A 54,643-nucleotide genomic window follows, 5' to 3' on the forward strand; every position below is an offset into this window, starting at 1 on the left:
CGTCGCGGGTGATGGTGACCTTGTCGTCGGACTGGCCTTCTTCCATGCGGCGCTTGAGGGTCCTGCGCACGGCCTCCGGGATGTCGGTGTAGCGGTCGATGGCCGCAGCGGTCTTGCCGGTGTACGGATTGGCGCCAGGGCGATCCCAGGAGCAGCTAGGCTGAACAGTGGAGGCTGCGGCAAGCGTTACCGCTAACAGGATGGACATGGCGTTGTACCTTTATCAAGGATTTGTGTATTGCAAATCAATATTTATTATTCAGATGTAATTTTAATTTTCGCAATGATATTACAACTCCGATACTGATGCTTAAAAACTTACACTTTTAGTTGATATGTAACAAGAAGGTGCAAAGCCGGGAGCGGCGCACCAATTTGAGGCGCGGGGTGGCGGTGGGCGTGTGATGCTTGCCTAAGTGGCTGTTTTCAGGGTAGAATCTCGGGTTGCTTGAATTCGGTTTTGAGCAATGTTGCAAAAATCCCGTGGAAATCCACATTAATAAACGCGAATCCGGTCGACAAGGGTGCCTATATGGTGACTGATCGGATTCCAGACCCAACCCTGGAGTTTAATATGTCCGTAACTATGCGCGAAATGCTGGAAGCCGGTGTCCACTTCGGTCACCAAACCCGTTTCTGGAACCCAAAGATGGCTCCGTTCATCTTCGGTCACCGCAACAAGATCCATATCATCAACTTGGAAAAGACGATGGGTATGTATCAAGAAGCGATGAAGCACGTGAAACAGGTCGCTTCGAACCGTGGCACCATCCTGATGGTCGGCACCAAGCGTCAAGCGCGCGAAATCATTGCTGCTGAAGCAGCACGCGCAGGCGTTCCTTTCGTCGACCAACGCTGGTTGGGCGGCATGCTGACCAACTTCAAGACCATCAAGACCTCGATCAAGCGCCTGAAAGACATGGAAGCTACCATCGAAGACGGTTCGGTTGAGAAGCTGTCGAAAAAAGAAGCGCTGATGTTCCAACGCGAAATGATCAAGCTGCAAAAATCGATCGGCGGCATCAAGGACATGGGCGGCGTTCCTGACGCAATCTTCGTCGTTGACGTTGGCTACCATAAAGGCGCCATCACCGAAGCCGCAAAACTGGGCATCCCAGTTATCGGCGTGGTCGATACCAACCACTCGCCAGAAGGCGTTCAGTTCGTCATTCCAGGCAACGATGACTCGTCGAAAGCCATCACTCTGTACGCCCGCGGCGTGGCAGATGCCATCCTGGAAGGCCGTGCTGCTGCCGGTAACGAAGTAGTTGAAATGGTTAAAGCCGCAGCTGGCGACGAATTCGTCGAAGTTAACGAACAGGCTTAATCGTTCGTAACAAGCTGTAAGGAAAAGGGGTGGCCAACAGCTCCCCCTTTTTTTTAACATAAGTGGTTTGAGCAGCGCTCACCACCCCACCCGAACACCGAATACAGGAGAATCACATGGCAGCTATTACTGCAGCAATGGTAGGCGAACTGCGCGCGAAGACTGACGCGCCTATGATGGAATGCAAAAAAGCACTGACCGAAGCTGAAGGCGACATGGGTCGTGCTGAAGAGATCCTGCGCGTCAAACTGGGCGGCAAGGCATCGAAAGCATCGGCACGCATCACCGCCGAAGGCGTTGTAGCAACCTTCATCGCCGGCGGCGTAGGCGCGCTGGTTGAAGTCAACTCCGAAACCGACTTCGTCGCGAAAAACGACGACTTCCTGGCCCTGGCAAACAACGCCGCACGCCTGGTTGTCGAGCACAACCCGGCCGACGTCGCCGCGCTGCTGGCACTGCCGCTGGACGGCAAGACCCTGGACGAAGTGCGCGCAGCACTGATCGGTAAAATCGGCGAAAACATGTCGATCCGCCGCTTCCAGCGTTTCGAAACCACCGGCAAGCTGGCATCGTACCTGCACGGCGCGCGCATCGGCGTGATCGTCGACTTCGACGGCGCCGACGAGCAAGTTGGTAAAGACGTGGCCATGCACATCGCTGCAATGAAGCCAGTGTCGCTGTCGTCCGAGCAGGTTCCAGCGGAACTGATCGAAAAAGAGCGTTCGGTTGCAAAACTGAAAGCTGAAGAAGATGCAGCCAAAGCTGTTGCCGAAGGCAAACCAGCGCAATCGCCGGAAATCCTGGCCAAGCGCCTGGAAGGCTCGGTACAGAAGTACCTGAAAGAAGTATCGCTGCTGAACCAGGCTTTCGTGAAAAACGACAAGCAATCGATCGAGCAGATGCTGAAAGAAAAATCGACCACCGTTAAAGCCTTTGCCATGTACGTGGTAGGCGAGGGCATCGAGAAGAAGGTTGACGACTTCGCCGCAGAAGTAGCCGCACAGATGGCTGCTTCCCAGGGAGCGTAATACCAAAGAAAACGGGCCGAGAGGCCCGTTTTTTTAGCCCGACCAAAGTTTTACCCGTAGCACAGCAAGTCATTCAGTCGTTCCCGGCGCCGACCAAGGTATCATAGGCGCCGGCAGCCTTACCCGAATCAACCCAACTTAGGAGCCTCGTCTCATGTCAAAACCAGCCTACAAGCGCGTCCTCCTCAAATTGTCCGGCGAAGCCCTGATGGGCGATGATCCTTACGGCATCAACCGCGGCACGATCGAACGGATGGTCGCCGACGTGGCAGAGGTCGCGAAACTGGGCGTGGAACTGGCGATCGTTATCGGCGGCGGCAACATCTTCCGTGGCGTCGCCCCCGGGGCGCAAGGCATGGACCGCGCCACCGCCGACTACATGGGCATGCTGGCCACCGTCATGAACGCGCTGGCCCTGGCCGACGCGATGCGCCATGTCGGTATCACCGCCCGCGTGATGTCGGCGATCGGCATCGAGCAGGTGGTCGAGCCGTATGTGCGCCCGAAGGCCCTGCAGTATCTGGAAGAAGGCAAGGTCGTGGTGTTTGCGGCCGGCACCGGCAACCCGTTCTTCACCACCGACACCGCAGCGGCGCTGCGCGGTTCGGAGATGAGCGCGGAGATCGTGCTCAAGGCCACCAAGGTCGACGGTGTCTACACCGCCGATCCGAAGAAGGATGCCAACGCCACGCTGTACAGCTCCATTACTTTCGACGAAGCCATCGCCAAGCATTTGCAGGTCATGGACGCCACCGCCTTCGCGCTGTGCCGTGACCAGAAACTGCCGATCAAAGTGTTCTCCATTACCAAGCCGGGCGCGCTGATGCGCGTCATCATGGGCGAGGATGAGGGTACACTGGTTCACGTTTAAACAATATTTCGATTACAGGAGAGCAGCAATGTCCGTAGCTGACGTTAAAAAGAATGCGCAAGAACGCATGACCAAATCGCTGGAAACCTTGCGCGCCGATCTGGCCAAGGTTCGTACCGGCCGCGCCCACACCGGCATCCTGGACCACGTGCAGGTCGAGTACTACGGTTCGCCGACCGCGCTGACCCAGGTCGCCAACGTGACCCTGATCGACGCCCGCACCATCGGTGTGCAGCCGTTCGAGAAGAAGATGGCCGCCACCATCGAGAAAGCCATCCGCGATGCGGACCTGGGCTTGAACCCGTCGGCGCAGGGCGACATGATCCGCGTGCCGACCCCGCCGCTGACCGAAGAACGCCGCAAGGAAATGGTCAAGCTGGTCAAGAGCGAAGCGGAAGACGCGAAAATCGCCGTCCGCAACATCCGCCGCGATGCTAATGAAGGCATGAAGAAGCTGGTCAAGGACAAGGCGATCTCGGAAGACGACGAGCGCCGCGGCACCGACGAGGTGCAGAAGCTGACCGACAAGTTCATCGTCGACATCGACAAGATGGTCGCAGAGAAAGAAAAAGAAGTTCTGACGGTTTAAAACCCATAGGCGCCAGCAGCTGATCTCCTTCCGTGGTCGAGGGGGCAGACCCCATGCGGGGTCTGACCCCGCCGATGTGCCGGGGTTCGGGTTAGCGCTGGCGCCTTGTCTTTTTGCGTCACACCTGCAATACTTTATACTTTGGCACCAAAGTTTTCATGAAATATACGAGTTCGACTACTGAGGTTCCAGACGCACCGTCCGTGCCGCGCCATGTCGCGATCATCATGGATGGCAATGGGCGCTGGGCCACCAAGCGCTACCTGCCGCGCGTGGCCGGCCACGTCAAGGGCGTGGACGCCGTGCGCACCTCGGTCGAGGCCTGCGCCCGCCGCGGCGTCGAGTACCTGACCCTGTTCGCCTTCAGCTCCGAAAACTGGCGCCGCCCGGAAGAGGAAGTGTCCCTGCTGATGCGCCTGTTCGTGACGGCGCTCGAGCGCGAAGTCTCCAAGCTGCACGCCAATAACATCCGCCTGCGCGTGGTTGGCGAGCTCGGCCGCGCCGACGAAAAGCTGCGCGGCATGATCGCCGCCGCCGAGCGCAAGACCGCCGGCAACACCCGCATGACCTTGACGGTCTGCTTCAACTACGGCGGCCGCTGGGACATCATGCAGGCGGTCGGCCAGATGGTGCAAGCCCATCCCGGCGCCACCAACTTCACCGAGGAGCAGCTGGCGCCGCACCTGGCGATGGCCTACGCGCCCGAGCCCGACCTGTTCATCCGCACCGGCGGCGAGCAGCGCATCTCCAATTTCCTGTTGTGGCAGCTCGCCTACACCGAACTGTTCTTCACCGATACCTACTGGCCCGATTTCTCGATCGAGAGCCTCGACGAGGCGATTGCCTCCTACCAGCATCGGGAACGCCGCTTCGGCCGCACCGGCGCGCAACTGGCGGAAAAGAAAAGCTGATGCTGAAAACTAGGATTATTACCGCTGTGGTCTTGCTGGCGGTGTTGCTGCCGGTCCTGTTCTTCAACTATTTCCCAGCGTTTGCCGTCGTCGTCACGCTGTTCCTGGGCGCCGCGATGTGGGAGGGCGCCCGCCTGTTCGGCCTGTCCGCCATGCGCGCGCGCGTGGTCGGCGTGGCCGGCGCCGTGCTGTTCGTGTTCCTGCTGCAGCATTCGGGCAAGCCGGGCGCGCTGACCGCGCTGTACGGCGCGGCCTGCCTGCTGTGGCTGATCCGCTATGCGCCGTCGCTGGGCCTGGGCCTGCCGCCGCTGGCCGGCGCGGCCAACTGGTCGCTGGCCATCACCTTCAGCTTCGCCATCTTCGCCTGCTTCTTCGCCATCGTCAGCCTGTACCAGCACTCGGCGGTCTACCTGCTGTCGGTGATGGTGCTGGTGTGGATCGCCGACATCGGCGCCTACTTCTCCGGCAAGGCCTTCGGCAAGCGCAAGCTGGCGCCGTCCATCTCGCCGGGCAAATCCTGGGAAGGCGCCATCGGCGGCGGCGTCGCCGTGCTGGTGATCGCCTCCGCCAGCGTGCTGCTGGCCGCCGGCCAGCCGTGGCTGCAGGACACCTTCGCGGTCCAATTGCAGGCGCGCTTCGGCTGGGCACTGGCCCTGCTGGTGCTGCTGCTGATCGTCGCCGCGTCGGTGATCGGCGACCTGTTCGAATCCCAACTCAAGCGCCGCGCCGCCATCAAGGACAGCAGCAACCTGCTGCCGGGCCACGGCGGCGTGCTTGACCGTATCGACGCCTTGATCCCGGTCCTGCCGCTGGCCGCGCTGATCGGCTCCTGGTTCTGAAAGAATAACTATGCAACGCATCACCATCCTTGGCGCCACCGGTTCGATCGGCGTGTCCACGCTGGACGTGCTCGCCCGTCATCCCGAGCGCTATGCCGTCTACGCCCTGTCGGCGCATAGCCGCGTCGACGAGCTGGCGGCCCAGTGCATCGCGTTCCGTCCCGCGCGCGCGGTGGTCGGCACGGCGGCCGGCGCCAGCGCGCTGACGGCGCTGCTGCGCGCCGCCGGCGTCAACACCGAAGTGGAATATGGCGAGGCGGCGCTGTGCAGCATCGCCAGCGCGCCCGAAGTCGACAGCGTGATGGCGGCCATCGTCGGCGCCGCCGGCCTGGCGCCGACGCTGGCCGCGGCCCGCGCCGGCAAGAAGGTCCTGCTGGCCAACAAGGAAGCGCTGGTGATGTCCGGCCAGCTGTTCATCGACGCCGCCCACGCGGCGGGCGCGGTGCTGCTGCCGATCGACAGCGAACACAATGCGATCTTCCAGGGCATGCCGCAGTTCGGCGGCCGCGTGCCGGCGGTGCGCGACCAGAAGGCCGGCATCGCCAAGATCCTGCTGACCGCTTCCGGCGGCCCGTTCCTGACGCGCGACGTCGCCACGCTGGACGCGGTGACGCCGGAGCAGGCCTGCAAGCACCCCAACTGGTCGATGGGCCGCAAGATCTCGGTCGATTCGGCCACCATGATGAACAAGGGCCTGGAGGTGATCGAGGCGCACTGGCTGTTCGGCGCCCCGGCGGAACAGATCGAGGTGGTCATCCATCCGCAGTCGGTGATCCATTCGATGGTGTCGTATGTCGACGGTTCGGTGCTGGCGCAGCTGGGCAACCCGGACATGCGCACCCCGATCGCGCATGCGCTGGCCTACCCGGAGCGCATCGAATCGGGCGTGGCGCAGCTGGACCTGACGCAGATCGCCACGCTGCAATTCGAACGTCCCGACTTCAACCGCTTCCCCTGCCTGGCGCTGGCCTTCGAGGCGCTCAAGGCCGGCGGCACCGCCCCGGCGCTGCTGAACGCGGCCAACGAGATCGCCGTTCAGGCCTTCCTCGACCTGCGGATCGGCTTCCGCCAGATCGACCGCGTGAGCGCGCATGTGATGGAGGCGCTGCCGCATGGCGCCGCCGACAGCATCGCCGCCGTGATGGCGCAGGACGCGCTGGCGCGCGCCGCCGCCGAAACCTATATCGCCGGACTGGCAAAATGAACTTCCTGCAAACCGTGCTGGCATTTGTCGTCTGCCTGGGCTCCCTGGTCATCTTCCACGAACTGGGGCACTACCTGGTGGCGCGCTGGTGCGGGGTGAAGGTGCTGCGTTTCTCGGTCGGCATGGGCAAGGTGGTGTGGTCGCGCCGTTTCGGGCCTGACCAGACCGAGTGGGCGGTGTCGGCGCTGCCGCTGGGCGGCTACGTCAAGATGCTCGACTCGCGCGAGGGCGATCTGGGCGATCTGCCGCCAGAGGATCTGAAACGCGAATTCACCCGCCAGAACGTGTGGAAGCGCATCGCCATCGTGGCCGCCGGCCCGTTGGCCAATTTCCTGATTGCGATCGTGCTGTTTGCAGGCTTGTACATGCATGGCGTGGAAGAGCCGACCAGCAAGATCAGCGTGCGCGCCAGCGAGGCTGCAACTGCGGGCGCCGCGCCTACCGCCGCCTGGCGCGCGGGCCTGCGCAGCGGCGACGTGGTCACCGCCGTCAACGAGCAGCCGGTGGCCGTGTGGTCCGAACTGCGCTGGAACCTGATACAGGCCGCCATCGATAAAAAAGAAGCGCGCATCGCCGTCGAGCGCGTGGGGCAGGGCCGCTTCAGCTTCGTGCTGCCGGCCGAGGTGCTGGCGACGCTGGACCTGGAAGGCGACGTGCCGGGCAAGCTCGGTGTGGGCGTGGGCCGCCCGGCGCCGGTGGTGCAGGAAGTGCTGGCCGGCGGTCCCGCCGCGCGCGCCGGCCTGCTCAAGGGCGACCTGCTGCTGTCGGTGGACGGCACGCCTGTCGGCGACGGCATCGCCTTCATCGACATCATCCGCGCCTCGGCCGGCAAGACGGTGCAGGTGGCGGTGCGCCGCGCCGGCCAGCAGCTGGTGCTGCCGATGGTGCCGCAGGCCGAATTGGCACAGGGCGAGAGGGGCGAGGCAAAAACCGGTAAGGGAACTGTAACAGTCGGTAAGATCAGCGCTTACGTCGCACAGCAGCCGGATATGATCACCGTGCCATCATCCCCGATCGCGGCCGTCGGCAAGGCGCTGGCGCGGGTATGGGATACCTGCACCATGACGCTCAAAATGATCGGCAAGATGATCACCGGCGAGGTCTCGCTGAAGAACGTCACCGGCCCGATCACCATCGCCGATTATGCCGGGCAGACCGCACGAATGGGCGCGGCCAGCTATTTGAGCTTCATCGCCTTCATCAGCATCAGTTTGGGGGTAATGAATTTGCTACCAATTCCCGTTCTAGATGGGGGGCATTTGCTGTATTATTCGCTGGAAGTTTTAACTGGGCGTTCTGTGCCGGAGCGTTTTGGTGAGATTGCGCAGCGCCTGGGCATGGGCTTGTTACTGACGTTGATGCTGCTGGCGGTGTTTAACGACGTCGCGCGGCTGCTGTAGCAGGCTCGCTTTGTATATAAAAGTAGTTCGTTGATTTAGCCATTGAATAACCCCAATGAAATTATATTCTGACCGTATTACTTCATCTTCCTTTCGCCGCAGCCTGATCGGCGCCGCTGTCCTGGCGCTGTGCGCCGGCAGTGCCATGGCCATCGAGCCCTTCGTCATCAAAGACATCCGCGTCGAAGGGATCCAGCGTACGGAAGCCGGTACGGTCTTCAGCTACCTGCCGGTGCGGGTCGGCGAGACCTTCAACGACGACAAATCGATCACCGCCATCAAGGCGCTGTATGCCACCGGCTTCTTCAAGGACGTCAAGCTGGAAGCCGACGGCGGCGTGCTGGTGGTGCTGGTCGAGGAACGCCCGGCCATCTCCAAGGTGGAGTTCACCGGCACCAAGGAATTTGAAAAAGACACGCTGGTCAAGGCGCTGAAAGACATCGGCGTCGGCGAGACCAAGATTTTCGACAAGGCCTCGGTCGACCGCGCCGAGCAGGAACTGAAGCGCCAGTATCTGTCGCACGGCCTGTATGGCGTCAAGATCGTCACCACCGTCACCCCGATCGAGCGTAACCGCGTCAACATCACCTTCGCGGTGGACGAGGGCGACATCGCCAAGATCAAGCAGATCAACATCGTCGGCAACAAGGTGTTCTCGGACAAGGAGCTCAAGGACCAGCTGGCCCTGAACACCGGCGGCTGGTTCAGCTGGTACACCAAGGCCGACCAGTATTCCAAGACCAAGCTGACCGGCGATATCGAGTCGCTCAAGTCCTACTATCTGAATCGCGGCTACATCGAGATGCAGATCGAATCGACCCAGGTGTCGATCACGCCGGACAAGAAGGACATCTACATCACCATCAACATCACCGAAGGCGAGAAGTACAAGGTCTCCGGCATCAAGTTCGAAGGCGAGACCTTCGGCCGCGAAGAGGAACTGCGTTCGCTGGTGCTGCTGCATCCGGGCGAAACCTATTCCGGCGAACGCCTGACCGCCACCAACAAGCTGATCTCCGATCGCCTGGGCACCTTCGGCTACGCCTTCGCCAACGTCAACGCCAATCCGGAGATCGACCAGAAGAAGCGCGAAGTCGCCTTCACCTTCTTCATCGATCCGGGCAAGCGCGCCTACGTGCGCCACATGAACATCGCCGGCAACACCACCACCCGCGACGAAGTCATTCGCCGCGAGTTCCGCCAGTTCGAGTCGTCGTGGTACGACGCCAACAAGATCAAGCTCTCGCGCGACCGCGTCGACCGCCTCGGCTACTTCAAGGACGTGACCATCGACACGCCGGAAGCCCAGGGCACGTCCGACCAGGTCGACGTCAACCTGACCGTGGTCGAGAAGCCGACCGGTAACTTCCAGATCGGCGGCGCGTTCTCGCAGTCCGAGAAGTTCACCTTCCAGGCGGCGATCCAGCAGGCCAACTTCGCCGGTTCGGGCACCACCGTCGGCATCGAGTTCAACACCTCGAAGTACAGCCGCACGCTGTCGTTCTCGCAGACCGACCCGTACTACACCGACGACGGCATCTCGCGTTCGTACGAGGTCTACCTGCGCACGCAGCAGCCGCCGGCGCTCAACATCGGCAGCTACACCATCCGCCAGCAGGGTGGCCGCATCAGCTACGGCGTGCCGTTCTCGGAAGTCGACACGGTGTTCTTCGGCATCGGCCTGGAACGCTCGCGCATCTCCACCGACGCCACCTCGCCGGTGCGCTTCAAGGAATACGTGACCACCATTACCGGCTCGCCGGACGGCATCGGCACCGCCTCGACCAACGCCGTGCCGCTGACGGCGGCATGGGCGCGCGACAGCCGCGACTCGGCGCTGACGCCGACCGTGGGCCGCTACCAGCGCGCCAACCTGGAACTGGACCTGATCGGCCAGCAGAAGTACTACCGCGCGGTCTATGAACACCACTGGTACAAGCCGTTGTTCTCCAAGGTGACGCTGGCGTTGAAGGGCGAGATCGATTATGGTCATGGCCTGGGCAACAGCAGCTACCCGGTGTTCAAGAACTTCTACGGCGGCGGCATCGGTTCGGTGCGCGGCTACCTGAGCTCCTCGCTGGGCGCGGTCGACCAGGTGTACGGCGATGCGCTGGGCGGCGCCTCGCGCCTGATCGGCACCGCCGAACTGCAGCTGCCGTTCCCCGGCTCGGGCCAGGACCGCAGCCTGCGCTGGTTCGGTTTCCTCGATTCCGGCCAGGTCTACCAGGAAGGCGCGAAGATGCGCGCTTCCGAGCTGCGCTACTCGTCGGGCCTGGGCATCAGCTGGATTTCGCCGGTCGGTCCGCTCAAGTTGAGTTATGCTAAGCCTTTGAACGCCAAGCCGGGCGACCGCCTGGAACGCTTCCAGTTCCAGATGGGTACCGGCTTCTAAGGCGGCGGATAGACATTGCGATGGCATTGAGTATTGATATTTACTTCGGAGAAACAAGTTGAAGACTGCGTCCGCTACCCTGACCAAATCTCTCGCCGTGCTTGCACTGGGCTGGTGTGCATTGGCGCCGGTGCAGGCCCAGACCTCGGCCTCGCGCATCGCGTGGCTGAGCCCTGAGCGCATCTACAACGAATCCAAGCTGGCCAAGCTGGCCGGCGAGAAGCTGCAAGAGGAGTTCAAGAGCCGCGAGAAGGCCATGCAGGATATGGCCGGGCGCTTGAAGGCGGCGTCGGAAAAGCTGGAAAAGGATGTGCCGTCGCTGGCCGAGGCGGACCGCGTCAAGCGCCAGCGCGACGTGTTCGAGCTGGATAAGGAATACCAGCGCCGCCAGCGCGAGTTCCGCGAAGACCTGAACCAGCGCACCAACGAGGAACGCCAGGCGATCTCGGAAAAGGCCACCAAGATCATCAAGCAGATGGCGGCGGTGGAAGGTTTCGACATCGTCCTGCAGGATGCGGTCTGGGCCAGCCCGCGCATCGACATCACCGACAAAGTGCTGGCCGCGCTGGACAAAGACAAGTAAAACACATCAAGATTGGATCACCCGATGGGCACTCGACTAGGGGAATTGGTCGAACGCCTCGGCGGGCAGTTGGTGGGGGATGCGAACCTGGAAGTGACCGGGATCGCGCCACTGACGGACGCCGGCGTTTCGCACATCAGCTTTCTCAGCAATAGCAAACTGCGCGCGCAAGCGCTGCAAAGCCAGGCGGCGGCGCTGATCGTGTCGGCCGCCGATGACGCTTTTATCGCCGCCGGCTACGCAGGCGCGCGCATCGTCACCACTAATCCGTACGTGTATTTCGCCCGCGCGGCGCAGTATTTCGAATCGCTGACGGCCATCGTGCCGGCGCCGGGCGTGCACGCCAGCGCCGTGGTGGCGGCCGACGCGCTGGTCGCCGCCAGCGCCCACGTGGGCGCGCGCGCGGTGATCGAGAGCGGCGCCGTGATCGGCGAGCGCGCGGTGATCGACGCCGGCTGCTACATCGGCCGCGACGCCGTCATCGGCGAGGATACGCATTTGTTCGCCAACGTGACCTTCCAGTCGCGCTGCGTGATCGGCAAGCGCGGCATCATCCATTCCGGCGCCGTCATCGGCACCGACGGTTTCGGTTTCGCCAACGAGGGCGGGGTCTACATCAAGATTCCGCAAACCGGGCGGGTGGTGATCGGCGACGATGTGGACATCGGCGCCAACACCACCATCGACCGCGGCGCCCTGGCCGATACGATTTTGGAGGACGGCGTCAAGCTGGACAACCAGATCCAGATCGGCCACAACTGCCATATCGGCGCGCACACGGCGATGGCCGGCTGCGTCGGCGTGGCCGGCAGCGCGAAGATCGGCAAGTACTGCACCTTCGGCGGCGCGGCGATGGTGCTGGGCCACCTGACCATCGCCGACAAGGTGCATGTGGGTTCGGGCAGCATGGTGTCGCGCTCCATCCTGGAGCCGGGACAGTACACCGGCTTCTATCCGCTGGCAAAGAACAGCGAGTGGGAAAAATCCGCCGCCATCGTCCGCAATCTGTCGACGATGCGGGATAAAATCCGCGCGCTGGAAAAAACAATTAAAACATTGACGAATCAAGACGAGAAATAATCATGACCACTACCACGACCCCTGTTACCTCCGAATCCACCTGCGTGAAGAAATGCATGGATATCCACCAGATCAAGCAGTACCTGCCGCACCGCTATCCGATGCTGCTGGTGGACCGCGTGCTGGACTGGGAGTCGGGCAAGACCATCACCGCGATCAAGAACGTCACCGCCAACGAGGAATTCTTCAACGGTCACTTCCCGCACAAGCCGGTCATGCCGGGCGTGCTGATGATCGAAGCGATGGCGCAGACCGCTGCCATTCTGTCGTTCCTGACCATGGACATCAAGCCGGACGAGAACTCGGTGGTGTACTTCGTCGGCATCGACAACGCGCGCTTCAAGCGTCCGGTGGAGCCGGGCGACCAGCTGGTGATGAACGTCGAGATCCTGCGCGTCGCGCGCGGCATCTGGAAATACAAGGCGGTCGGCACAGTCGACGGCCAGACCGCGGTCGAGGCGGAATTGATGTGCACCATCCGCAGCGCCACCGATGCCAGCCAGCCAGCAGGGAAGTAATCATGGCCAAGATTCACGCCACCGCCATCATCGATCCGAAGGCGCAGCTCGACGAATCCGTCGAGGTGGGCCCGTACTCGGTGATCGGTCCGAACGTGGTGATCGGCGCGCGCACCGTGGTCGGTCCGCACGTGGTCATCGAGGGCAATACGACCATTGGCAGCGACAACAAGTTCTTCCAGTTCTCGTCGATCGGCGCCGCGCCGCAGGACAAGAAGTGGAACGGCGAGCCGACCCGCCTGACCATCGGCGACCGCAACACCATCCGCGAGTTCTGCACCTTCAACACCGGCACGGTGCAGGACAAGGGCGTGACCTCGCTGGGCAACGACAACTGGATCTCGGCCTACGTCCACCTGGCGCACGATTGCCAGGTCGGCAGCAACACCATCTTCTCGAACAACGCGCAGATCGCAGGCCACGTCGAAATCGGCGACTGGGTGATCATGAGCGGCTTCGCCAATGTGCACCAGTTCTGCAAGATCGGCGCGCACGCCTTTGTCGGCATGAGCACCTCGCTGACGCAGGACGTGCCGCCGTTCGTGCTGTTGAACGGTAACCCGGCGCAGGCCCACGGCGTCAACATCGAAGGCCTGAAGCGGCGCGGCTTTACGCGCGAGCAGATCAACGGCATCCGCACCGCGTACAAGTTGATCTACCGCTCCGGCCTGACGCTGGAAGAGGCCAAGGTCGCATTGCAGGCCGAAGAGGATGCGATGCCGGCGGCCGCCGAGCAAATCCGCTCGATGCGCGAATTCCTCAACGTCGCCAGCCGTGGCATCGTCCGCTGACCTGACGGCGCCGGTTGCCGCGCCGCTGTCGGTGGCGTTGGTGGCGGGAGAGCCGTCGGGCGACCTGTTGGCGGCGCGGCTGCTGTCAGGCCTGCGTCCGCACCTGCCGGAGGCGCGCTTCCACGGCATCGGCGGCGAACACATGATGGCGCAGGGCTTCGAATCGCACTGGCCGATGGACAAGCTGACCGTGCGCGGCCTGCTGGCGGTGATCCCGCGCTACCGCGAAATCAAGGGCATCCAGAACCAGCTGCGCGACCAGCTGCTGGCCGAGCGGCCGGCGGCCTTCATCGGCGCCGACTATCCGGGCTTTAACCTGGGGCTGGAAGAGCAGCTCAAGGCGGCCGGGATTCCGACCATCCACTACATCGGGCCGCAGATCTGGGCCTGGCGCGGTGGACGCATCAAGAAAATCATCAAGGCGGTATCGCACATGCTGGTGGTGTTTCCTTTCGAGGAGGAGATCTACCGCCAGGCCGGCGTGCCGGTCACGTATGTCGGCCATCCGCTGGCGGAGCTGATCCCGCTGGCGCCGGACGTGGCGGGCGCGCGGCGCGCGCTGGGCATCCCGGAGGACGCCAATGTGGTGACCATCATGCCGGGCAGCCGCATGTCCGAGATCAAGTACAACACGGCGGCCTTCATCGGCGCGGCGCGGCTGCTCAGGCAACGCGACCGTACACTGCGTTTCGTGGCGCCGATGGCGGGCGAACGGCAGCGCCAGTACTTCCTCGAACTGGTGGCGCAGGCCGGCCTGCAGGACGTCGACGTGCAGCTGCTGGACGGGCAATCGCATACCGCGATCGCCGCGGCGGACGCGGTGCTGGTGGCCTCGGGCACGGCGTCGCTGGAGGTGGCGCTGTTCAAGAAGCCGATGGTGATAGCCTATCGCATGATGGAGCTGGAATGGCAGATCCTGCGCCACTTCGGCTACCAGCCGTGGATAGGCTTGCCCAACATCCTGGCGCGCGAGTTCCTGGTGCCGGAGCTGCTGCAAAACGCCGCCAATCCCGAAGCGCTGGCGGATGCCATGTGGAAGCAGCTGAGCGAGGCGCCGCATCGTTTGCGGCTGGTCGAGCGCTTCACCGACATGCATCACAGCCTGCTGCGCAACAGCGCGGTGGAGAGCGCGGCCGCCGTGCTAAAAGTAATCAAAGCTTAAGAGTCTCAACGTGAAAAACACTAACCCCGGCCTGTTCGACTTCCTGCCCGACTCGCCCGATGAAATCATATGCGGCGTCGACGAGGCGGGCCGCGGCCCACTGGCCGGCCCGGTGTACGCGGCGGCCGTGATCCTGGACGTGTCGCGTCCGATCGAAGGCCTGCGCGATTCGAAGAAGCTGACCGAAGCCAGGCGCGATCTGCTGGCGCCGCTGATCAAGGCCAACGCGCTGGCGTGGGCGATCGCCGAGGCGTCGGAAGAGGAAATCGACAAGCTCAATATTTTGCAGGCGTCGATGCTGGCGATGCGGCGCGCGGTGGAGGCGCTGAGCACCGTGCCGACGCTGGCCCTGATCGACGGCAACCGCTGCCCGGTGATGAAAATCCAGAGCATCGCGGTGATCGGCGGCGACGATACGGTCGATGCGATTTCGGCCGCCTCCATCCTGGCCAAGACCGCGCGCGACGCCGCGCTGGTGGCGCTGCATGCGCAGTATCCGCAGTACTGCTTCGACCAGCACAAGGGCTACGGCACGGCGCTGCACCTGGAGCGCCTGCGCGAGCATGGCGCCTCGCCGGTGCATCGGCGCTCGTTCGCGCCGGTGCGGGCGGTGCTGGAAGAATTTGCGCTGCGCGCAGGGAGAGCCGCATGAAGACCATCACCTCGCGCGACAACGCGCAGTACAAGGAGCTGGTCAAGCTGGCCGGCAGTTCGCAGGCGCGCCGCAAGTCCGGCCGCACCTTGCTCGACGGCGTGCACCTGTGCCAGGCCTATTTGCAGCTGCGCGGCCTGCCGGAGCAGTGCGTGGTCAGCGAATCGGCGCTGCACAACCCGGAAGTGATGGAGATCGTCGGCCGGCTGGAGGCGCAGCACGCACACGTGCTGGGATTGCCCGACTCGCTGTACAACGCCGTCAGCCAGGTCGAACATGGCGTCGGCGTGATGTTCCTGATCGAGACGCCGGAGCGCGCCGTGACCGAGCCGCTGGCCGTGTCGGCGGTGCTGCTCGATAACGTGCAGGACCCCGGCAACGTCGGCTCCATCCTGCGCAGCGCGGCGGCGGCCGGCATCACCCAGGTGTATTGCAGCACCGGTTCGGCGTTTTGCTGGTCGCCCAAGGTGCTGCGCGCGGCCATGGGTGCGCACTTTGTGCTCGATATTTTCGAAAACGTCGATCTGGCGCAGCTGGTGGCAGCATCGAAAGTGACCTCGCTGGCCACCAGCGGCTACGCCACCCAGCGCCTGTACGATGTCGACCTGCGCCAGCCGGTGGCGTGGCTGTTCGGCCACGAAGGGCAGGGCGTGGCGGATGACCTGCTGTCGATGGCGACCCATCAGGTGGTGATACCGCACCTGGGCCAGGTGGAGTCGCTGAACGTGGCCGCATGCGCGGCAGTATGCTTTTTCGAGCAAGTCAGGCAGAATCAGTCATAACGGACTTATTGGAGCCTTTGATGGATATCGCGCAGTTGCACTTTCTGGTGGCCGAGGGAGATCAGGTACAACGCCATGCGCTGGCCGATATCCTGGTGCACCTGGGCGTGGGCCGGATCACGCAGGCGCCCGACGGCCATACTGCATTGCGTCATTTCAGCGCCGGCATCACGCCGCAAGTGGATATCGCCATCATCGACCTGGCGTTGCCGGGCATGGACGCGCTGGAGCTGATACGTCGCCTGTCCGAAGCCAAATCGCGCATCGGCGTGGTGGTGGTGGGGGCGCAGTCGAATGCGGTGCTGTTTTCCGTGGAGACCATGGCGGCGGCCTACGGCATCAATATGCTGGGCGCGATCGGCAAGCCGGTGATCGGCAGCCGGCTCGAGACGCTCATCACCAATTATCTGCAACCGGAAGAGGCCCGCGCGGTCGGCGCGCATGTCAAAATCCCGCCGATCTCGTTCGCCGAGGTGGGGCAGGGCTTGCAGATGCGCGAGTTCGATCCCTTCTTCCAGCCCAAGATCGAGCTGGAGACCGGTCAGGTCAAGGGCCTGGAGATGTTCGCGCGCTGGCGCCATCCGCTGTACGGCGTGCTGGGACCGGCGTCGTTCATGCAGGTGCTGGAGGAAAACCGGCGCATCGATTTCCTCGACTGGAGCATGATCGAGAAGTCGGTGGCGGCCTGCCGCACCCTGCACGACCAGGGCATTCCGATTTCGTTTTCCATCAATGTCGACCAGGGCACGCTGGCGCACCCGCAGTTCATGGAGCAGATCGCGGCCTGCCTCGAACGGCATCGCATCATGCCCGATTACATCACCTTCGAGATGACCGAATCGGCAGTATTGACTACCGATCCACATTTCCTCGAGCGCCTGTTGCGCTTGCGCATGAAGGGCTTCGGCCTGGCGATTGACGATTACGGTACCGGCCGCAGCAACCTGCAACTGCTGGCACGCATACCGTTCTCCGAACTGAAGATAGACCGTAGTTTTGTCGATGGCGCTTCCAAGAAGCAGGCCATCGGCACGGTGCTGCGCTCTTGTCTTGGACTGGCGCGCAGCCTGGACCGCCGCTCGGTGGCGGTCGGCGTCGAGACCAAGCAGGATTGGGACTTTCTGCAAGGCCTGGGTTGCACCTATGCGCAGGGTTACTACATCGCCAAGCCAATGCCGGTCGAGGAATTTCCTGCCTGGCTGGCTGACTGGCAGCATTTCTTCTGAACGAGCGCCTTGTTGCCTGTCTCGTTTGAGCTATACTATTGTCTCAAAGGAGATGCTCATGTCAGCTTCCAAAGTGCTTAAGAACCTCTACCGCGTTGACCCGCAAACGCGCATTGCGGCGATACGTAAGGGTATTCCGGCCTCGATGGTCGGTGAGCTTTCATCGACGATGGGGATGAGCAAAGAGCTGCTGCTCGGCAGCCTGGGCCTGTCCCGCGCGACCATCAGCCGGAAAGAGAAGGACGATACGGCCTTGTCGAAAGACGAATCCGAGCGTGTCCTGGGCATGGCGACCTTGATCGGCAAAGTGCAAGCGATGGTGGAGGAGTCCGGCGACCCGGCCGGTTTTGAGGCGGCACGCTGGGTTGCGGACTGGCTTGCCAAGCCGCTGCCGGCGCTTGGCGGCGCCACGCCGGCAAGCTATATGGACACTTTCGAAGGGCAAAAGCTGGTGGCTGAATTGCTGTCCATGAGCCAGAGCGGGGCCTATGCATGACGACGCCCTTGTGGCGTATTGCCGTCGAGGCGCCAAGCTATACCGCCAATGACCTGACCGGCGCCGGCGCCAAGATTTCGGGCGGACGCTGGAACAGCATCGGCACGCCCCTCATCTACAGCGCTACCAACATCGCCTTGGCGACCATTGAAACAGTCCTGCACCTACGCAATGGAGGGCTGCCATTCAATCGCTTTCTGGTGCGGATCGACGTTCCCGACAGTGTCTGGAACACGCGCCTCGTGCTCGACCCCTTGCCTGGCGGATGGGATGCGGTTCCGTCGGGCATGACAAGCCGGACGACTGGGGACGCCTGGGCGGCATCGGGCAGTTCGGCGCTGTTGCTTGTGCCGTCGGTGAGCGTGCCTGACGAATACAATGTGCTGATTAATCCGCAGCATGCGGATGTGGCCTCCATGACGGCGACAACAATCAGGCGCTGGATCTACGATCCTCGTTTCTTCTCCTGATCGCATCAATTTCATCGGGCAACGAAGGCGCCCGGCGCGCTGGTGGCCGTCGCCAGCGCCTGATGCCTAACTGGCCGGCGCCAACAGGCGCAGCTGGCTGATGGCGCGCGGGATGTAACTGTCGCAGAATGCCTCCAGCGTGCCGGGTGTTGCGAAGCGCTCGAACTGGCCGTCCAGCGCCAGATGGGCAAAACCATGCACCATCGACCAGGCGGCCAGCATGGACGCCAGCAAATCCGCGCCGATGTGCTGCTCGTCGATGCCGGCCGCCTCGCACACCGCCGCCTGCAAATGCGAAAAAGCGGCATTGGCGCTGGCTTTCAGCGCATCGGTGATGCGCATCTTATCCTTCCGGAACATCAAGTGGAACAAGGCCGGATTGGCGAATGCGAAGTGGATGTAGGCATGTCCCATCGCATGCAGGCGCTCGACCGGCGAGCGCGCGCCGGCAGCCGTTCTGGCCGCCATGCAGTGCGTGAGTTCGTCGAAGCCGCGTATCGCCACTTCCGTCAGCAGGCCGGCGGCGTCGCCGAAGTGATAGGCGGGCGCTGCGGGGGAGACACCTGCCCGCCGCGCCACGGCGCGCAGGCTGAAGGCTTCGATGCCTTGTTCGACCAGCAGTTCCTGCGCGCCGAGTATCAGCGCGGAGCGTAAATCGCCGTGATGGTAGGTTGCGCGCGGCGCGGTCGTCATTGTGCTTTGCCTCGGTTAACTTGACAGTGTTCAGATTATACCTTTAGACTAATTTAAACAGTGATTAGATTGGAGTGGAATGTCAACATTAAAAGCGCTGGTCCGGCTGCTCGGGGCAATGGCGATGGTTTGCGTGGCGGCTGCTGCGCAGCCTGCAAGTTTCGATGCGTTGGACGCCTATTTGCAAGCAGAGTTGCAAAGGGCCGGCATACCCGGCGCCGCGCTGGTGGTGGTGGAGGACGGCAGGATAGTGCATTTGCACGGCTTTGGCGTCGGCGGACCGAATGGTCGGCGGCCGACCGCCGAGACGGTGTTCCAGATCGGCTCCAATTCGAAATCGTTCACCGCGCTGGCCATCATGCAATTGGTGGAGACTGGCCGCCTGCAACTGGACGCGCCGGTGCAGCGCTATCTGCCCTGGTTCCATGTCGCAGATGCCGAAACGTCGACGCGGATCACGCTGCGCCATCTGTTGAACCAGACCAGCGGCTTGTCGCACGGTGAAGGCCAGACCGATTTCGCCAATACCTACGCCGGCGCCGATGCGCTGGAGCGTCGCGTGCGCGGCCTCGCCGACGTGCGTTTGGCATCGGCGCCCGGCCAGCACTGGGCTTATTCGAATATCAACTTCGTGATACTGGGTTGCGTGATTGAAGCCGTTTCCGGCACTTCCTATGCAAGCTATATGAACGAGCATGTGTTCAAGCCGCTCGACATGCGCAACACCGCCGCGGCCAGCCAGTCGCCCGAACATGCCGACGTGGCCACGGGTCACCGATTCTGGTTTGGCCGGGCCGTTGCCGCCGATGGATTGCCGTATCCGCAAACACTGGTGCCAGCCGGGTATCTGACGTCGACAGCTCGCGACATGGGCGCATACCTGATCGCGCATCTGGGTGGCGGACCGCGCATCCTGTCGGCAGCCGGATTGGCGGAGTTGCATCGCCCCGGCGCCAACACCGGGCAGCGCTACGGCTACGCGATGGGCTGGGCGACCGATGGCAACGCTCCCGGACTACTGACGCATGAAGGACAAACTCCTGAGTTCACCAGCGCGATGGGGATCGACGTGCAACAGCGTTGGGGCTTCGCCTTACTGCTGAACGCCTCGGATGCACTGGCCGGCCCTGTAGTGCAGCAACTCAGTCCACAGTTGGTCAATTATCTCAGGGGAGTGACGCCGCTCGCGCTGGGATCGAGAGCGGTCTGGCCGCCGTCGTTGATCGCCTTGACCGTGCTGCTGGCGACCCAGTGCGCCGTCGGCATCTGGTTGGCGCGCCGTACTGCGCGGCCACGTCCGGCGGCAGGGCGGTGGCGCAAACTGCGGCTCTATTGGCCGCTGGCGGCTGGCTTGCTGTTGGCCGCCGCGTGCACCGTGTACATACCGATTGCCCAGGAGATCAGCTTGAGCGGCATGATGCTGTTCGCGCCTGACGCCAGCTGGCTGTTGATGATTAACGCGGCATTGGCTGTTTGCCTCGGCGTTTCGCAGTTGCTGGGACGGCGTCGCGGCTGAGGTCTCGGTAGCTGCCGCGCACGCCGGCCAGCAGCTCGGCCAGCGCCGACTGGTCGCGCCAGCGTCCTTCGGCCATCACGCCCAGCGGTGCGCGCAGGGTCGATAAACTATCCAATGGATTTTGCTCGCTCAGCACCAGGTCGGCGCGGTAGCCGGCGGCCACCTGGCCGAACGGCACGCCGCCCTTGGTGCGGGCGATGAAGGCGCCCGGCGCGCTGGTAGCCGTCGCCAGTGTCTGATAGCGGCTCAGGTGCGAGCTTTCCAATTCTTCAAGATTATCGTGCAGCGAATAACCCGGCGCCACGCCGGGTATGGTCGGCGCATCGGTGCCCGACATCAGTTCAACGCCGCCATCGGCCAGCGCCTTGGTCAGCTTGCGCAGGAAGGCCAGCTTGACCTCCAGCCGCGCCGACTTGCCGCCGTAGTTGCTGCGGCGCCACGCCTGCACGTCGGCCTGCGCCACGTAGGCCGTCTGCGGCGCGGACAGGATCGCCCGCAGCACTTCGGGATGACCGAGCTGGCTGGCGATTGCATGGTAGGTCACCAGGTCGGCGATCACCGCCGCGCCATGGCGTTTGACCAAGGCCACTGCCTCGGGGATGCGCGCCTCATCGGGCGGCGTATCGGTTTCCTGCACCCCGGGCGGCGTGAAATAGGTGTAGAAGAATTCCTCCAGGTGCGCGACCAGCACCTGGCCCTGCGCCAGCTGGCTCTCCAGCCGCACCGCCGTCACGCCATGGCCCACCAGCGGCAGGCCCTGGGCGCGGCCGGCTTCGGCCAGCGCGCTGAACACGTCCGGCGCCAGCCCCACATACACCTTGATGAAATCATAACCATTCGCGGCGGCCAGGTCGACCACCGCGCGCGCCTGCGCCGGCGTCTTGACCTGCAAGCCGTTGTAGTCCGGCGTGCCGTCCACCATCAGGCTGGCATAGACGTGGGGACCGGGCAGCGTGCCGCGCGCCACGGCCGGCACAATGCTGTCGACCAGGTTGGCGCGCGCGCCGCCCATGTTGAGCAGCGTGGTCACCCCGTTGGCCAGGTACAGCGCCAGGTCGTTGCGGGTCTCGGAGTGGGTGTGCATGTCGGCCAGGCCGGGCGACAGCCATGCCGTAGCGTGGCCGTCGACGACGCGGTAGCCGGCCGGCGCAGGCAAAGCCGCGCCAACCGCCTCGATGCGGCCGTCCTTGACCAGCACCGTCTGGTCGCGCAGCACGCGCTCGCTGTCCATCGGCACCACGTTGACATGCACGAAGGCGGTGGACTGTGCCCACGCCGCGACCGGTGCTAAAGCGGCGAACAGCAGCGCAATGACGCGCATCTCAGTATTCGCGCCGGTTGGGCTTGATCTCTTGCAGGATGGTGGTGGAGATTTCCTCGATCGACTTGGTGGTCGACGACAGCCAGCGTATGCCTTCGCGCTTCATCATCATCTCCGCTTCGTTGACCTCGTAGCGGCAGTTTTCCAGCGCCGCGTATTTGCTGCCGGCGCGCCGCTCGTTGCGGATCTCCGACAGACGCTCCGGCGTGATGGTCAGGCCGAAGATCTTGGACTTGAACTCGTACAGCGACGACGGCAGCCTGCCGCGCTCGAAATCGTCCGGGATCAGCGGATAGTTGGCCGCCTTGATGCCGTACTGCATCGCCAGGTACAGGCTGGTCGGGGTCTTGCCCGAGCGCGACACGCCCACCAGGATCACGTCCGCCGACGACAGGTTCTTGTGCGACTGGCCGTCATCGTGCGCCAGCGAGAAATTGATCGCCTCGATGCGGTTCTTGTATTCCTCGCTGTCGACGATGTTGTGCGAGCGGCCGATGGTGTGGGTCGACTTGGCGCCCAGCTCTTGTTCCAATGGCGCAACAAATGTTTGGAACATGTCCATGTACATGCCCTTGCACAGGCGGATCACGTCCGACAGCTCGGTCTTGACCAAGGTCGAAAAGATAATCGGACGTTGACCGTCGGTTTCAAACGCTTCATTGATTTTTCGTACCGCGTCGTGCGCCTTGTCCAGCGTATCGATGAAGGGCAAGCGTATCTGGCGGAAACGCAGCTCGAACTGGGTCAAAACCGAGTGACCAAAGGTTTCAGCCGTGATGCCGGTGCCGTCGGAAACGAAGAAGACCGTGCGGGCCACCGTGGGCAGGGGAGGTCGTTGTTCTTGTGTCATGTAGAGTAAGCCTGTCATTATTGTGAATCGTCAATTTGAGCCGCAGGCTGTAGAATGGGCGCCATAGGTAAGATTGTGCTGCACGACGACCAGAATAACAAGAAACAAAGTCTGCGCCTCGCTGGAAGATTTCTATCATCAAAAGGGTGTCATTATGTCCAACGCAGCATTGAAGGAGCAGAGCAACGGAGCGGTATATGTCGCATCGTTCGAACATTTGCGCATGACGGATGTTGAATCCGTCGGCGGCAAAAACGCCTCATTAGGCGAAATGATCAGCCAACTGGCTGGCGCCGGCGTCCGGGTTCCGGGCGGCTTCGCCACTACGGCCCAGGCCTTCCGCGACTTCCTGTCGCACAGCGTCGACGGCGGCAAGCCGCTGGCCGAGCGCATCGCCGACCGTCTGGCCGATTTGAACATCGACGACGTGCGCGCCTTGGCGCAAGCGGGCGCCGAGATCCGCCAATGGATCGTCGAAACCCCGTTCCAGCCACGCCTGCAACAGGAAATCGAGACCTTCTACAATCAGCTGGTCGCCGATTCCGCCACCGAGATGTCGTTCGCCGTGCGCTCCTCGGCCACCGCCGAAGACTTGCCGGACGCTTCGTTCGCCGGTCAGCAGGAGACCTTCCTCAACGTGGTCGGCATCGAAAACGTGCTCGACGCGATGAAGCACGTCTTCGCCTCGCTGTACAACGACCGCGCCATCTCCTACCGCGTCCACAAAGGCTTCACCCACGCCGAAGTGGCTCTGTCGGCCGGCGTGCAGCGCATGGTCCGTTCCGACCTGGGCGCGGCCGGCGTGATGTTCACCATCGACACCGAGTCCGGCTTCAAGGACGTGGTCTTCGTCACCTCCAGCTACGGCCTGGGCGAGACGGTGGTGCAGGGCGCGGTCAATCCGGACGAATTCTACGTCCACAAACCGATGCTGGAAAAAGGCAAATCGCCCGTCATCCGCCGCAACATCGGCTCCAAGCTGCTGAAGATGGAGTTCACCAACGAAGCCAAGGCTGGCCGCTCGGTCAAGACCGTGGACGTGCCGGTCGAGCTGCGCAACCGCTACTCGCTGAACGACACCGAAGTGGTGGAGCTGGCCAAGTACGCCGTCATCATCGAGAACCACTACGGCCGTCCGATGGACATCGAGTGGGGCAAGGATGGCCGCGACGGCAAGCTGTACATCCTGCAAGCGCGTCCTGAAACCGTCAAGTCGCAGCAGAAGGCGACCGACGTGCAGCAGCGCTTCAAGCTGAAGTCCTCCGGCACGGTGCTGGCCTCGGGCCGCGCCATCGGCCAGAAGATCGGCGCCGGTCCGGTGCGCGTGATCCACGACCCGGCCGACATGGAACGCGTGCAGCCGGGCGACGTGCTGGTCGCCGACATGACCGACCCGAACTGGGAACCGGTCATGAAGCGCGCTTCGGCCATCGTCACCAACCGCGGCGGCCGTACCTGCCACGCGGCGATCATCGCCCGTGAACTGGGCGTGCCTGCGGTGGTCGGTTGCGGCGACGCCACCGAGATACTCAAGGACGGCACCTTCGTCACCGTGTCCTGCGCCGAAGGCGACGAGGGCAAGATCTACGACGGCCTGCTGGAAACCGAAATCTCGGAAGTGTCGCGCGGCGAGCTGCCCAAGCTGCCGACCAAGATCATGCTCAACGTCGGCAATCCGCAGCTGGCCTTCGACTTCCAGTCGGTGCCGAACGGCGGCGTTGGTTTGGCGCGTCTTGAGTTCATCATCAACAACAACATCGGCGTGCATCCAAAAGCGATTCTGGAATACCCGAACATCGACGCCGACCTGAAAAAAGCGGTGGAGTCGGTCGCGCGCGGCCACGCCTCGCCGAAAGCCTTCTACGTCGACAAGCTGGCCGAGGGTATCGCCACCATCGCCGCCGCCTTCTGGCCGAAACCGGTGATCGTGCGCCTGTCGGACTTCAAGTCCAACGAGTACAAGAAGCTGATCGGCGGTTCGCGCTACGAGCCGGACGAGGAAAACCCGATGCTGGGCTTCCGCGGCGCGGCGCGCTATCTGGCGGCCGACTTTGCCGGCGCATTCGAAATGGAATGCCAGGCCATGAAGCGCGTGCGTAACGACATGGGCCTGACCAACGTCGAGATCATGGTGCCGTTCGTGCGTACCCTGGGCCAGGCCGAGAAAGTCGTCAACCTGCTGGCCAAGAACGGCCTGGTGCGCGGCGAGAACGACCTGCGCCTGATCATGATGTGCGAAGTCCCTTCGAACGCCATCCTGGCCGACCAGTTCCTCGAGCACTTCGACGGCTTCTCCATCGGTTCCAACGACCTGACCCAGCTGACCCTGGGCCTGGACCGCGATTCCGGCATGGCGCTGCTGGCGGCCGACTTCGACGAACGCGATCCTGCGGTCAAGGCGCTGCTGTCGATGGCGATCAAGGCTTGCCGCGCGCAGGGCAAGTACATCGGCATCTGCGGCCAGGGTCCTTCCGACCATCCGGACTTCGCGGTCTGGCTGATGGAGCAGGGCATCGAGTCGATGTCGCTGAACCCGGACTCGGTCATCGACACCTGGCAGAAGCTGGCGGCTCTGCAAAAATAATAAAGTATTGACGCAAGCGTAAATTGGTTTAGACTGGGGTTATCGAATTGAGTAGCAAATAACACTATCAATACCAACGCACCTTGCCGTAAAAACCCTCGCAGCCCGCACCGGGAAGCGGGGGTTTTTGCTTTTTTAAACCTGAGAGGAGTGCATCATGGCTGACTGGAGCTTTTGGTTGGTCGCCGCCGGCGCCACCGTGATACTGGAACTGTTCAGCGGAACGTTCTACCTGCTGATGATCGCCATCGGCCTGGTGTCCGGCGCGCTGGCCGCGCTGCTGGGCTTCGGCATGGCGCTGCAGACGCTGTTCGCCGCCGTGGTCGGCATCGTCGCCACCGCGCTGCTGCGGCGCAGCCGTTTCGGCAAGCTGGTCAACCGTACCAAGGCCGAGCACGACCCCAACGTCAACATGGACATCGGCCAGACCGTGCACGTGCCGGCCTGGCAGGACGGCGCGGCGCGCGTGATGTACCGCGGCGCGCTGTGGGATGTCGAACTGGCGCCGGGCCTGACGCCGGCGCCCGGCCAATTCACGATACGCGAAGTACGCGGCAGCCGCCTGATCGTGGCGGCTTAAGATTTACCCACCGGAGAGTTTTATGGATATCAGTTTCGGCAATGTCAGCTTCATCATCTTCATCCTGGCCTTGGTGTTCGTCTTCAAGACCATCAACGTCGTCCCGCAGCAGCATGCGTGGGTGGTCGAGCGGCTCGGCAAGTACCACGCCACCCTGGGCCCCGGCCTGAACATCGTGATTCCCTTCGTCGACCGCATCGCCTACAAGCACATCCTGAAGGAGATCCCGCTCGACGTGCCGCCGCAGGTCTGCATCACGCGCGACAACACGCAGCTGCAGGTGGACGGCATCCTGTACTTCCAGATCACCGACGCCATGCGCGCCTCGTACGGCTCGTCCAACTACATCATGGCCATCACGCAGCTGGCGCAGACCACGCTGCGCTCGGTGATCGGCCGCATGGAACTGGACAAGACGTTTGAAGAGCGCGACCATATCAACACCGCCATCGTCAACGCCATCGACGAATCGGCCGCCAACTGGGGCGTGAAGGTGCTGCGCTACGAGATCAAGGATTTGACGCCGCCGAAAGAGATCCTGCACGCGATGCAGGCGCAGATCACCGCCGAGCGCGAAAAGCGCGCGCTGATTTCGGCCTCGGAAGGCCGCAAGCAGGAGCAGATCAACATCGCCAACGGCGAACGCGAGGCGCAGATCGCCCGCTCGGAAGGCGACAAGCTGGCCGCCATCAACCGCGCCCAGGGCCAGGCCGCAGCGATCGTCGCGCTGGCCGAGGCCAATGCTTCCGCGCTGCGCCAGGTGGGTGCGGCGATCCGCGAACCGGGCGGCGAGGACGCCGTCAACCTGAAGGTGGCCGAGCAGTACGTGGGCGCCTTCTCGCAGCTGGCCAGGACCAATAATTCGATCATCATCCCGGCCAACCTGGGCGAGATGAGCGGCTTGATCGCCACCGCCATGCAGGTGGTCAAATCGCAGAAGGATGCGCCGTTGGTCAAGCCGGCCAAGGCATAAGGAGCAATAACGATGGCTACATGGGCGGTGGGGGCATTCGGCAACGACTATGCGCAGGACTGGGCGGAAGACCTGGGCCAGATCAGCAACCTGGAGGCGGTGGAAAATACGCTGGACATGGCGCTGGAAAATCCGGGCGAGACGCTGGAGGCGCCGTTTGCGGCCGAGGCGCTGGTGGCGATTGAAGTGCTGGCGCGCCTGCAGGGCAAGGGCGGCGGGCGCAGCGAAGACAGCGCGGCGGTCGACGCGTGGGTGGATGCGCGCAAACCCAAGGCCCGGGTGCGCACCGACCTGGCCGAGAAAGCCGGCCGCGCCATCGAGCGCATCCTGTCCGAGCAATCCGAGCTGCGCGAACTGTGGGCCGACAGCGAGCATTACGCCGACTGGCGCGCGGCGGTGGAAGAACTGCGCGGCCGCATCGCCGCCTGAAACGACAAAACGCCCCGAGGGGCGTTTTTTTATGGCGTGTGTGCCGGTTACTTGGCGGCCTTGCGGCGGCGGGCGGCAAAGCCTACCAGGCCCAGGCCGGCCAGCATCATCGCATAGGTTTCCGGCTCAGGCACGGCGGTGGTCAACGACACGTTGTCCAGCGAGGTGCCCAGGCTGTCGTCGCCGCCGATGGCGGTGAACTTCAGGGCCATGGCCGAACCGTTGCCGGTCAGCGTGTAGGTACGGCTTTCCCAGCCGCCGCCCAGCGAGTTGTTGACGCTGGCGACGGCGCCGCCGCCCCAGCTCACCGCCAGGCCTTGCGATCCGGTGTCGACGCCGGCGCGGTCCTGGAACTGGAAGCTCAGCGTGTACTGCTGGCCGGCATTGGTCAGCACGGTGTGGCTCAGGCTGCTGTTGTGGGTGGTGTCCAGCTCGACAAAGTTGACGCCTTGCGCCGCCACGCCGGCCACGTTGTTGCGCAGCTCGATGCCATAGGCGCCGCCGGTCCAGTCGGTCAGGTTGGGGTAAATGTTCCAGCTGCCCGCGGCCTGGACGTCGGCTTCAAAGCCGCCATTCAACAGCAGTTCGACCGGTGCGGCAAAGGCGCTGCCGCCAGCCAGCAGGGCAGCGATTGCGACGGATTTGATCAGCTTCGTGGTTTTCATCGTTGTTATTCCCCGTGGAGTTGTTTGTTGGCAATTTATATTTCTTATAAAACACGATTATTGTAATTCAGTAATCGCATCCAGGCCAGCTTTTTTTTCCGGGCGAGTGGAAACCACGTCATTGTCGCGTCACAGCATATCGATGCGGCCGTAGAGCCCATGCGTTTCGTCGCCAGGTCCGGCGGCGAAGAACAGGGTGTTGGCGGGCTGGTTGTTGACGCCGGGCCCGAAGGCGATGCCCCACAAACCGTCGACCACGATGGCGCTGCCGTCGGCCTTGGACAAGGTGCCGCTCATGGCGCCGCTGGACGCATCGTAGGCGTTGATCTTGCCGTCGCCGAAATTCCCCACCAGCAGCTTGCCGCTGAAAGTGCCGAAGTTGGACGGCGCCATCGCCATGCCCCACGGCGCATTCAGCGCGCCGCCCTTGACCAGTTGCTTGACCAGGTTGCCGGCGGTGTCGAACACGTCGATCGCGCCCAGTCCGGCGCCGGCCACTTCGTCGTCGCCGCCGCTCTCGCGCTGGGCAAAGGCGACGTAGATGCGGTCGCCGATGGCCTGGATGCCGAACGGCGCGTAGTTGGCCGGCAGCGCGGCGTCGCGAAAGGCGCCGCTCAGCGTCACCTTGTTGAAGCCGGCGTCGAACACGTCGACACGGTTGTTGTGGAAATCGGCCGCGTACAGGTAGTTGGCGTTGTTCCAGGTGGCGATGGCCAGGCCTTTGTAGACCGCCTGCGCGCCGGCGCCGTCGAACACGGTGAGGGCGTTGTTGCGGTCCACCGTCGGCGACCAGGCGGCGATCTTGCCGCTCTCGGTGGCGAAGATGAACGGACTGGCGCGGAAATCGCCGCTGCCGTTGTAGACGATGCCGGTCGGCGCCGGCGGCGTTGCCACCACCAGCGTTTGCGGCACGCCGTTGCCGTCGTACAGCGTGGAGTTGGAGCTGCCGTTGTTGGCGACCCAGACAAAGCCGGTCGGATTGAAGGCGATGCCCCAGGCATTGACCAGTTTGGCGTCGGTGTGGGCGGCGCCGCCGGCGGTGTCGCCGACCAGGTTGGCGACTTTGAATTGGCTGGCGGCCGGCGGCGTGACGACCGGCGGCGGCGCCATCGGCGTGTCGTAACCGCCGCCGCCACAGGCGGACAGGGCGAGTGCGGTCAGGGCGGTGCAGGTGCGGGTGCGCATGGCGACTCCTTTCGGGATCAGGGTTGATGTCCCGTGGATTCCCGCCCGCCGCCGCGCGGTTTCCGCGCCGCGCGAATAAATTCTCAGAAAGCGTAAGTGGCGCCAAGCACCCAGGCGCGCGGCGAGCGCGCCGGGTAGTTGTTGTAGCGCAGTCCGTCGTCCCGGGTTTGCTCGCGCGCCAGCTGCACCGTCCAGTTGCCGAACGGGATGCTGGCGCCCAGCCGCAGGTCGTAGCGCGAACTGGCCGGTATGCCGGGCCAGTCCGTGCCGCGCTGCGTGCGCAGCAGGCCGGCGTGGGCGGTCAGGTTGAGGCTCGGGTGTACCGGGTAGTACAGGTTGGCCTCGCCATACCAGGCGCGCGCCGGGCGGCCCAGGTAGCGCGGCGCGTAGTACAGCCGCGTGGTGACGCGCTCGCCCGACGCGCCCACATAGCATTCGTTGAAATCGTTGTTGTGCAGCTGGGTGTAGGTCGAGCGGCTGCAGCCCGCTTCCACGCTCCAGCCCGAGCGCAGCCGCAGCGCATAGCCGCCGTAGGCTTGCAGCTTGGCGCCGTGTACGTCGGCGATCGAAAAGCCGCTGCCGAACAGGCCGGCGTACCAGCCGCTGGCGTGGTCCAGGTTGAGCGTGAACTGCGGCGACGGCCGGTCGTCGCCCAGCGACTGGCCGCGGTAGCGGTAGTCCGATTGCAGCGCGACGCTGCCGCTGATATCGGTTTGAGCCACGGCCGGCCGCCAGGGCAGCAGTGGCAGTATCGCAAGGAGGGCGAGCGTGGCGCGCAGCGTCACGGGCCGACGCCACGTTGCGTGAGACCGGCGGCGGTGCAGGAACAGCTGCAATGACGGAGCAGGCGGGAGATGGTGGCGCATGCGTCGATATTAACAGTGTTCAGCGTTTCGCCGGGTTGCAGCAGGCGCCGCAACTGTGCCGGCGTGGCGTTCGGTTGCAGCTGCTGCATCAGCGCCAGCATGCCGCTGACGTGGGCCGCCGCGTACGAGCTGCCGCTGACAAAGGACCAGCGCCCGCCGGGCGCCGTGGTCGGTACGTCGTTGCCGGGCGCCAGCAGCGGCGGGTCGCCGCTGGCGCCGGGTGGCGCGTTCTGTTTGCCGGCCTCGGCCTGCGAAGCCACCGCCAGCACGCCGCGATGGCTGGCCGGGAAGGCCGGTCCGCCGGCCCTGGCGTCGACCGCGCCGACCACGCCGATGCCGCGTTCCATGGCCACGTCCAGCAGCCGGTCCAGCAGCCGGTCCGGCGGCCCGGCCAGGCTGAGGTTGATGATCTGGGCGCCGTTCAGGATGGCGTAGTTGAGCGCCTTGCTGAGCGTGAAGCTGTTGCAGCGGGTGGCCAGGTCGGCCTGCTGCCAGCAGGCCCGCAGGCCCATCAGCCGGGCCTGCGGCGCCACGCCGAGGATGCCGCCGTGGCCGGCGCGCGCGGCGATGATGCCGGCCACGGCGGTGCCATGGTTCTCGGCCGGGGTGGCGCCGTTGTCGACGAAGTTGGCGTTGACCGCCAGCTGGCCCAGCAGGTCGGGATGGCTGCCGTCGATGCCGCTGTCGACCACGGCCACGCGGATGTCGCGGCCGGTGGTCTGGCGATGCAGCTCGGCCACATGCCAGTAGCGTGCGGCGGGCTGGACCGGGTAGAGCGCGTCGGCGGCCGGCGGCGGCAGCGGAGCGTCCGCGGCGCTGCGGGACGGGATGGTGGCCATGCCCTCGAAACTCGCTACCGGCTGCGCCCACTCGACTTGCGGGTCGCGCGCCAGGCTGGCGATGATGCGTTCGGCATTGTCCTGGTCCGGGTAGCGCATCACGTAGCAGTCCAGGCCCAGCACCGGCATCGGCCAGTCGTCCACCAGCGTCAGGCCGTGCTGGCGGGCCAGTTCTTCGGCGCGGCGGCGGCGCGCGGCGCGGCTGCTGTCGTCGATGTAGCGGCCGCCGTAGCTGGCGTCCGGACGGAAATGCGTGGCGGGCAGGCGCAGCATCACCAGCAGCTGGTGTTCGCCGGGAGCGTGGCTGGCGGGCGCCAGCACGGGGCGCAGCGTTTCATCGCCGGCCGGCGGCGCCGCTTGCGCCAACTCAGCGGCGGATGCGGCGGCGGACGCGGCAGGCGGACTCCCGGCCAGCCCGGCCAGGCAGGCCACCATCGCGCCGATCCGGAGCCAGTAGGTGTTCAAGGCGCGCCACTCCCGTCCAGTGCCTCGGCCAGCTTGACGGCCGGATCGGCGCGCAAGTTTTGCAGGGCGTGTTCGCGGCCGGCGGCCGGCACGTTGAGCAGGTAGGCGTCGGTGACGGTCGGGCCGTCCACCACGCGGGCGCCCTGGGCTTGCAGGATGCGGCGCAGCTCGCGTTCGGTGGTGTCGGGCTGGAAGATCACCACCAGGTTGCCGCCGCTGCTGACGGCCGAGCCGAGCACGCGGTAGGGCGCCGGTTCGCTGTCCGGACGCAGCAGCAGCGCGCCCAGGCCGACGATCGCCACCCATTGCGCGGCCACGGTCCAGCGCAGCCACGAAGGCTGGTTGGCCGCCGCCGCGCGCCACCACGATACGCGGCCGGCGCGGGCGCTGGCGCCGACACTGACCACCGGCGACGGCGGCGATGCCGGCGCGGTGTGCGCAGTGTGCTCCTGCGGACCGAGCGCGGGCATCAGCCGCGCCAGCGCGCGTTCCATGTCCACGCCTTCCGGCACGGCGTCGGAGGCGGCCGCTTCGGCACGCAGTTCGCGCTCCCATTCCAGATCGCGGCGGCATTCCGCGCAGGACTGCAAGTGCTCCTGCACCCGCTGCGTTTCCTCCGGCGCCAGCTGTCCGCTCGCATGCCAGGGCAGCAATTCCTGCACCGCCTGGTGGGCCGGGATATCCATTCTGAAGACGCGCCCGTTCATTGGCTGCTCTCTCTTTCGTTCCACAACAAATCCTTCAATCTGTGCCGCGCATGAAACATGCGGGTCTTTACCGTGTTCAGCGGACACTCCACCACGTCGGCGATATCGTTGTAGGCCATGTCGTGGTAGTAGGTTAGCACCATCACGGCGCGCTGGGCAGGCGGCAGCTGGTCCAGCGCCTCGGCCACGGTCTGCTGCAATTGCTGGCGCTTCATGGTCTGCTCCGGCTGGTTGCCGCTGTCGTCCTCGTACAGCGACGCGTCCGATTCCACCGGTTCGTCGCTGGCCTTCAAACCCTTCAGGGTCTTGCGGTAGGCGATCGCAAAGACCCAGGTGGACACCTTGCAGCTGCCGTCGAAGCTGGCGGCCTTTTGCCAGACCACCAACATGGTGTCGTTGACCACTTCCTCGATCAGCGCCGGGTTGCGCGCCATGCGGCCGATGAAGCGCGACAGGCGCGGAAAATACGCCCGATACAGCGCTTCGAAGGCGACACGGTCCCCGGCCGCTACCCTGGCCAGCAGGCGCACCTCTTCCGATTCCGGGTTCGGGCCGCCCATCCGGCCCCGTTCTTGTTGCATCCGCCATCCTCCATTTTCCCGTTAATACCTTGCCGAGCGAAAACGGTTCTACAAGTTGGGAAATTTAATGGTCCCATGCTACCACCACGATTCTCGGCTAACATGGCGCACATGAACCTGAACGTACAAGTTGACCATCTGGCCGGTTTCCTGCAGCGGCACCGGCGCGTGCTGGTGCTGACCGGCGCCGGCCTGAGCACCGCCTCCGGCATCCCCGATTATCGCGACAAGGACGGCGTCCGGCGCGGCCGCACGCCCATCCAGGGGCCGGACTTCCGCAAGTCCGAAGCGGTGCGGCGCCGCTACTGGGCGCGCAGCATGGCCGGCTGGCCGACGCTGGCCCAGGCCGCGCCCAACGCCGGCCATCAGGCGCTGGCCCAGCTGGAAGCGGCCGGCCGCATCGATGCGCTGATCACCCAGAACGTCGACGGCCTGCACCAGCGCGCCGGCAGCAGCAGGCTGATCGAGCTGCACGGCAATATCCACGGCGTGATCTGCCTGGACTGCCGCGCGCTGCACCGGCGCGCCGACATTCAGGCCTGGCTGGTCGAGGCCAATCCGGCGCTGGCGGCCAGCGCGGCGGCCGGCGTGGACAGCGTAGTGCCCGAAGCCCGTCCCGACGGCGACGCCGAAGTCGAGCTGGATGCGTTGCAGGACTTTCACATGCCGTCCTGCGACGCCTGCGGCGGCACCCTGCAGCCGGACGTGATCTTCTTCGGCGATAACATCCCGGCGCCGCGCACGGCGGCCGCGCTCGACATGATGGAGCAGGCCGACGCCTTGCTGGTGGTGGGTTCGTCGCTGATGGTGTTTTCCGGCTACCGCTTCTGCAAGCTGGCGGCGGCGACGGGCAAGCCGATCGCCGCCATCAACCTGGGCAAGACCCGGGCGGACGACCTGATCGGCCTGAAGGTGGAGGCGACGGCCAGCGAGGTGCTGCCGCGCCTGCTGTAGATCAGTTCCGCTGCAACATCGAGCGGACGATGGCTTCCTTGGCCAGCACGTAATCCTGGCCGGCCAGCACGAAGTTGGTGTTGGGCTGGATCACCTTGATGTTGATGAACACCATGTCCGACGTCTCCGCATAGGAGCCGACCACGATCGCCTGCGCATTGTGCGCCGTGGCCACTTCGCCGATCTCGCGGGTGAGCATCAGCTCGCCCTGGTTGCGCTTCAGGTAGACGCTGTTGCGCAGCTTCATTTCCAGCATGCTCAGGCCGCCTTGCGCCAGGCGCGTCGACAGCTGCTCGGACACCAGCCGGCCCAGGGTCGTGGTCTGCTCCAGCGCATCGATGTTGACGATGGTGGCCATGATCAGCGGCTTGTCGGCCATCAGCTTGCCGTTCAGCTGGTGCATCAGCGAATCGGCGGCCTTGTAGTTGGCGTCGATGAACTGGTTGGAAGAGATGGTCGAATAATTGCCTTCGTCCTTGACGGGCGTGGACGAGCAGGCGCCCAGCAGCAGCGGCAGCGCCAGCACGGAGGCGCGGGCCAGGGTCAAAACGTGGGTCGGCATTACATGTCTCCGCGGACTTTGAACAGTCGGGTCAGTTTAGGTTCGTCCGGCTCGGGATCGACGATGCCATACAGGATGCGGTCGCTGTCGGCCACGTAATAGGCCGAGGTGCTGCGCGCCACGTAGCGGAACTGGTCGGAGACCGAGACGGTGACGATGATTTCAGTCCGGGGCGTCGCGCCGGGAGCGAACTGGGCGTTGAACCAGTCGTAGGAATCCCAGGCGCCTGCGCCGGCCGCCACGCCCGCCAGCAGCGGCGCCTCGATCTCGGCCAGCACCCAGACGCCGGTGGCCAGCGCCGCGCGCTCGCCGTGGTAGCGGTATTGCGGACGGTTGGCGGTGAAGGTCACGGCCTGCACATCCATGTCGATCTTCAGCGAACCGGCCGGGCTGCGGGTCACCATGTAGCCGTCGTTGACCAGCGAGGTGGTCAGCTGGGTGGTCAGCGCGCGCTGGAACGGGGTCGGTTCGCGTGGTTCGTTGAGGAACACCGGGCGCGGCGGGCTCTTCTTGAGCTCGGCCACGATGCTTTTCTCGATATTGTCGGAAATGACGCCCCAGTGGTAGGCTGCCTGCAGCTTGGCCTGCTTGGTGGTGGGGAAGTTGCTCGCCACCGGAGTCGGCGTGTAGCGCGACGCACAGCCTGCGAGCAAGAGACTGGCCAAGGTACCGGCTGCCAGAGCCATTGCAGTTTTCAGCGCCATCATTGCCTCGTCGTCAAAAGTCCGAATGTAAAATCATTCTTCCGCCAGTTTAGCATGGGTGTTTCTAATTAGAAACTCGTCGGGCAATAAAAAACCCGGTGCGGGACCGGGTTTTGTACAGGGCGCGCAACAGTGTCGCGGGCTTTTTCAGCGGCGATTGGTCTTCATGGCGGCCGCCACTTCGCGCTTGCCGTCGCGGTCTTTCTCTGTGGCACGTTTGTCGTGCATTTTCTTACCCTTGGCCAGGCCGATTTCACATTTGACGCGGCCGCCCTTGTAATGCAGGTTCAGCGGCACCAAGGTGTAGCCGGCGCGCTCGACCTTGCCGATCAGCTTGTCCATCTCGGCGCGGTGCAGCAGCAGCTTGCGGGTGCGGATCGCTTCCGGATGGATGTGGGTGGAGGCGGTCGGCAGCGCGCTGATGTGGGCGCCGAACAGGAACAGCTCGTCGCCCTTGATGGTGACGTAGGCTTCCTTGATCTGCACGCGGGCGTCGCGGATGGCCTTGACCTCCCAGCCTTCAAGGACGATACCGGCCTCGTAGCGGTCTTCGATGAAGTAGTCAAAAAAGGCTTTTTTGTTATCGGCTATGGTCATGGGATGGTATCGGTTAAACTACTGCTTCGCGCACAGAAACGCGAATAATTCAACATCATAGCAAATGGTTAGCCAATGGCAGTAGTGCACAAATCAGTTTTCCTCGGATATAGCGCGCAACAGATGTTCGATCTGGTCGCCGCGATCGAGGACTATCCCAAATTTCTGCCGTGGTGCGGTGGCGTGGAAATTCGCGAACGCAATGGCAATACGGTGACGGCCAGCGTCGGCATCAACTATCACGGGGTCAAGCAAAGCTTCACCACCTCCAATGAAAACACGCCGTCGACCGAGATCAAGATGAAGCTGGTGGACGGTCCTTTCAAGAGCCTGGACGGCGTGTGGACCTTCAAGGCGCTGCGCGAGGATGCCTGCAAGATCGAGCTGGACCTGCACTACGAGTTCTCCAGCGCCTTGCTGGCGCAGCTGGTGGGGCCGGTGTTCGGCATGATCGCCAACAGCATGGTCGATTCCTTCTGCAAGCGGGCGGAAACGGTCTATGGCGGCTGACACCTTCAACATCGAAGTCTGCTACGCCAGCGACGCGGTGCAGTTCCTGCGCGCGTTGCGGGTGCCGGCGGGCACCACCATCGAGCAGGCCATCGCCATCAGCGGCGTGTTGCAGGAAGCGCCGGAAGTCGACCTGGCCACGATGCAGGTCGGTATCTACGCCAAGAAAAAGACGCTGGACACCGTGCTGCGCGAGCATGACCGCGTCGAAATCTACCGTCCGCTGATCGCCGATCCCAAGAACGCCCGCCGCCGGCGCAAGGCCGCCGCCTGACTTTTCAATCCGGCCTGGTGCCGGCTTTCCAGCCCAGGATGATGCCGGCCAGCAGCGCCACCATGCCGAGCGACAGGCAGGTGAGGGTGGCGATAGGCGCCAGCGGAACGAAACTGACATTCCTTTCCGTCTGCGCCATGACTGTGCGCAGCAGCAGTTCGTTGGTGTATGCGTTGTACAGCATCGGCGCGCAGCCCAGCACTACCGCCGCGACCACCAACACTATCGGGAACGTGAATTTATTCATGTAAAACTCGTTATGACATATCGGAGCGGCAGGATAGCATCTTGCTGAGTTGGCAATGGTATCAAATTGTTACTTTGTTGTAATTTTGCTTAAGATCGCATAAGCCGCCTTGATGCGGGCGGGGATGGGATAATTCTTGTTGGCCAGCATGACGATGCCGATCTTCTGTTGCGGCACGAAGGCCGCGTAGGCGCCAAATCCACCGGTGGAGTCGGTCTTGTCGAACAGCGTGCTGGCCGATGGCGTACGCGACGGCGTCAACTGAACCGCCGTAAGCTTCCGCGTCGAACATGCCGGGATTCACCCGCGCCGCCTTGTTCTCCTTGTTGTATCCCCATGCGTAATTGGCCATCGCGCCAGCCGGCACATGAACGTAGCTGTTCTTTAGTCCCAGTTGCGGGAACAACTGGCTCTCCATCGCATCGGCAAAATCGCGCTTCAGCGCCAATGCCGTGATGTGTCCGAACAGGCCGATACTGGGATTGGAGTACTGGCGCTGGGCGCCCGGCGCCGCTGCCGGCTTCCATTGCTGGAAATAGCTGAGCATCTGCTGCTGGCTTTCCACCTCGTCGGGAAACTGCAGCGACAGCTTGCCGAGCACCTGCGCGTAGGTGGTCAGCGTGGCCGTGAAGGTCTTGCTGATGGAGCCCAGCTCGAACAGCGTTGCTTCGCTGACCGGCGTTTTCTTTTCGCGCGAGGCGAGGCCGTAATTGAGGAAGTAGGTCTTGCCGTCGACCGTCACGGCAACCGCCATGCCGGGTACCTTGTGCTCCGCCATGACAGGGCGTATGGCGGCATCGACGATGGCGCGTATCGTCGCGCTATCGTCGGCGGCCGAACTGGTGAGGGGAAGCAGGCACAGGGAGGCGAGGGCGATGGCGTAGCGATGCAAAGTGGCGATTCCTTTTTTATGGGGCGGCGTCGCGCGTCAAAAAATTACGCACCTTCGCCTGCTTGAAAAACTCAGTATGCCAGACCTCCGATTGTTTTTGTTGCGGCGTGCCGAAGCTCAGCATGCGGTCGTCGGCGACTTGCGCGTCCGGCAGCAACACGCTGCTGTATGGAACGACCACATCGTTATCGGTTTCCAGCAACATGCGGCTGAGCAGGGCGCCGGTACGCTCCAGCATCGATGTGCCGAAGTCGAAATCGGCGCGGGCGTAATAGGTGCTGGCGCTGGACAGCAAACTGGCGCCTTGGTTCAATTGATCGATCAGCGCCGAACCGCTGGCCAGCGCCTGCACGCTGGGCCGGTCGAAGCCCAGCGACACCACCACCCGCGCCAGCCCGATCACCAGGTCCAGCGCCATGCCGCTGCTGAAAGAGGCCAGCATCGCCGCCGCGTTGAGGAAGTTTTCGACATCGTCCGGCGACGCCAGCGGCGATCCCTGGTTGGCGGCCGCCACGAAGTAGACCTTGCCCACGCTGGCGATACGGCCCGCGCGCTGCTGGCCGACGGCGGCCAGGACGGCATCCTGCGCATGCGGCGCGGACGACAACAATGAGCGCACCACCAGGCCGCCGCGGCTGTGGCAGACGATGTCAACGTTCCAGCCGGCGTCGGCCGGCAGATGCGACAGCAGGTCCAGCGCATTCTGCTGCGGCGTCTTGGCGATGGTCCAGTGATCGTAGCCGAACACCTGGTCGTCGTACTGCGCCAGCAGACGCTGCATGGTGTCGTCGGCAGCCAGGTCGCTGAACGCGCCTTCGATGGAACTGAATATTCCGTGCACGAACAGCAGCACCTTGCGGCCGCGCGAGGCCGCCAGTTCGGCCGCCGTCGCCGGCTGGCGCCAGCCGTGGCGCAGGCTGAGCAAGCCTTCGGGCTTGTTGTGGGTCTCGATGGTCTCGATCATCTGCTGCGTCATGTGCTCCTTCACGCGCAAGGCCGCTTGTTTGATCCAGTCCATGCTGCCGCTTACGGCGTGGGTTGCCAGCAGCTGCGCTCCACGCAGCGGAAATACGAACTGGATGCAGCCGCTGTCCTTGTGGCGCAAGATGTTCAGGTGGGTGTCGGCAATCTGGGCGGCCGGCAAGGCTGGCGCCGCGGCCAGCGACATGGGCGGCGCGACGATCTCGGGCGCGGCGTCGGCCAGCGCGCGTTGTAGTTCCTCGTGCTTTGCGAATTGCATGCTTATCTCCCGGTAGTTCTGACGCCAGTGTACGACGCTGCGGCCGATCGCCGCGCCGGATTGCGCAGGCGCGGCAAGCTGAGCTACACTCATCGAGATCGCACAACCTGGACCCATGATGAAGCGCTGCCGGATGATGCTGACTGTCGGTTTGTGCTTAGGCCTGGCCCTTGCCCAGGCGCGCGAAGGCTGCCCGGCGGTTACGCGGGTGGGCGTCAGCGATTTGGGCTACACCTCGTTCCGCGAAGACGGGCAGATACGTGGCATTTCGGTCGACGTCGTCAAGGAGCTGGCGCACCGCACCGGTTGCCAGTTCGAATTCTTCTGGTACCCGCGCCAGCGCCTGTTCGTCGAGCTGGAGGCGGGCCGCATCGACATGACGCTGGCCGCGCTGCGCACGCCGGAGCGCGACGCCTACGCCAGCTTCCTGCCGTATGCCTACCTCCAGTACGACCTGATCCTGGCGGAGCCGGCCGGCCAGCACTATGCGAGTCTGGGCGAGTTTGTCGCGCGCGGCACCGGCAGGCTTAACGTCACGCGCGGCATGGCGTATGATGCCGCCGTTGAAACCCAGCTGGCGCTGCTGGCCTCGGCGGGCAGGCTGGAAGTGGTCAGCGATTTCGAAACCGTGTTCGGCAAGCTGGAGATGGGCCGCGCCGACGGCACCTTGGCCACGCCGCCGATCTACGCCAGGCACCTGAAGTCGCGCAACTTCAAAGCCCGGCTGTCGGTGATTCCGATGCCGGAGGCGACGGCGCGATTCACCGGTGTCTATCTGTCGAAGAAGACCCTCGGCGCCGACGTGCGCGGGCGCTATGCCGCCGCCGTCAAAGCCCTGGTGGCCGAGCAGGTGGTGCCGGTCCTGTATGCCCGGTATTTTGACGACGCCACCGTCAAACGCATATTCCGTCAGGGCCCGGCACCGTTGCTGGCCGCCCTGGCGATCCCGGATTAACCTGTCATGGAGCCGTATTGAATCAGCCCGATTATTGCAAGTACAACGAAGAACAGTTGCAGCAGATCCTGCGCAGCATCGACGCCGAACGCTTCCCTGAGCGCGTCGCCGAAATCAAAACCAGGCTTGCCGAGCTGGCGCAGCAAGGGCCGGTGGCCGCCGCGCCGCCCAAGATAAGCGCCGATCCGGCGAGCTATAAGCCCGTCATGCGGCGTGCCGCCAAGTGCCTGCTGGTGGTAGCCGCCGTGGACCTTGGCGTCGCCGTCTGGAACGCCGTTCACGGTATCGGCTCGATGTTCAACGTCGATCTGGCGGCCTTGGCAGCGGCATTGTTGCTGATCTGGGGTGGGCTAAGGGTTGCCGCCGTGCTGCGCTGGATGCTGTTTTCGGCCGTGTCCGGCATCGTGCTCTGGTTCCTGCTGCTATTTGCCCAGCCCTTGGACTTGACGCTGGCGCAGATACGGCTGACGCCGCTCACATACATGAGTACTGTCCTGCTGCTGCTGTTAAAAGGCTGCGCCTGGATCTGGGTGCTGCGCTTGTTGGGCAGCGTCAGCATCCAGGAGGCGCGCGCGTTCGAGGGGCGCAAGCGCTACGACATGCGTAAGCCGCTGTTTCTCGGCCTGGCCATCACGCTGGGCGTTGGGGTGTTCTACGTGACGCAAGTCTGGGGTGAACGCGGCCGTCATGCCGAGCAATTGGCCGCCCAGAGGGTTGGCGGGCCTTACCGTTACCACACCAACGGCATGCAAATCATGGCGAATCCCAATGGCACTTTCGTCAGCGCGAACGTACTGGTCTGGAACGAGCAGAACATCGGCAGCGTGGCGGTCAACTGGAAAGAGTAGGCCGCAAAGCGGCGCCGTGTCAGGCGCTTTCGCGCGCCATCAGCGTGAAGCCCAGGTCGATCTGCCGGCAGGCCGGCTCTTCGCCCTTGATGACGGCGCGCAGCAGCCTGGCCGCCTCGTAGCCGATGCGGTAGCGCGGCGTGGCGACCGTGGTCAGCGAGGGATTCATCCAGGCCGAGGCCGGCAAATCATTGAAGCCGCAAATGGCCAGCTGCGACGGCACGGCGATGCCGCGCCGCTGCGACTGGTAGACGGCGCCGTGCGCCAGGTCGTCGTTGCAGCAGAAGATGGCGTCGCAGTCCGGCGCCTGCGCCAGCATGCGCCCCAGCAGCTCGGCGCCCAGCGCGATGGTGGACGGCTCGCCCACCATCACCTCCAGCCTGCTGTCGGCCAGGCCGGCTTCGCGCATGGCCTGGCGGTAGCCTTCGGCGCGGCGCAAGGTGCGCTCGTCCAGCTGGGCGCCGATGAAGCCGATGCGCTTGTGGCCTTTTTCGATCAGGTAATGCGTCATCGCGTGGCCGGCCTGCACCTGCGAGAAGCCCACCGTCAGCTGGGTGGTGTCGGTCGACATGTCCATCATCGACACCACCGGCACGCGCGAGTTGGTCAGGATCTGCTGCACCCGCGGGCTGTGGCTCAGGCCGGAGAGCAGCATGCCGTCGGGATTCGACTGTAGATAGGTGCCGATCAGCTTTTCCTCTTCCTTGTCGGAATAGCGGGTATTGCCGATCAGGATCTGGTAGTCGTCGGCGTCCAGCGCATCCTGGATGCCGGCCAGCACTTCGGTGAACACCGCATTCGACAGCGACGGCACCAGCACCGCGATCACCTTCGATTGCGACGAGGCCAGCGCGCGGGCGGCGCGGTTGGGCACGTAGCCCAGCTCGGCGACCGCCTGCTCGACGCGGTCGCGCAGCGCCTGCGACACCATATCCGGCTGGGTGATGGCGCGCGAGGCGGTCATGGTCGCCACGCCGGCGTGTTCGGCCACCATGGCCAAGGTGATACGGCCGCTGGCGCGGCTCTTGTTCGCTGCAGTCTTGATCATAGGAGGTAGCCGATGGCGCTTGTTGATAGCGATATCATACGGTAGCTTGCCCTTGCCCCGACAGGGGCTATTTGCAGCCAGCCAACACTTTTTGGTTCTTTTTCGCCATTTCGGCGCGTTCGGCGTCGCCCATGATGCCGCGTTCGCCGTTGCTGTCGTAGTTGGTCATGCGCACGCCGTCGGCCAGCGCCTGCTGGTTCTTGCGGGCGGCGTCGCAGTTGGCGGCGATATCGGCTTTTTGCCTGGCCTCCTCGGCGGCTTTCTTGTCGGCGGCGGCGGCGTCGGCTTTGCGCTTGTTGAAGTCGGCGTTCCGCTCGGCCAGCGTCGGCGGCCGCTTGGCGGGGCTGTCCGGCGCCGCATCGGCCGCCGGGGCTTCGGCCTCGGCATTGGGGTTGAACGGCGCCTTGCCGGGGGCTTTCAGGATGCGCTGCTCCGGCACCGAGGGCGGCGGCGGGCGGTCCGACAATTGTTTGACGCCCTTGTCGTCGATCCAGATGTACTGGGCCATCGCCAGCGAGGAAACGGCCAGCAGCAGGGCGCCGGCCAGGCAATGCAAAGTACGGTCAGTCATGGTAGTGCTCCTGTAAAGCAAGCACCGATTTCGCCATGATTTGCGGCAACTGTCAACAGTAAAGAAAAAAGCCCGCCGTCCGAGGTGGACGACGGGCGATCGCAGCAGGCTGCCGGGTTGGCTTACCAGCCGATGTCGCGCAGCAGCGGGAACGACAGGTCGTTCGGCGGCGTGACCTCGTGGGTCAGGTCGTTGCTGATCGCCGGTTCCATCAGCAGGTTAGGGAAGGCGCTGACGTCGTAGTGCGATACCGACGAACCGCCCTGGTACGGGTTAGGTGCGAACATCAGCAGACGACCCGCGGCATCGGCGCCCGCGCGCAGGGCCAGGTTCACGCCCAGGTTGGCAAACACGTTGGAGTGCAGGCGGGTGCGCTTGGCCAGGGCCGCTTTCAGCGCAATGCCGTCGTCCTGCGAGATGCGTACCGCTGGAATGGTGACGGTCGGATCGGCGCCGCCCAAGCCTGGCGGTGGCGAACCGGCAGCGTTGTCGGCGACGATCATGCCGATCGCGCCGGCATTCTGCACGGCCTTGGCTTTGATCGTGAAGGCGCAAACACCGCGGTCCACCAGGGCGATCTTGCCGTTGACAGCGGCGGCATTGGCTGCCGACAGCGTGCCGCAAGCGAGGCCGAGGTTAGGCGCGGTGTCGACGACCGGCATGATCTCGCCGGTCATGCCTGGGCTGCTGAGGGTCGGGCCGAAGCTGGCGGTGCCGACCTGCAGCGAGCCGGCGATGCTGGCAGGGCTCAGCAAGGTCAACGCTGGCGAGCCTTGTTGCAGCACGGTGCTGACGTAGCTGTTGGCGATCGGGCCGTTCCAGACCAGCTTGCCGGATTTCAGCGACGAGGCGGCGCGCTCGGCGGCCGTCATGTCTTTCCACAGCTTGCCGGTGCTGGTGTCCTTCAGGTAGAAGTCCCAGATACTTGGGGTGTTGTCCAGTTGCGCGCCGGTCGAACCGTTGGTGTAGGTCTGGAAGCCCAGGCCGTGGCCGAATTCGTGGGTCAGCACGGTCACCAGGTCGACCGCGGTGCCGTGGTTGGCGTCCAGGCCCAGGTAGAACGGCGAACCGGCCAGGCAATTGGCCGTGCCCAGGTTGATGTTGAAGCGGGCGCGGATGTCGGCGACGTCGGAATCGGGATCGGCGCCGGTCAGCTTGCCGGTCTGGGCCTTGCCGAACCAGGCGCCGGCTTGCGGTGCGCCGGCGAAGTCGCGGAACACCTCGGTGGCGCCGGCGCTGCCCAGCACGGCCGAAGAGGAGGTGCAGGTCAGCGCTTCCCAGGTGGCCAGCACGCGGATCGGGGTGGTGCTGGTCAGCGTGGCGCCCCATTTGTTGGCGGCGGCCTGGAAGGCGTTCAGGCGTTGCACGCCCAGCGTGGTGCCGGCGTTGCCGCCGACGGGAGCGACCACGGTCGGGTCATTGAAGCCGACGTTGGCCGGGTCGCCGTTGACGATCACGATGGTCGCGGCGGCAAAGCTGGAGGAGGCGAACAGGCAGGCGGCGGCAGCGGCCAGGGCGTTCAGGGTAAAGCGCTTCATTGTTGTTCTCCTTTCACGGCAGGCAGGCTAGGGCCGTGCGCCAGGTGGTGGGCGACTTCTTCGCCGGGGACGCAGGATTCGACCAGATTGCCATCGGCATCTTTGTGGATGACGGCGAAGCTGGCGGTGGAGTCGTCCAGCTTGCGGCCGACGCCGCCTTTTGCGGTGCTCAGCGGCGCGATGCGGCCGCCCAGTGCCAGGCGGCCGGAGGCCTTGGCGCTGGTGGCTGGCACGGCGGCGGCGGCCAGTTCGGCCGCTTGCTCGGCCGATGGGCCGACCAGCTGGCCGGTGGCTGCGTCTTTGTAGGCGACCATGCCGGCGCCTGCCGGTGCGGCGGTGACGCTCAGCTCCGGTGCGACGACGACGTGCGAGTTAGGAAAACTCATCAGGCCATTGGCGCCGGTTTGCGGCTCGGCCGCTTGCGCCACCAGGGTGCTGGCCGACAGGCCGGCCAGTGCCAGCAGGCGCAACTGCTTCTTGCGGCTGAATGCGACCACGCCCAGGCCCAGCACCAGCATCAGGGCGGTGGTTGGTTCCGGCACGGCGCTGATGCTGACCGAGTCGATGCCTATGTAGTCGCCATCGCCAGGAGCGGCGACGTAGCGGAAGGCGTAGCGGCCAGTGGTCGCGCCGGACAGACCGGACAGGGACAGCGAATTGGCGCTCCAACCGGTGTCGGCGGAGGCCGAATAGGTGCCGAGCAGCGTGAAGTCGCCGGTCGAGGTCGTGGTGCCGCCGACGTTGGCGCTGGCGCCCGCAGTGCTGTAGTAGACCTGGACGGTATCGGTAAATCCTTCGCCGAGCATGCGCAGCGAGAAGTTCAGTTTTTCACCATTCGACAGGGCGACTTCAGGCGTGATCAGCCAGTTGCTGACGGCGCCGCCGAAACCTGCATTATTGAAGTTGGCTGCGATATACGAAGTAGCGGGACCGGCGGCGGCGGGGAATTTGTCCTCGCCCTGGAACCAGCTGGTGCTGCCGCCGGCTGCGCTGTTGTTGGTCATCACCCAGCCGCTTGCGCCGAGTGTGCTGATGTCATTGAATCCTTCGGATAACAAAGGACCGGCGAAGGCGGAGCTGGTAGCGGCGGCAGCCGCGAGTCCGATCAGGTATTTATTAAAGTTCATGATGCCCCAATGGTATTGTTTGCTTGCATACATTCGCTACGGCAAGCGAGCGCGTTGAACATGTCAGATAGCAACGGTTGTGTGCATCTGGCCCAAATGACTACGTTTCATAAAGTACAGCAATTTTTCTTGGCTATCTATATATATTATTTATAAGATATCCACGAATAGCCGGCTGAAAACGCTTCCAAGCCCCATGCTAGCTAGCACAGCAGTAGTTTTGGATATGGCCAAATTTTGCGCAGAAATAGAGGCTTTTTTACAACATGTTCTACAGGGAATATTGAAAGGAAAATAAACTTCGTTCGTCTCCGTAGGGCGTCTCCCTGCAGCGCGAAGAAGTTTCAGACAGGCCACTGCTTTTTCTGTATAATCTGCTTTTGCGCCTATAGGAAATGCTATGCGTCTACTCCAAAAAGCACTCACGTTTGATGACGTGCTTCTCGTTCCAGCGTACTCGAATGTTCTGCCTGCCGATACGTCCCTCAAAACTCGCCTGACCCGTAATATCAGCCTGAACATCCCGTTGCTGTCCGCAGCGATGGATACGGTCACCGAAGCCCGCCTGGCGATCGCCATGGCACAAGAGGGCGGCATAGGCATCATCCACAAGAACCTGAATCCGAAGGATCAGGCTCGCGAAGTGGCGCGCGTCAAGCGTTTCGAGGCCGGCGTGCTGCGTGACCCGATCACGATTCCGCCGACCATGAAGATCCGCGACGTCATCAAGCTGACCGAGCAATATGGCATTTCCGGCTTCCCTGTCGTCGAAGGCAAGGAAGTGGTCGGCATCATCACCAACCGCGACCTGCGTTTCGAACAGGAGCTCGACGCCGAAGCGCGCGCCAAGATGACCCCGCGTGAGAAACTGGTGTTCGTCAAAGAGGGCGCGGAAGGCGCCGACCGCGACGAAGCCAAGCGCCTGATGAACAAGCACCGCCTCGAGCGCGTGCTGGTCGTCAACGACGCCTTCGAACTGCGCGGCCTGATCACCGTCAAGGACATCCAGAAATCCACCGAGCACCCGCTGGCGTCGAAAGACTCGCAGGGCAAGCTGCTGGTCGGCGCCGCTGTCGGCGTTGGCGCCAAGGATGAAGAGCGGATCGAACTGCTGGTCGCCGCCGGCGTCGACGTGCTGGTGGTCGACACCGCCCACGGCCACTCGCAAGGCATCCTCGACCGCGTGCGTTGGATCAAGACCAAGTTCCCGCACGTGGACGTCATCGGCGGCAACATCGCCACCGCCGCCGCCGCCAAGGCGCTGGTGGAATACGGCGCGGACGCGGTCAAGGTCGGCATCGGCCCAGGCTCGATCTGCACCACCCGCATCGTGGCCGGCGTCGGCGTACCGCAGATCACCGCGATCTCCAACGTTGCCGAAGCGCTGGAAGGCACCGGCGTGCCATGTATCGCCGACGGCGGCATCCGCTTCTCGGGCGACATCTCCAAGGCCCTGGCGGCCGGCGCGTCGACCGTGATGATGGGCTCCATGTTTGCCGGCACCGAAGAGGCGCCGGGTGAAGTGATCCTGTACCAGGGCCGTTCGTACAAATCGTATCGCGGCATGGGCTCGCTGGGCGCCATGTCCGACGGTTCGGCCGACCGCTACTTCCAGGACGCCACCATGAAGGCCGACAAGTTCGTGCCTGAAGGTATCGAAGGCCGCGTCGCCTACAAGGGCAGCGTGCTGGCGATCATCTTCCAGCTGGTCGGCGGCGTGCGTCAATCGATGGGTTACTGCGGTTGCGCCACCATCGACGAACTGCGCAACAAAGCCGAGTTCGTCGAGATCACCTCGGCCGGCATGCGCGAATCGCATGTGCACGACGTGCAAATCACCAAGGAAGCGCCGAACTACCGTTCCGGCGACTAAACAGTCCTTGCAACGCCGGCTGAGTCAAGCCGGCGTTTTTCTATTCTTTACCTCTCCAGTACATTACTCATGCACTCAAAAATCCTCATTCTCGATTTCGGCTCCCAAGTCACCCAGCTGATCGCGCGCCGCGTGCGCGACTCCGGCGTGTTCTCGGAAGTGTACCCGTACGACGTCAGCGACGAGTTCGTGCGCAACTACGGCGCCGCCGGCGTGATCCTGTCGGGCAGCCACAGCTCGACCCTGGAAGGCGACGCCCCGCGTGCGCCGGACGCCGTGTTCGAACTGGGCGTGCCGGTGCTGGGGATCTGCTACGGCATGCAAACCATGGCGGCCCAGCTGGGCGGCAAGGTCGAGAACGGCCTGGTGCGTGAATTCGGCTACGCCGAAGTGCGCGCCCGCAGCCACACCAAACTGCTCGACGGCATCAACGACTTCGTCACCGAAGAAGGCCACGGCATGCTGAAAGTCTGGATGAGCCACGGCGACAAAGTGCTGGAGATGCCGCCAGGCTTCGTCCTGATGGGCAACACCCCGAGCTGCCCGATCGCCGCCATGGCCAACGAAGAGAAGCAATTCTACGGCGTGCAATGGCACCCGGAAGTGACCCACACGGTGCAGGGCAAGGCCATGCTGGGCCGCTTCGTGCACGAGATCTGCGGTTGCAAATCGGACTGGAACATGCCGGACTACATCTCGGAAGCGGTCGAGAAAATCCGCGCCCAAGTGGGCACCGATGAAGTGATCCTGGGCCTGTCGGGCGGCGTCGATTCGTCGGTGGCCGCTGCGCTGATCCACCGCGCCATCGGCGACCAGCTGACCTGCGTGTTCGTCGACCACGGCCTGTTGCGCCTGGACGAAGGCAAGATGGTGATGGACATGTTCGCCAAGAACCTGGGTGTCAAAGTCATCCGCGTCGATGCCGAAGACCAGTTCATGGGCCACCTGGCCGGCGTCGCCGATCCCGAGCAGAAGCGCAAGATCATCGGCCGCGAATTCGTCGAAGTGTTCCAGGTCGAATCGGGCAAGCTGGTCAACGCCAAGTGGCTGGCGCAGGGCACCATCTACCCGGACGTGATCGAATCGGCCGGCAAGGGCAAGAAGGGCCAGACCATCAAGAGCCACCACAACGTCGGCGGCCTGCCGGAGACGATGAAGCTCAAGCTGCTGGAGCCGCTGCGCGAACTGTTCAAGGACGAAGTGCGCAAGCTGGGCGTGGCGCTGGGCCTGCCGCATGACATGGTCTACCGTCACCCGTTCCCAGGCCCGGGCCTGGGCGTGCGCATCCTCGGCGAAGTGAAGAAGGAATTCGCCGACCTGCTGCGCCGCGCCGACGCCATCTTCATCGAAGAGCTGCGCAACACGCCGTACGAGCCGGTGGTGGTGCCTGGCTTCGACCAGGACAGCGTGCCGACCAACTGGTACGAAGCGACGTCGCAAGCGTTTGCCGTGTTCCTGCCGGTGAAATCGGTGGGCGTGATGGGCGACGGCCGCACCTACGAATACGTGGTGGCCTTGCGCGCCGTGCAGACGCAGGACTTCATGACCGCGCACTGGGCGCACCTGCCGCACGCGCTGCTGGGCAAAGTGTCCAATCGCATCATTAACGAAGTGCGTGGCATTAACCGTGTGGTGTACGACATCAGCGGCAAGCCGCCAGCGACCATCGAGTGGGAGTGACGAGCTCGCTTTAAATCGTTGATTTAATTGAAAAAAATGGAGGCTGTTGATGATTGGATTCGATCATCAACAGCCTTATTTATTTCAGGGATGTTGCGGTCTTATCGCTCCCAACGGCCGCGTGACCATTCCCATTCATTGTGGTGCCAACTCCAATGGCCAGGAATCCAATAATGTGCAGGGCTTGGCGCGACCGTAATCTGCTCAACTATTACGGCAGGCATCGGGCGCGCGGAGCCCTGATACCAATATCCTGTCTGCCATCTCCAACCGTGATCACGCCATGCCCAGTGCCCTTGAACCCAGGTGTAGCCCGACGCTGGTGGTGGCGGAATCACTTCCTGGATTGGTGCTGGGGCCTGGCGCACAACGGCGGGCTGGTCGTGGACTATGACACGTTCTTTGACAACGGTTGTGCAGCCGCTCAACGCGATGACAAATGCCGCCGCATAAAATATTTTTTTAGTCATTTTTTTAATGTTCTTGTGTCTCAGAGGGGAAGACTCTCGCCTATTTATTGTTGGCCAACGGGTTGATTGTGTTTTGCAATTTCATTGCCCACGTAGCCGCCACCGACGGCGCCTGCGATCGCTGCCAAGGTACGGCCATTACCGCCGCCGACATGACTTCCCACCAAGCCGCCGAGTAGGGCCCCAATGCCTATGCCAAGCGGGCTGTTCTGAGCGACCGGAGCGGGCTGCTGATATGAGTTGGCTGGTCGGTAATCCCTATCGTGCTCAGCTTGTACCTGACGGGTACGGTCGTTGTCGTAGGCTACTTCCTGGCGATGTGGGTATTCATGGTGGACGACGGTCTTGTATCGAACAACCTCACGCACCACAGGAGTTGGTGCCGCCTGCTGTACCAGCGGGGCGCTGGCATTGTTCGTCGTGTCTGTTGTCGGATTGGATATGGCCGCACCATGTGAGTTGGGCAGCAGCCCGGTAATTGCTGCGGCGCCGGCCAGACTGACCAGGGTCAGGGAGACTGCGGCGGCTGCCATCAGTGGGTGGATGCGATTCGAGGTAGTGGTGGTGTCCATTTTCGTTCTCCGGTATAGCGCTGATGTCGCGCTGATAGACCAATAACGACTGAACCGGCAAACGGGATGTATGGGAGACGTTTCCTGGGTAAGTATGTGTAACAAGGACAAGTCAGGCTAGCGACGGGTTGAAATGGATTGATAGCTGCCGGCTGGCTATCCCGCAACCGCCAAAGGTGAGCCCGGCCTCCAATTGCTTGAGGGCCGGGATGGCCTGCTGAGCCCGAGTGAGGCGAATGGTTGAATCAGCTTCCTTGCTCGACGAACTGCGCGGGACGCCATTTCAGCAAACGGTTCTCCACCGCGGTCAACAGGTATTCCGCCGCCAGCGCCACCACGGCCAGCACGATCATCGCCGCGAACACGCCGGCCGCATTGAAGGTGCCTTGCGCCGTCGCGATCAGCAGGCCGATGCCGTGCCGTGCGCCCAGGAATTCACCGACCACCGCGCCAACCAGGGCAAAGCCAAAGCTGACATGCAGGCTGGCCAGGATCCAGCTCAGCGCCGACGGGAACACCACGGTATAGGTCACCTGGCGCTTGCTGGCGCCCAGGATGTAGGCATTGGCGATCAGGTTGCGGTCGGCTTCCCGCACGCCCTGGAAGGCATTGGCAAACACGACGAAGAACACCATCACCACTGCCAGCGCCACCTTGGAGCCCATACCCAGGCCGAACATGATGATGAAAATCGAGCCCAGCACCACACGAGGGATGGCGTTGGCGACCTTGATGTAAATGCTCAGCACATCGGACATCAGCTTGTTGCGTCCCAGCGCGATGCCGAACACGATGCCCAGCACGCTGCCGATCAGGAAGCCCACCACTGTCTCCTCCATCGTCACCAGCAGTTCTTTCCATAGCGGCCCTTGGGCCGTGCCTTCGCTCAGCCAGGTGAGCAGTTGCTGGTAGATAGCAGAAGGCTGGGAAAAGAAGAACGGGTCCAGCCACTGCCGCGCCACTGCGAACTCCCAGACGCCCAGCGTCACCACCGCCAGTGCCACGCGCAGGAACAGCACCAGTCGCCGGTGGTTGATGGCGCGCGCCACTGCGGCCCGCTCTTCGCTGCCGTCGCTCGGCAGGCCGGCGCGGTCCGCCGTTGTGTTTGCATGCATAAATATTCTCCGTACGGGTTAAACCTGGACTTCGTCCTTGAGGTCCGACCAGATCTGTTTCGACAGGTCGATGAATTGCTGCGTATAGCGTGCCTCGGCCACATCGCGCGGCCGCGCCAGTGGAATCTCGTAAGTGCTCTTGACGCTGCCCGGTCCCTTGCTCAGCACCACCACCCGGTCGGCCAGCGCGATCGCCTCCTCGATGTCGTGGGTGACGAAGACCACCGACGCCTTGTGCTCCGACCACAGGCCGAGCAGCTCGTCCTGCATCAGCGCGCGGGTTTGCACGTCGAGCGCGGAAAACGGCTCGTCCATCAGCAGGATCTTGGGCTCGTTGATAAAAGTCTGGGCCAGCGCCACGCGCTTGCGCATCCCGCCCGACAGCTGGTGCGGGTAGTGATGCTCGAAGCCGGACAAGCCCACGCGCCGCACCCAGTCGGCCGCCTTGTCCCTCGCGGCCGATTTGTCCATGCCGCGGTAGATCGGTCCGATGGCGATATTGTCGATCACGCTTTTCCACGGGAAGACGGCGTCCGCCTGAAACACGAAGCCGATATTCGGATCGATGCCGGCCACCGGCTGGCCGAACACCTTGACCGAGCCCGACGAGGGCGGATTGAGGCCGGTGATCATCCCCAGCGTGGTCGACTTGCCGCAGCCGGTCGGTCCGACGATGGCGCAGAATTCGCCCTCATTGACCGTCAGGCTGAACTCCCGCAGCGCCAGTGTGACCTTGCCCTGCGGGCTGACGAACTTCCTGCCGACGTTGTTCAACTCTATGGCGGGTGTCTTCATTATTTCGCGGCTTTCACGAATTCGGTGGTGTAGGTATTGGCCAGGTTGACCGTCTTGCCCTGGACCGACTTGTCGAAGGCGTTCAGCACGCCCAGCACGGTGGCCGGGCCGTTGGCCGGCATCACGCCGTCGTCGGTAAACATCGCCTTGCTGCTTTCAAGCGCAGCAATATACATCTGCTTGTCGGCCGCGTAGTAATCGGCCGGCATCTTGTCGGCGATTTCCTTGGCGCTGTGGGTGTGGATGTAGCGCAGGGTTTTGACGAAGGCGTTGGCCAGCTTCTGCACCTGCGGCTTGTGGGCGTTGACCCAGGCCGATTCCATGTACAGGCAGGCGGCGGGGTAGGTGCCGCCCAGCGCCTTTTCCGTCTCTTTCGGCGAGCGCAGATCCACCAGGATGCGGGCCGCGCCGGTGTTCACCAGTCGCGAGATGGTCGGTTCGGTGGTCATGCCGGCCTCGATCTTCCCTTGGCTCATGGCGGCGATGAAGGTCGAGCCCGCACCGACCGGCAAGGTGGTGAATTCGGTGCTCTTGATGCCGGACTTGGCGGCCAGGTACAGCGTCAGGAAGTTGGTGGACGAACCCAGTCCGGTCACGCCCAGCGTGCGGCCTTTGAAGTCGGCCGACGACTTGAGGTTGCCGGAGGCGGCCTTGGACACCAGGATGACTTCGCCCGGCGCCTGGCTGAACTGCACCACCGACTGCACCAGCTTGCCGCGCGCCTGCAGGTCGATGGTGTGGTCGTAGAAGCCGATCACGCCTTGCGCCGCGCCCGACAGCATTTCGGTTTCCGCGTTGACGCCGGCCGGTTCGCTGAGCAGTTCGATGTCCAGTCCGGTCTCCTTCAGATAGCCCAGTTGCTCCGCTAGCTTGGCCGGCAAGTAAATCTGTTTCTCTATCCCGCCGACCATGATGGTAATTTTGTCGGACGCATGGGATGCACCGGCGACAGCCAGCAAGAGCGCGGCCGTGATGGCGCTGAGAGGGGATTTCATGGTGGTCTCCGTTATATATTTTTTAATTATCTGGCCTGCGGCTGCAAGCCCGCCCGGATGGGTGGACTTGCATCATATGCCCAGGTCGATGGCTGGCCGTCAGAAACGGAAGCGCATGCCGGTTGCCACGCCCAGTTGCGACTTGTGGCCATTGGCCTGGGACGCCAGGTAGCTGCCGTCGGTGTTCAGATGGTCGGCCGCCAGATACAGTTCGGTGCGGCTGTCGAAGTGGAAGAACATCGAGCCGTACAGCGTCTTGCGTTTGCCGCTGGCGGTGGCCTTGGCGTTGCTGGCGTTGGCATAGGCGTTCAGCACGTAGCCGCCGCCGTTGACGGCAGCGTTGTCGGCATCCATGACCTGGTAGCCGACCTCGTAGTCGAACACGCCCTTCGGCGCGATCTTGGCAGACACCGTGTAGGCGTTGTCCTTGCGGTTGCCGATGGCGGTCGGCTGGTCTGCCGTGTAATGGAAGTAGCCGGCGTTCAGGCGCACGATGCCCAGCTTGTAGTTGCCGCCGATGGAATAGCTGGTGTTGGTCAGGCCGGCCACGCTGGCGGTGTTGTAGAAGGCGGACAGGTTGGCCGTGCCGCCGTTGTACGCCACGCCCAGCGACTTGGTCGAGCCCGTGTTGAAATCGCCGGGGATGCCGCCGAACTGATAGCCGACGCCCACCATGATCTTGTCAAATTCCTTTTTCCAGACCACACCTTTGTCGTAGCGGGTGCCGGTGGCGCTGCCCGAATAGAAAATCAGCTGTTTGAAGTTGTTGTTATTGGTGTAGCCGCCTTCGTTCATGGTGACTTTGCTGGAGCCGTAGGGATCGCCGTAGATCTTGGAAAATTCGCGCGCCAGCGTGTTTTGGCGGCCGAAGGTCAGCTTGCCCAGCGATTTGCTTTCCAGTCCCATCCAGGCGTCGCGGTTGAACAGCGAGCCCGGCGTATCCATATTCCCGGTCGGCAGTTCATACTCGCTTTCGAGGCGGAAGATTGCTTTCAGGTCGTCGCCGGTCTTGAGCGCATGGGCGCCTTCCAGGCCCCAGCGATTGCCGCTGAACCAGGCCACCGACATATCGGTCAACGACGCGCCGCTGCTGTCGGCATTGGTATGGCGGCTCACGCTCAAGTCGATCAAGCCATACAGGCGGACGAAGTCGTTGCTGGTGCCCAGCACCAGGCCGCCGCTGAGCGGCTTATCGGTGTCGAAGCCGGGCTGGGATGCCGCCGCGGCGTGAGGTTGCGCGCTGGCACTGGCTTGCTGGATATCGGCCAGCGCCTTGCGCGCCTGGTCGGCCGCCTTTTGGGCGTCGGCGGCGGCCTGCTGGGCTTGCGCCAGCGCCTGTTGTAATTGTTCGGCGTTGCTTTGGGCGTGTGCGGCGCTGCCAAGGGTGGCCAATACGGCGAGAGCGGTAAGCTTGGTCTTCATTGAGTCTGTCTCCTGTTTTTTAGAGTAATATGGCAAGCGTTTTTCGTTGCCGGTGCGACACACTCAAGATACGAGAGCGAACCCTTCAATTTGCCTTCAATCAACCCCGCCGCACCAAAATACGACACTGGTGAGGCTGCTGCACTGCCACATGGAATGCTATGAAATTATTGTTGGTGGAAGACAACCGTGAACTGTCGTCCTGGCTGAAGCGTCTGTTGAACCAGTCGGGCTATGCCGTGGAACAGGCCTACAGCGGTGAGGAGGCGAGCACGCTGTTGTTGACGCAGCAATACGATGCGATCCTGCTGGATCTGACCTTGCCCGGCATCCAGGGCCAGGTGGTGCTGAAAGGATTGCGCCGCAAGGATGATCCGACGCCGGTGCTGATCATCAGCGCGCAGGATTCATTGCCCGATATCGTCGAGCACCTCAACCTCGGCGCCGACGACTATCTGGCCAAGCCCTTCGACATCACGGAACTGGAGGCGCGGCTGCGCTCGTTGTTGCGGCGCGCCAGCGGCAGGATCAATCCGGTGCTCCATTGCGGTGCCATACGCTATGAAAGCAATTCCAAACGCTTCTTCATCAACGATCTGGATCTGAATCCGACGCCGCGCGAGCACGCGATCCTGGAAATGCTGATACGCCAGCAGGGCTCCACGGTGTCGAAGAAAAACCTGTGCGAGAGCCTGTGCACGCTGGACGACAGCGTGTCCCCCAAGGCGCTGGAAATTTATATCCTGCGCCTGCGTAAAAAACTCGAATGCTCCGGCGCGCAAATCATTACCTTGCGCGGGCTGGGCTACATGCTGACCCATGATACGGCCGCTTAACAGCCTGAAATGGCGGCTGGGGCTGTGGGTATTCCTTCCCACCGTCATCATCTCGTGCATCGACCTGATCGTCACCTACCGTAGCACCGACCAGATCGCGACGCTGGTGCAACAGCAATTGCTGAAGGGCTCGGCGCGCATCATCGCCGAACAACTGATCTCGGTCGATGGCGGTTACGAGATCAGCATTCCCCCGGCCGCGCTGGAACTGTTCGCCAGCAAATATCAGGACATGGTGTTTTA

Annotated in this window: 58 protein-coding genes and 1 pseudogene (2 of these 59 running past the window's edge); 33 read left to right on the top strand and 26 right to left on the bottom strand. The window is 63.4% G+C overall.

Annotation, left to right across the window (positions count from 1 at the left end; translation table 11 throughout):
* Positions 1–208, bottom strand: the 5' portion of a protein-coding gene (locus RUGAMON1_RS24150) for an MHFG family PEP-CTERM protein (protein ID WP_445232908.1). It extends 620 nt beyond the left edge of the window; only the first 208 of its 828 coding nucleotides appear in the window; its start codon is at positions 206–208; its stop codon lies off the left edge, out of view.
* 366 nt (positions 209–574) lie between these two features.
* On the opposite strand from RUGAMON1_RS24150, the gene rpsB reads away from it, so the two are divergent.
* From rpsB to RUGAMON1_RS24245, 19 genes are all read left to right on the top strand, one after another.
* Complete coding sequence (gene rpsB, locus RUGAMON1_RS24155; protein WP_070271614.1) at positions 575–1,327, top strand: 30S ribosomal protein S2; 753 nt, start codon at positions 575–577, stop codon at positions 1,325–1,327.
* A gap of 116 nt (positions 1,328–1,443) precedes the next feature.
* Positions 1,444–2,355: a translation elongation factor Ts gene (tsf, locus tag RUGAMON1_RS24160; RefSeq protein WP_116988647.1), complete on the top strand. Its 912-nt coding sequence runs from the start codon at positions 1,444–1,446 to the stop codon at positions 2,353–2,355.
* A gap of 154 nt (positions 2,356–2,509) precedes the next feature.
* Positions 2,510–3,226, top strand: a complete 717-nt coding sequence (pyrH, locus tag RUGAMON1_RS24165) for a UMP kinase (protein ID WP_008449294.1) — start codon at positions 2,510–2,512, stop codon at positions 3,224–3,226.
* 28 nt (positions 3,227–3,254) lie between these two features.
* Positions 3,255–3,815, top strand: a complete 561-nt coding sequence (gene frr / locus RUGAMON1_RS24170; protein WP_445232909.1) for a ribosome recycling factor — start codon at positions 3,255–3,257, stop codon at positions 3,813–3,815.
* A 158-nt stretch (positions 3,816–3,973) separates the two neighbouring features.
* Complete coding sequence (gene uppS, locus RUGAMON1_RS24175; RefSeq protein WP_116988649.1) at positions 3,974–4,726, top strand: polyprenyl diphosphate synthase; 753 nt, start codon at positions 3,974–3,976, stop codon at positions 4,724–4,726.
* Positions 4,726–5,565: a phosphatidate cytidylyltransferase gene (locus tag RUGAMON1_RS24180; protein ID WP_445232910.1), complete on the top strand. Its 840-nt coding sequence runs from the start codon at positions 4,726–4,728 to the stop codon at positions 5,563–5,565. The genes uppS and RUGAMON1_RS24180 overlap by 1 nt, the downstream gene beginning before the upstream one ends.
* Positions 5,566–5,575: 10 nt before the next feature.
* Positions 5,576–6,769: a 1-deoxy-D-xylulose-5-phosphate reductoisomerase gene (gene ispC, locus RUGAMON1_RS24185; protein WP_445232911.1), complete on the top strand. Its 1,194-nt coding sequence runs from the start codon at positions 5,576–5,578 to the stop codon at positions 6,767–6,769.
* Positions 6,766–8,169 carry an RIP metalloprotease RseP gene (gene rseP, locus RUGAMON1_RS24190; protein ID WP_445232912.1) on the top strand — a complete coding sequence of 468 codons (1,404 nt, stop codon included), beginning with the start codon at positions 6,766–6,768 and terminating at the stop codon, positions 8,167–8,169. The genes ispC and rseP overlap by 4 nt, the downstream gene beginning before the upstream one ends.
* A 55-nt stretch (positions 8,170–8,224) precedes the next feature.
* Positions 8,225–10,561 (top strand): outer membrane protein assembly factor BamA, encoded by a 2,337-nt coding sequence (bamA, locus tag RUGAMON1_RS24195; RefSeq protein WP_445232913.1) that lies wholly within the window; start codon positions 8,225–8,227, stop codon positions 10,559–10,561.
* Positions 10,562–10,619: 58 nt separating this feature from the next.
* Positions 10,620–11,144, top strand: coding sequence for an OmpH/Skp family outer membrane protein (locus tag RUGAMON1_RS24200; RefSeq protein ID WP_445232914.1), 525 nt, complete (start codon positions 10,620–10,622; stop codon positions 11,142–11,144).
* Positions 11,145–11,168: 24 nt separating this feature from the next.
* A complete protein-coding gene (gene lpxD, locus RUGAMON1_RS24205) occupies positions 11,169–12,224 on the top strand; it encodes a UDP-3-O-(3-hydroxymyristoyl)glucosamine N-acyltransferase (RefSeq protein ID WP_445232915.1) in 1,056 nt (351 codons plus the stop codon).
* Between the two features lie 2 nt (positions 12,225–12,226).
* Entirely contained in the window at positions 12,227–12,742 is a 516-nt protein-coding gene (fabZ, locus tag RUGAMON1_RS24210) for a 3-hydroxyacyl-ACP dehydratase FabZ (protein WP_445232916.1), read from the top strand.
* 2 nt (positions 12,743–12,744) lie between these two features.
* Positions 12,745–13,533 carry an acyl-ACP--UDP-N-acetylglucosamine O-acyltransferase gene (gene lpxA, locus RUGAMON1_RS24215; protein WP_020702765.1) on the top strand — a complete coding sequence of 263 codons (789 nt, stop codon included), beginning with the start codon at positions 12,745–12,747 and terminating at the stop codon, positions 13,531–13,533.
* Positions 13,517–14,695, top strand: a complete 1,179-nt coding sequence (lpxB, locus tag RUGAMON1_RS24220; protein WP_445232917.1) for a lipid-A-disaccharide synthase — start codon at positions 13,517–13,519, stop codon at positions 14,693–14,695. Before lpxA ends, lpxB begins: the two co-directional genes overlap by 17 nt.
* A gap of 10 nt (positions 14,696–14,705) precedes the next feature.
* The gene (gene rnhB, locus RUGAMON1_RS24225; protein WP_445232918.1) at positions 14,706–15,347 is read left to right on the top strand and encodes a ribonuclease HII; all 642 of its coding nucleotides are present in this window, start codon (positions 14,706–14,708) and stop codon (positions 15,345–15,347) included.
* Entirely contained in the window at positions 15,344–16,129 is a 786-nt protein-coding gene (locus RUGAMON1_RS24230) for a TrmH family RNA methyltransferase (RefSeq protein ID WP_445232919.1), read from the top strand. Before rnhB ends, RUGAMON1_RS24230 begins: the two co-directional genes overlap by 4 nt.
* A 20-nt stretch (positions 16,130–16,149) precedes the next feature.
* Entirely contained in the window at positions 16,150–17,355 is a 1,206-nt protein-coding gene (locus RUGAMON1_RS24235; RefSeq protein WP_445232920.1) for an EAL domain-containing response regulator, read from the top strand.
* A 58-nt stretch (positions 17,356–17,413) separates the two neighbouring features.
* Complete coding sequence (locus RUGAMON1_RS24240) at positions 17,414–17,851, top strand: Xre family toxin-antitoxin system antitoxin (RefSeq protein WP_445232921.1); 438 nt, start codon at positions 17,414–17,416, stop codon at positions 17,849–17,851.
* Positions 17,848–18,321 (top strand): RES family NAD+ phosphorylase, encoded by a 474-nt coding sequence (locus RUGAMON1_RS24245; protein ID WP_445232922.1) that lies wholly within the window; start codon positions 17,848–17,850, stop codon positions 18,319–18,321. Before RUGAMON1_RS24240 ends, RUGAMON1_RS24245 begins: the two co-directional genes overlap by 4 nt.
* 66 nt (positions 18,322–18,387) lie before the next feature.
* Here the strand turns inward: RUGAMON1_RS24245 and RUGAMON1_RS24250 are convergent, their stop codons facing one another.
* A complete protein-coding gene (locus RUGAMON1_RS24250; RefSeq protein ID WP_445232923.1) occupies positions 18,388–19,014 on the bottom strand; it encodes a TetR/AcrR family transcriptional regulator in 627 nt (208 codons plus the stop codon).
* A 79-nt stretch (positions 19,015–19,093) separates the two neighbouring features.
* Between RUGAMON1_RS24250 and RUGAMON1_RS24255 the strand changes: the two genes are divergently transcribed.
* Positions 19,094–20,530 (top strand): serine hydrolase domain-containing protein, encoded by a 1,437-nt coding sequence (locus RUGAMON1_RS24255; RefSeq protein WP_445232924.1) that lies wholly within the window; start codon positions 19,094–19,096, stop codon positions 20,528–20,530.
* Here RUGAMON1_RS24255 and RUGAMON1_RS24260 read toward each other — a convergent pair.
* Positions 20,469–21,851, bottom strand: coding sequence for an amidohydrolase family protein (locus tag RUGAMON1_RS24260; RefSeq protein WP_445232925.1), 1,383 nt, complete (start codon positions 21,849–21,851; stop codon positions 20,469–20,471). The genes RUGAMON1_RS24255 and RUGAMON1_RS24260 overlap by 62 nt on opposite strands.
* Position 21,852: 1 nt before the next feature.
* Positions 21,853–22,701, bottom strand: coding sequence for a posphoenolpyruvate synthetase regulatory kinase/phosphorylase PpsR (gene ppsR / locus RUGAMON1_RS24265; RefSeq protein ID WP_116988664.1), 849 nt, complete (start codon positions 22,699–22,701; stop codon positions 21,853–21,855).
* 154 nt (positions 22,702–22,855) lie between these two features.
* On the opposite strand from ppsR, the gene ppsA reads away from it, so the two are divergent.
* The 4 genes from ppsA to RUGAMON1_RS24285 all read left to right on the top strand — a co-directional run bounded on the left by ppsA (position 22,856) and on the right by RUGAMON1_RS24285 (position 27,267).
* Positions 22,856–25,285, top strand: coding sequence for a phosphoenolpyruvate synthase (gene ppsA / locus RUGAMON1_RS24270; RefSeq protein ID WP_445232926.1), 2,430 nt, complete (start codon positions 22,856–22,858; stop codon positions 25,283–25,285).
* Between the two features lie 157 nt (positions 25,286–25,442).
* On the top strand, positions 25,443–25,865 hold the full coding sequence (locus RUGAMON1_RS24275; RefSeq protein ID WP_445232927.1) for an NfeD family protein: 423 nt from the start codon (positions 25,443–25,445) through the stop codon (positions 25,863–25,865).
* Between the two features lie 22 nt (positions 25,866–25,887).
* Positions 25,888–26,838: an SPFH domain-containing protein gene (locus RUGAMON1_RS24280; protein WP_445232928.1), complete on the top strand. Its 951-nt coding sequence runs from the start codon at positions 25,888–25,890 to the stop codon at positions 26,836–26,838.
* A gap of 12 nt (positions 26,839–26,850) precedes the next feature.
* Positions 26,851–27,267 carry a DUF4259 domain-containing protein gene (locus RUGAMON1_RS24285; RefSeq protein WP_445232929.1) on the top strand — a complete coding sequence of 139 codons (417 nt, stop codon included), beginning with the start codon at positions 26,851–26,853 and terminating at the stop codon, positions 27,265–27,267.
* 47 nt (positions 27,268–27,314) lie between these two features.
* On the opposite strand, the gene RUGAMON1_RS24290 is transcribed toward RUGAMON1_RS24285, so the two are convergent.
* The 6 genes from RUGAMON1_RS24290 to RUGAMON1_RS24315 all read right to left on the bottom strand — a co-directional run bounded on the left by RUGAMON1_RS24290 (position 27,315) and on the right by RUGAMON1_RS24315 (position 32,575).
* Positions 27,315–27,932, bottom strand: a complete 618-nt coding sequence (locus RUGAMON1_RS24290; RefSeq protein WP_445232930.1) for a PEPxxWA-CTERM sorting domain-containing protein — start codon at positions 27,930–27,932, stop codon at positions 27,315–27,317.
* Between the two features lie 129 nt (positions 27,933–28,061).
* Positions 28,062–29,117 carry a TIGR03118 family protein gene (locus tag RUGAMON1_RS24295; protein ID WP_445232931.1) on the bottom strand — a complete coding sequence of 352 codons (1,056 nt, stop codon included), beginning with the start codon at positions 29,115–29,117 and terminating at the stop codon, positions 28,062–28,064.
* Between the two features lie 83 nt (positions 29,118–29,200).
* Entirely contained in the window at positions 29,201–29,902 is a 702-nt protein-coding gene (locus tag RUGAMON1_RS24300; protein WP_445232932.1) for a TorF family putative porin, read from the bottom strand.
* A complete protein-coding gene (locus RUGAMON1_RS24305; protein WP_445232933.1) occupies positions 29,899–31,287 on the bottom strand; it encodes a S8 family peptidase in 1,389 nt (462 codons plus the stop codon). The genes RUGAMON1_RS24300 and RUGAMON1_RS24305 overlap by 4 nt, the downstream gene beginning before the upstream one ends.
* On the bottom strand, positions 31,284–31,994 hold the full coding sequence (locus RUGAMON1_RS24310; protein ID WP_445232934.1) for a zf-HC2 domain-containing protein: 711 nt from the start codon (positions 31,992–31,994) through the stop codon (positions 31,284–31,286). Before RUGAMON1_RS24310 ends, RUGAMON1_RS24305 begins: the two co-directional genes overlap by 4 nt.
* Complete coding sequence (locus RUGAMON1_RS24315) at positions 31,991–32,575, bottom strand: RNA polymerase sigma factor (protein WP_445232935.1); 585 nt, start codon at positions 32,573–32,575, stop codon at positions 31,991–31,993. The genes RUGAMON1_RS24310 and RUGAMON1_RS24315 overlap by 4 nt, the downstream gene beginning before the upstream one ends.
* Positions 32,576–32,677: 102 nt before the next feature.
* Here RUGAMON1_RS24315 and RUGAMON1_RS24320 point away from each other — a divergent pair, with 102 nt between their 5' ends.
* Positions 32,678–33,529 (top strand): NAD-dependent protein deacetylase, encoded by an 852-nt coding sequence (locus RUGAMON1_RS24320; RefSeq protein ID WP_445232988.1) that lies wholly within the window; start codon positions 32,678–32,680, stop codon positions 33,527–33,529.
* Between the two features lies 1 nt (position 33,530).
* On the opposite strand, the gene RUGAMON1_RS24325 is transcribed toward RUGAMON1_RS24320, so the two are convergent.
* The 3 genes from RUGAMON1_RS24325 to smpB all read right to left on the bottom strand — a co-directional run bounded on the left by RUGAMON1_RS24325 (position 33,531) and on the right by smpB (position 35,392).
* Complete coding sequence (locus tag RUGAMON1_RS24325; protein WP_116988674.1) at positions 33,531–34,091, bottom strand: FlgO family outer membrane protein; 561 nt, start codon at positions 34,089–34,091, stop codon at positions 33,531–33,533.
* The gene (locus tag RUGAMON1_RS24330; RefSeq protein ID WP_445232936.1) at positions 34,091–34,777 is read right to left on the bottom strand and encodes a YajG family lipoprotein; all 687 of its coding nucleotides are present in this window, start codon (positions 34,775–34,777) and stop codon (positions 34,091–34,093) included. The genes RUGAMON1_RS24325 and RUGAMON1_RS24330 overlap by 1 nt, the downstream gene beginning before the upstream one ends.
* A gap of 165 nt (positions 34,778–34,942) precedes the next feature.
* Entirely contained in the window at positions 34,943–35,392 is a 450-nt protein-coding gene (gene smpB / locus RUGAMON1_RS24335; RefSeq protein WP_020702788.1) for an SsrA-binding protein SmpB, read from the bottom strand.
* A 75-nt stretch (positions 35,393–35,467) separates the two neighbouring features.
* On the opposite strand from smpB, the gene RUGAMON1_RS24340 reads away from it, so the two are divergent.
* Both RUGAMON1_RS24340 and RUGAMON1_RS24345 read left to right on the top strand, forming a co-directional pair.
* Positions 35,468–35,902, top strand: a complete 435-nt coding sequence (locus RUGAMON1_RS24340; protein WP_445232937.1) for a type II toxin-antitoxin system RatA family toxin — start codon at positions 35,468–35,470, stop codon at positions 35,900–35,902.
* Positions 35,892–36,176, top strand: a complete 285-nt coding sequence (locus tag RUGAMON1_RS24345) for an RnfH family protein (protein WP_445232938.1) — start codon at positions 35,892–35,894, stop codon at positions 36,174–36,176. Before RUGAMON1_RS24340 ends, RUGAMON1_RS24345 begins: the two co-directional genes overlap by 11 nt.
* Before the next feature lie 4 nt (positions 36,177–36,180).
* Here RUGAMON1_RS24345 and RUGAMON1_RS24350 read toward each other — a convergent pair whose 3' ends face one another.
* From RUGAMON1_RS24350 to RUGAMON1_RS24360, 3 genes and pseudogenes are all read right to left on the bottom strand, one after another.
* Positions 36,181–36,423 (bottom strand): hypothetical protein, encoded by a 243-nt coding sequence (locus tag RUGAMON1_RS24350; RefSeq protein ID WP_445232939.1) that lies wholly within the window; start codon positions 36,421–36,423, stop codon positions 36,181–36,183.
* Between the two features lie 69 nt (positions 36,424–36,492).
* Positions 36,493–37,324: pseudogene (locus tag RUGAMON1_RS24355) on the bottom strand (serine hydrolase).
* Positions 37,325–37,331: 7 nt separating this feature from the next.
* Complete coding sequence (locus tag RUGAMON1_RS24360) at positions 37,332–38,555, bottom strand: esterase/lipase family protein (protein WP_445232940.1); 1,224 nt, start codon at positions 38,553–38,555, stop codon at positions 37,332–37,334.
* A 133-nt stretch (positions 38,556–38,688) separates the two neighbouring features.
* Between RUGAMON1_RS24360 and RUGAMON1_RS24365 the strand changes: the two genes are divergently transcribed.
* A complete protein-coding gene (locus tag RUGAMON1_RS24365) occupies positions 38,689–39,510 on the top strand; it encodes a substrate-binding periplasmic protein (protein WP_445232941.1) in 822 nt (273 codons plus the stop codon).
* Positions 39,511–39,527: 17 nt separating this feature from the next.
* Positions 39,528–40,358: a hypothetical protein gene (locus RUGAMON1_RS24370; protein ID WP_445232942.1), complete on the top strand. Its 831-nt coding sequence runs from the start codon at positions 39,528–39,530 to the stop codon at positions 40,356–40,358.
* Between the two features lie 19 nt (positions 40,359–40,377).
* On the opposite strand, the gene gntR is transcribed toward RUGAMON1_RS24370, so the two are convergent.
* The 4 genes from gntR to RUGAMON1_RS24390 form a co-directional block, all read right to left on the bottom strand.
* Complete coding sequence (gene gntR / locus RUGAMON1_RS24375; protein WP_445232943.1) at positions 40,378–41,406, bottom strand: HTH-type transcriptional regulator GntR; 1,029 nt, start codon at positions 41,404–41,406, stop codon at positions 40,378–40,380.
* A gap of 67 nt (positions 41,407–41,473) precedes the next feature.
* Entirely contained in the window at positions 41,474–41,977 is a 504-nt protein-coding gene (locus tag RUGAMON1_RS24380) for a DUF4124 domain-containing protein (RefSeq protein WP_445232944.1), read from the bottom strand.
* Positions 41,978–42,099: 122 nt separating this feature from the next.
* A complete protein-coding gene (locus RUGAMON1_RS24385) occupies positions 42,100–43,515 on the bottom strand; it encodes a PA domain-containing protein (RefSeq protein WP_445232945.1) in 1,416 nt (471 codons plus the stop codon).
* Complete coding sequence (locus tag RUGAMON1_RS24390; protein WP_445232946.1) at positions 43,512–44,642, bottom strand: choice-of-anchor J domain-containing protein; 1,131 nt, start codon at positions 44,640–44,642, stop codon at positions 43,512–43,514. Before RUGAMON1_RS24390 ends, RUGAMON1_RS24385 begins: the two co-directional genes overlap by 4 nt.
* 400 nt (positions 44,643–45,042) lie before the next feature.
* Between RUGAMON1_RS24390 and guaB the strand changes: the two genes are divergently transcribed.
* A complete protein-coding gene (guaB, locus tag RUGAMON1_RS24395) occupies positions 45,043–46,515 on the top strand; it encodes an IMP dehydrogenase (RefSeq protein WP_152836048.1) in 1,473 nt (490 codons plus the stop codon).
* Positions 46,516–46,584: 69 nt separating this feature from the next.
* Positions 46,585–48,195 carry a glutamine-hydrolyzing GMP synthase gene (gene guaA / locus RUGAMON1_RS24400; protein ID WP_445232947.1) on the top strand — a complete coding sequence of 537 codons (1,611 nt, stop codon included), beginning with the start codon at positions 46,585–46,587 and terminating at the stop codon, positions 48,193–48,195.
* A 101-nt stretch (positions 48,196–48,296) separates the two neighbouring features.
* Here the strand turns inward: guaA and RUGAMON1_RS24405 are convergent, their stop codons facing one another.
* The 6 genes from RUGAMON1_RS24405 to RUGAMON1_RS24430 all read right to left on the bottom strand — a co-directional run bounded on the left by RUGAMON1_RS24405 (position 48,297) and on the right by RUGAMON1_RS24430 (position 53,564).
* On the bottom strand, positions 48,297–48,665 hold the full coding sequence (locus tag RUGAMON1_RS24405) for a YXWGXW repeat-containing protein (protein WP_445232948.1): 369 nt from the start codon (positions 48,663–48,665) through the stop codon (positions 48,297–48,299).
* 44 nt (positions 48,666–48,709) lie between these two features.
* Positions 48,710–49,237: a glycine zipper 2TM domain-containing protein gene (locus RUGAMON1_RS24410; RefSeq protein WP_445232949.1), complete on the bottom strand. Its 528-nt coding sequence runs from the start codon at positions 49,235–49,237 to the stop codon at positions 48,710–48,712.
* A 245-nt stretch (positions 49,238–49,482) separates the two neighbouring features.
* On the bottom strand, positions 49,483–50,352 hold the full coding sequence (locus RUGAMON1_RS24415) for an ABC transporter permease (protein WP_445232950.1): 870 nt from the start codon (positions 50,350–50,352) through the stop codon (positions 49,483–49,485).
* Between the two features lie 18 nt (positions 50,353–50,370).
* Positions 50,371–51,147 carry an ABC transporter ATP-binding protein gene (locus RUGAMON1_RS24420; protein ID WP_445232951.1) on the bottom strand — a complete coding sequence of 259 codons (777 nt, stop codon included), beginning with the start codon at positions 51,145–51,147 and terminating at the stop codon, positions 50,371–50,373.
* Entirely contained in the window at positions 51,147–52,142 is a 996-nt protein-coding gene (locus tag RUGAMON1_RS24425) for an ABC transporter substrate-binding protein (RefSeq protein WP_445232952.1), read from the bottom strand. The genes RUGAMON1_RS24420 and RUGAMON1_RS24425 overlap by 1 nt, the downstream gene beginning before the upstream one ends.
* A 99-nt stretch (positions 52,143–52,241) precedes the next feature.
* Positions 52,242–53,564, bottom strand: coding sequence for a porin (locus RUGAMON1_RS24430; RefSeq protein ID WP_445232953.1), 1,323 nt, complete (start codon positions 53,562–53,564; stop codon positions 52,242–52,244).
* A gap of 161 nt (positions 53,565–53,725) precedes the next feature.
* Between RUGAMON1_RS24430 and RUGAMON1_RS24435 the strand changes: the two genes are divergently transcribed.
* A complete protein-coding gene (locus RUGAMON1_RS24435; protein ID WP_445232954.1) occupies positions 53,726–54,400 on the top strand; it encodes a response regulator in 675 nt (224 codons plus the stop codon).
* Positions 54,384–54,643, top strand: partial view of a sensor histidine kinase gene (locus RUGAMON1_RS24440; protein WP_445232955.1) — the start only. 1,129 nt of this gene lie beyond the right edge of the window; 260 of the gene's 1,389 nt are visible here — the first part of the coding sequence; its start codon is at positions 54,384–54,386; its stop codon lies beyond the right edge, outside the window. Before RUGAMON1_RS24435 ends, RUGAMON1_RS24440 begins: the two co-directional genes overlap by 17 nt.

The organism is Duganella rhizosphaerae (assembly GCF_040364205.1).
Classification (GTDB): Bacteria; Pseudomonadota; Gammaproteobacteria; order Burkholderiales; family Burkholderiaceae_D; genus Rugamonas; species Rugamonas rhizosphaerae.

Coding starts and splice junctions, on each gene's coding strand:
- rpsB (WP_070271614.1), top strand. CDS start 575: ATGTCCGTAACTATGCGCGAAATGCTGGAAGCCGGTGTCCACTTCGGT.
- tsf (WP_116988647.1), top strand. CDS start 1,444: ATGGCAGCTATTACTGCAGCAATGGTAGGCGAACTGCGCGCGAAGACT.
- pyrH (WP_008449294.1), top strand. CDS start 2,510: ATGTCAAAACCAGCCTACAAGCGCGTCCTCCTCAAATTGTCCGGCGAA.
- frr (WP_445232909.1), top strand. CDS start 3,255: ATGTCCGTAGCTGACGTTAAAAAGAATGCGCAAGAACGCATGACCAAA.
- uppS (WP_116988649.1), top strand. CDS start 3,974: ATGAAATATACGAGTTCGACTACTGAGGTTCCAGACGCACCGTCCGTG.
- RUGAMON1_RS24180 (WP_445232910.1), top strand. CDS start 4,726: ATGCTGAAAACTAGGATTATTACCGCTGTGGTCTTGCTGGCGGTGTTG.
- ispC (WP_445232911.1), top strand. CDS start 5,576: ATGCAACGCATCACCATCCTTGGCGCCACCGGTTCGATCGGCGTGTCC.
- rseP (WP_445232912.1), top strand. CDS start 6,766: ATGAACTTCCTGCAAACCGTGCTGGCATTTGTCGTCTGCCTGGGCTCC.
- bamA (WP_445232913.1), top strand. CDS start 8,225: ATGAAATTATATTCTGACCGTATTACTTCATCTTCCTTTCGCCGCAGC.
- lpxD (WP_445232915.1), top strand. CDS start 11,169: ATGGGCACTCGACTAGGGGAATTGGTCGAACGCCTCGGCGGGCAGTTG.
- fabZ (WP_445232916.1), top strand. CDS start 12,227: ATGACCACTACCACGACCCCTGTTACCTCCGAATCCACCTGCGTGAAG.
- lpxA (WP_020702765.1), top strand. CDS start 12,745: ATGGCCAAGATTCACGCCACCGCCATCATCGATCCGAAGGCGCAGCTC.
- RUGAMON1_RS24230 (WP_445232919.1), top strand. CDS start 15,344: ATGAAGACCATCACCTCGCGCGACAACGCGCAGTACAAGGAGCTGGTC.
- RUGAMON1_RS24235 (WP_445232920.1), top strand. CDS start 16,150: ATGGATATCGCGCAGTTGCACTTTCTGGTGGCCGAGGGAGATCAGGTA.
- RUGAMON1_RS24240 (WP_445232921.1), top strand. CDS start 17,414: ATGTCAGCTTCCAAAGTGCTTAAGAACCTCTACCGCGTTGACCCGCAA.
- RUGAMON1_RS24245 (WP_445232922.1), top strand. CDS start 17,848: ATGACGACGCCCTTGTGGCGTATTGCCGTCGAGGCGCCAAGCTATACC.
- RUGAMON1_RS24250 (WP_445232923.1), bottom strand. CDS start 19,014: ATGACGACCGCGCCGCGCGCAACCTACCATCACGGCGATTTACGCTCC.
- RUGAMON1_RS24255 (WP_445232924.1), top strand. CDS start 19,094: ATGTCAACATTAAAAGCGCTGGTCCGGCTGCTCGGGGCAATGGCGATG.
- RUGAMON1_RS24260 (WP_445232925.1), bottom strand. CDS start 21,851: ATGCGCGTCATTGCGCTGCTGTTCGCCGCTTTAGCACCGGTCGCGGCG.
- ppsR (WP_116988664.1), bottom strand. CDS start 22,701: ATGACACAAGAACAACGACCTCCCCTGCCCACGGTGGCCCGCACGGTC.
- ppsA (WP_445232926.1), top strand. CDS start 22,856: ATGTCCAACGCAGCATTGAAGGAGCAGAGCAACGGAGCGGTATATGTC.
- RUGAMON1_RS24275 (WP_445232927.1), top strand. CDS start 25,443: ATGGCTGACTGGAGCTTTTGGTTGGTCGCCGCCGGCGCCACCGTGATA.
- RUGAMON1_RS24280 (WP_445232928.1), top strand. CDS start 25,888: ATGGATATCAGTTTCGGCAATGTCAGCTTCATCATCTTCATCCTGGCC.
- RUGAMON1_RS24285 (WP_445232929.1), top strand. CDS start 26,851: ATGGCTACATGGGCGGTGGGGGCATTCGGCAACGACTATGCGCAGGAC.
- RUGAMON1_RS24290 (WP_445232930.1), bottom strand. CDS start 27,932: ATGAAAACCACGAAGCTGATCAAATCCGTCGCAATCGCTGCCCTGCTG.
- RUGAMON1_RS24295 (WP_445232931.1), bottom strand. CDS start 29,117: ATGCGCACCCGCACCTGCACCGCCCTGACCGCACTCGCCCTGTCCGCC.
- RUGAMON1_RS24310 (WP_445232934.1), bottom strand. CDS start 31,994: ATGAACGGGCGCGTCTTCAGAATGGATATCCCGGCCCACCAGGCGGTG.
- RUGAMON1_RS24315 (WP_445232935.1), bottom strand. CDS start 32,575: ATGCAACAAGAACGGGGCCGGATGGGCGGCCCGAACCCGGAATCGGAA.
- RUGAMON1_RS24320 (WP_445232988.1), top strand. CDS start 32,678: ATGGCGCACATGAACCTGAACGTACAAGTTGACCATCTGGCCGGTTTC.
- RUGAMON1_RS24325 (WP_116988674.1), bottom strand. CDS start 34,091: ATGCCGACCCACGTTTTGACCCTGGCCCGCGCCTCCGTGCTGGCGCTG.
- RUGAMON1_RS24330 (WP_445232936.1), bottom strand. CDS start 34,777: ATGGCTCTGGCAGCCGGTACCTTGGCCAGTCTCTTGCTCGCAGGCTGT.
- smpB (WP_020702788.1), bottom strand. CDS start 35,392: ATGACCATAGCCGATAACAAAAAAGCCTTTTTTGACTACTTCATCGAA.
- RUGAMON1_RS24340 (WP_445232937.1), top strand. CDS start 35,468: ATGGCAGTAGTGCACAAATCAGTTTTCCTCGGATATAGCGCGCAACAG.
- RUGAMON1_RS24345 (WP_445232938.1), top strand. CDS start 35,892: ATGGCGGCTGACACCTTCAACATCGAAGTCTGCTACGCCAGCGACGCG.
- RUGAMON1_RS24350 (WP_445232939.1), bottom strand. CDS start 36,423: ATGAATAAATTCACGTTCCCGATAGTGTTGGTGGTCGCGGCGGTAGTG.
- RUGAMON1_RS24360 (WP_445232940.1), bottom strand. CDS start 38,555: ATGCAATTCGCAAAGCACGAGGAACTACAACGCGCGCTGGCCGACGCC.
- RUGAMON1_RS24365 (WP_445232941.1), top strand. CDS start 38,689: ATGATGCTGACTGTCGGTTTGTGCTTAGGCCTGGCCCTTGCCCAGGCG.
- gntR (WP_445232943.1), bottom strand. CDS start 41,406: ATGATCAAGACTGCAGCGAACAAGAGCCGCGCCAGCGGCCGTATCACC.
- RUGAMON1_RS24380 (WP_445232944.1), bottom strand. CDS start 41,977: ATGACTGACCGTACTTTGCATTGCCTGGCCGGCGCCCTGCTGCTGGCC.
- RUGAMON1_RS24385 (WP_445232945.1), bottom strand. CDS start 43,515: ATGAAGCGCTTTACCCTGAACGCCCTGGCCGCTGCCGCCGCCTGCCTG.
- RUGAMON1_RS24390 (WP_445232946.1), bottom strand. CDS start 44,642: ATGAACTTTAATAAATACCTGATCGGACTCGCGGCTGCCGCCGCTACC.
- guaB (WP_152836048.1), top strand. CDS start 45,043: ATGCGTCTACTCCAAAAAGCACTCACGTTTGATGACGTGCTTCTCGTT.
- guaA (WP_445232947.1), top strand. CDS start 46,585: ATGCACTCAAAAATCCTCATTCTCGATTTCGGCTCCCAAGTCACCCAG.
- RUGAMON1_RS24405 (WP_445232948.1), bottom strand. CDS start 48,665: ATGACTAAAAAAATATTTTATGCGGCGGCATTTGTCATCGCGTTGAGC.
- RUGAMON1_RS24410 (WP_445232949.1), bottom strand. CDS start 49,237: ATGGACACCACCACTACCTCGAATCGCATCCACCCACTGATGGCAGCC.
- RUGAMON1_RS24415 (WP_445232950.1), bottom strand. CDS start 50,352: ATGCATGCAAACACAACGGCGGACCGCGCCGGCCTGCCGAGCGACGGC.
- RUGAMON1_RS24420 (WP_445232951.1), bottom strand. CDS start 51,147: ATGAAGACACCCGCCATAGAGTTGAACAACGTCGGCAGGAAGTTCGTC.
- RUGAMON1_RS24425 (WP_445232952.1), bottom strand. CDS start 52,142: ATGAAATCCCCTCTCAGCGCCATCACGGCCGCGCTCTTGCTGGCTGTC.
- RUGAMON1_RS24430 (WP_445232953.1), bottom strand. CDS start 53,564: ATGAAGACCAAGCTTACCGCTCTCGCCGTATTGGCCACCCTTGGCAGC.
- RUGAMON1_RS24435 (WP_445232954.1), top strand. CDS start 53,726: ATGAAATTATTGTTGGTGGAAGACAACCGTGAACTGTCGTCCTGGCTG.